The organism is Vicinamibacterales bacterium (assembly GCA_036496585.1).
In the GTDB taxonomy this organism is placed as follows: Bacteria; Acidobacteriota; Vicinamibacteria; order Vicinamibacterales; family 2-12-FULL-66-21; genus JAICSD01.
The window spans coordinates 57,672-115,342 of the sequence record DASXLB010000033.1; the positions used below are offsets into that span (position 1 = coordinate 57,672).

47 protein-coding genes (2 of these 47 cut by a window edge) are annotated in these 57,671 nt (G+C 68.0%); 14 read left to right on the forward strand and 33 right to left on the reverse strand.

The window, feature by feature from the left end:
• Positions 1-567, forward strand: partial view of a hypothetical protein gene (locus tag VGI12_11015; protein HEY2433192.1) — the 3' portion only. The gene continues 774 nt to the left of window position 1, outside the view; 567 of the gene's 1,341 nt are visible here — the last part of the coding sequence; its start codon lies beyond the left edge, outside the window; its stop codon occupies positions 565-567.
• A 19-nt stretch (positions 568-586) separates the two neighbouring features.
• Here the strand turns inward: VGI12_11015 and VGI12_11020 are convergent, their stop codons facing one another.
• Both VGI12_11020 and VGI12_11025 read right to left on the reverse strand, forming a co-directional pair.
• Positions 587-1,981, reverse strand: coding sequence for an NAD(P)(+) transhydrogenase (Re/Si-specific) subunit beta (locus tag VGI12_11020; protein ID HEY2433193.1), 1,395 nt, complete (start codon positions 1,979-1,981; stop codon positions 587-589).
• Entirely contained in the window at positions 1,978-2,268 is a 291-nt protein-coding gene (locus VGI12_11025; protein HEY2433194.1) for an NAD(P) transhydrogenase subunit alpha, read from the reverse strand. Before VGI12_11025 ends, VGI12_11020 begins: the two co-directional genes overlap by 4 nt.
• A gap of 62 nt (positions 2,269-2,330) precedes the next feature.
• On the opposite strand from VGI12_11025, the gene VGI12_11030 reads away from it, so the two are divergent.
• The 3 genes from VGI12_11030 to VGI12_11040 are packed head-to-tail and all read left to right on the forward strand — an operon-like array spanning position 2,331 to position 6,271.
• Positions 2,331-3,107 (forward strand): C1 family peptidase, encoded by a 777-nt coding sequence (locus tag VGI12_11030; protein HEY2433195.1) that lies wholly within the window; start codon positions 2,331-2,333, stop codon positions 3,105-3,107.
• Positions 3,108-3,125: 18 nt separating this feature from the next.
• Positions 3,126-3,542, forward strand: coding sequence for a PadR family transcriptional regulator (locus tag VGI12_11035; protein HEY2433196.1), 417 nt, complete (start codon positions 3,126-3,128; stop codon positions 3,540-3,542).
• 11 nt (positions 3,543-3,553) lie between these two features.
• Positions 3,554-6,271 carry an ABC transporter permease gene (locus VGI12_11040; GenBank protein ID HEY2433197.1) on the forward strand — a complete coding sequence of 906 codons (2,718 nt, stop codon included), beginning with the start codon at positions 3,554-3,556 and terminating at the stop codon, positions 6,269-6,271.
• 24 nt (positions 6,272-6,295) lie between these two features.
• On the opposite strand, the gene VGI12_11045 is transcribed toward VGI12_11040, so the two are convergent.
• Positions 6,296-7,069, reverse strand: a complete 774-nt coding sequence (locus VGI12_11045; GenBank protein HEY2433198.1) for an SGNH/GDSL hydrolase family protein — start codon at positions 7,067-7,069, stop codon at positions 6,296-6,298.
• 117 nt (positions 7,070-7,186) lie between these two features.
• Here VGI12_11045 and VGI12_11050 point away from each other — a divergent pair, with 117 nt between their 5' ends.
• Both VGI12_11050 and VGI12_11055 read left to right on the forward strand, forming a co-directional pair.
• Complete coding sequence (locus tag VGI12_11050) at positions 7,187-10,657, forward strand: TonB-dependent receptor (GenBank protein HEY2433199.1); 3,471 nt, start codon at positions 7,187-7,189, stop codon at positions 10,655-10,657.
• Complete coding sequence (locus VGI12_11055; GenBank protein ID HEY2433200.1) at positions 10,657-12,762, forward strand: VWA domain-containing protein; 2,106 nt, start codon at positions 10,657-10,659, stop codon at positions 12,760-12,762. The genes VGI12_11050 and VGI12_11055 overlap by 1 nt, the downstream gene beginning before the upstream one ends.
• Before the next feature lie 227 nt (positions 12,763-12,989).
• Here VGI12_11055 and VGI12_11060 read toward each other — a convergent pair whose 3' ends face one another.
• Positions 12,990-14,198 carry an efflux RND transporter periplasmic adaptor subunit gene (locus VGI12_11060; protein ID HEY2433201.1) on the reverse strand — a complete coding sequence of 403 codons (1,209 nt, stop codon included), beginning with the start codon at positions 14,196-14,198 and terminating at the stop codon, positions 12,990-12,992.
• A gap of 133 nt (positions 14,199-14,331) precedes the next feature.
• On the opposite strand from VGI12_11060, the gene VGI12_11065 reads away from it, so the two are divergent.
• Positions 14,332-15,072: a response regulator transcription factor gene (locus tag VGI12_11065; protein ID HEY2433202.1), complete on the forward strand. Its 741-nt coding sequence runs from the start codon at positions 14,332-14,334 to the stop codon at positions 15,070-15,072.
• Between the two features lie 28 nt (positions 15,073-15,100).
• The gene (locus VGI12_11070) at positions 15,101-16,552 is read left to right on the forward strand and encodes a HAMP domain-containing sensor histidine kinase (protein ID HEY2433203.1); all 1,452 of its coding nucleotides are present in this window, start codon (positions 15,101-15,103) and stop codon (positions 16,550-16,552) included.
• A gap of 17 nt (positions 16,553-16,569) precedes the next feature.
• On the opposite strand, the gene VGI12_11075 is transcribed toward VGI12_11070, so the two are convergent.
• The 13 genes from VGI12_11075 to ndhC all read right to left on the reverse strand — a co-directional run bounded on the left by VGI12_11075 (position 16,570) and on the right by ndhC (position 28,662).
• Positions 16,570-16,968: a hypothetical protein gene (locus tag VGI12_11075; protein HEY2433204.1), complete on the reverse strand. Its 399-nt coding sequence runs from the start codon at positions 16,966-16,968 to the stop codon at positions 16,570-16,572.
• Between the two features lie 239 nt (positions 16,969-17,207).
• Positions 17,208-18,374 carry a PEGA domain-containing protein gene (locus VGI12_11080; protein ID HEY2433205.1) on the reverse strand — a complete coding sequence of 389 codons (1,167 nt, stop codon included), beginning with the start codon at positions 18,372-18,374 and terminating at the stop codon, positions 17,208-17,210.
• Between the two features lie 427 nt (positions 18,375-18,801).
• On the reverse strand, positions 18,802-20,223 hold the full coding sequence (locus VGI12_11085; GenBank protein HEY2433206.1) for an NADH-quinone oxidoreductase subunit N: 1,422 nt from the start codon (positions 20,221-20,223) through the stop codon (positions 18,802-18,804).
• Positions 20,220-21,758, reverse strand: coding sequence for an NADH-quinone oxidoreductase subunit M (locus VGI12_11090; protein HEY2433207.1), 1,539 nt, complete (start codon positions 21,756-21,758; stop codon positions 20,220-20,222). Before VGI12_11090 ends, VGI12_11085 begins: the two co-directional genes overlap by 4 nt.
• Positions 21,755-23,686 (reverse strand): NADH-quinone oxidoreductase subunit L, encoded by a 1,932-nt coding sequence (gene nuoL / locus VGI12_11095; GenBank protein ID HEY2433208.1) that lies wholly within the window; start codon positions 23,684-23,686, stop codon positions 21,755-21,757. The genes VGI12_11090 and nuoL overlap by 4 nt, the downstream gene beginning before the upstream one ends.
• A complete protein-coding gene (gene nuoK / locus VGI12_11100) occupies positions 23,683-23,982 on the reverse strand; it encodes an NADH-quinone oxidoreductase subunit NuoK (GenBank protein ID HEY2433209.1) in 300 nt (99 codons plus the stop codon). Before nuoK ends, nuoL begins: the two co-directional genes overlap by 4 nt.
• A 3-nt stretch (positions 23,983-23,985) precedes the next feature.
• Positions 23,986-24,480: an NADH-quinone oxidoreductase subunit J gene (locus VGI12_11105; GenBank protein HEY2433210.1), complete on the reverse strand. Its 495-nt coding sequence runs from the start codon at positions 24,478-24,480 to the stop codon at positions 23,986-23,988.
• On the reverse strand, positions 24,477-25,076 hold the full coding sequence (locus tag VGI12_11110) for an NADH-quinone oxidoreductase subunit I (protein ID HEY2433211.1): 600 nt from the start codon (positions 25,074-25,076) through the stop codon (positions 24,477-24,479). Before VGI12_11110 ends, VGI12_11105 begins: the two co-directional genes overlap by 4 nt.
• Positions 25,069-26,070, reverse strand: a complete 1,002-nt coding sequence (nuoH, locus tag VGI12_11115) for an NADH-quinone oxidoreductase subunit NuoH (protein ID HEY2433212.1) — start codon at positions 26,068-26,070, stop codon at positions 25,069-25,071. Before nuoH ends, VGI12_11110 begins: the two co-directional genes overlap by 8 nt.
• Complete coding sequence (locus tag VGI12_11120; protein HEY2433213.1) at positions 26,070-27,218, reverse strand: NADH-quinone oxidoreductase subunit D; 1,149 nt, start codon at positions 27,216-27,218, stop codon at positions 26,070-26,072. Before VGI12_11120 ends, nuoH begins: the two co-directional genes overlap by 1 nt.
• A gap of 9 nt (positions 27,219-27,227) precedes the next feature.
• Positions 27,228-27,677, reverse strand: a complete 450-nt coding sequence (locus VGI12_11125; GenBank protein HEY2433214.1) for an NADH-quinone oxidoreductase subunit C — start codon at positions 27,675-27,677, stop codon at positions 27,228-27,230.
• Entirely contained in the window at positions 27,677-28,318 is a 642-nt protein-coding gene (locus tag VGI12_11130) for an NADH-quinone oxidoreductase subunit B family protein (protein ID HEY2433215.1), read from the reverse strand. Before VGI12_11130 ends, VGI12_11125 begins: the two co-directional genes overlap by 1 nt.
• Positions 28,309-28,662, reverse strand: a complete 354-nt coding sequence (gene ndhC, locus VGI12_11135) for an NADH-quinone oxidoreductase subunit A (protein ID HEY2433216.1) — start codon at positions 28,660-28,662, stop codon at positions 28,309-28,311. Before ndhC ends, VGI12_11130 begins: the two co-directional genes overlap by 10 nt.
• A 116-nt stretch (positions 28,663-28,778) precedes the next feature.
• Between ndhC and VGI12_11140 the strand changes: the two genes are divergently transcribed.
• A complete protein-coding gene (locus VGI12_11140; GenBank protein HEY2433217.1) occupies positions 28,779-30,506 on the forward strand; it encodes a GMC family oxidoreductase in 1,728 nt (575 codons plus the stop codon).
• Positions 30,507-31,088 carry a gluconate 2-dehydrogenase subunit 3 family protein gene (locus tag VGI12_11145; protein ID HEY2433218.1) on the forward strand — a complete coding sequence of 194 codons (582 nt, stop codon included), beginning with the start codon at positions 30,507-30,509 and terminating at the stop codon, positions 31,086-31,088.
• Positions 31,089-31,112: 24 nt separating this feature from the next.
• On the opposite strand, the gene VGI12_11150 is transcribed toward VGI12_11145, so the two are convergent.
• The 6 genes from VGI12_11150 to VGI12_11175 form a co-directional block, all read right to left on the reverse strand.
• Positions 31,113-31,427: a hypothetical protein gene (locus VGI12_11150; protein HEY2433219.1), complete on the reverse strand. Its 315-nt coding sequence runs from the start codon at positions 31,425-31,427 to the stop codon at positions 31,113-31,115.
• A 138-nt stretch (positions 31,428-31,565) separates the two neighbouring features.
• Complete coding sequence (locus VGI12_11155; GenBank protein ID HEY2433220.1) at positions 31,566-32,408, reverse strand: SDR family NAD(P)-dependent oxidoreductase; 843 nt, start codon at positions 32,406-32,408, stop codon at positions 31,566-31,568.
• Positions 32,409-32,411: 3 nt separating this feature from the next.
• Positions 32,412-33,152 carry an ABC transporter permease gene (locus VGI12_11160; protein ID HEY2433221.1) on the reverse strand — a complete coding sequence of 247 codons (741 nt, stop codon included), beginning with the start codon at positions 33,150-33,152 and terminating at the stop codon, positions 32,412-32,414.
• A 2-nt stretch (positions 33,153-33,154) separates the two neighbouring features.
• Positions 33,155-34,006, reverse strand: coding sequence for an ABC transporter ATP-binding protein (locus VGI12_11165; GenBank protein HEY2433222.1), 852 nt, complete (start codon positions 34,004-34,006; stop codon positions 33,155-33,157).
• A 76-nt stretch (positions 34,007-34,082) separates the two neighbouring features.
• Positions 34,083-36,842 carry a protein kinase gene (locus tag VGI12_11170; protein HEY2433223.1) on the reverse strand — a complete coding sequence of 920 codons (2,760 nt, stop codon included), beginning with the start codon at positions 36,840-36,842 and terminating at the stop codon, positions 34,083-34,085.
• The gene (locus VGI12_11175) at positions 36,842-37,411 is read right to left on the reverse strand and encodes an ECF-type sigma factor (GenBank protein HEY2433224.1); all 570 of its coding nucleotides are present in this window, start codon (positions 37,409-37,411) and stop codon (positions 36,842-36,844) included. Before VGI12_11175 ends, VGI12_11170 begins: the two co-directional genes overlap by 1 nt.
• An 85-nt stretch (positions 37,412-37,496) precedes the next feature.
• On the opposite strand from VGI12_11175, the gene VGI12_11180 reads away from it, so the two are divergent.
• On the forward strand, positions 37,497-38,012 hold the full coding sequence (locus VGI12_11180) for a hypothetical protein (protein HEY2433225.1): 516 nt from the start codon (positions 37,497-37,499) through the stop codon (positions 38,010-38,012).
• 37 nt (positions 38,013-38,049) lie between these two features.
• Here the strand turns inward: VGI12_11180 and VGI12_11185 are convergent, their stop codons facing one another.
• Positions 38,050-38,853: a hypothetical protein gene (locus VGI12_11185; protein ID HEY2433226.1), complete on the reverse strand. Its 804-nt coding sequence runs from the start codon at positions 38,851-38,853 to the stop codon at positions 38,050-38,052.
• Positions 38,854-38,874: 21 nt separating this feature from the next.
• Entirely contained in the window at positions 38,875-41,697 is a 2,823-nt protein-coding gene (locus VGI12_11190) for a pitrilysin family protein (GenBank protein HEY2433227.1), read from the reverse strand.
• An 88-nt stretch (positions 41,698-41,785) separates the two neighbouring features.
• On the opposite strand from VGI12_11190, the gene VGI12_11195 reads away from it, so the two are divergent.
• Positions 41,786-43,102, forward strand: coding sequence for an MFS transporter (locus VGI12_11195; protein ID HEY2433228.1), 1,317 nt, complete (start codon positions 41,786-41,788; stop codon positions 43,100-43,102).
• 41 nt (positions 43,103-43,143) lie between these two features.
• Here VGI12_11195 and VGI12_11200 read toward each other — a convergent pair whose 3' ends face one another.
• The gene (locus VGI12_11200; GenBank protein ID HEY2433229.1) at positions 43,144-43,725 is read right to left on the reverse strand and encodes a histidine phosphatase family protein; all 582 of its coding nucleotides are present in this window, start codon (positions 43,723-43,725) and stop codon (positions 43,144-43,146) included.
• A gap of 348 nt (positions 43,726-44,073) precedes the next feature.
• Complete coding sequence (locus VGI12_11205) at positions 44,074-44,769, reverse strand: DUF1080 domain-containing protein (GenBank protein HEY2433230.1); 696 nt, start codon at positions 44,767-44,769, stop codon at positions 44,074-44,076.
• Between the two features lie 16 nt (positions 44,770-44,785).
• Here VGI12_11205 and VGI12_11210 point away from each other — a divergent pair, with 16 nt between their 5' ends.
• On the forward strand, positions 44,786-46,396 hold the full coding sequence (locus VGI12_11210) for a Gfo/Idh/MocA family oxidoreductase (GenBank protein HEY2433231.1): 1,611 nt from the start codon (positions 44,786-44,788) through the stop codon (positions 46,394-46,396).
• 138 nt (positions 46,397-46,534) lie between these two features.
• A complete protein-coding gene (locus VGI12_11215; GenBank protein ID HEY2433232.1) occupies positions 46,535-48,205 on the forward strand; it encodes a VWA domain-containing protein in 1,671 nt (556 codons plus the stop codon).
• A gap of 170 nt (positions 48,206-48,375) precedes the next feature.
• Here the strand turns inward: VGI12_11215 and VGI12_11220 are convergent, their stop codons facing one another.
• The 6 genes from VGI12_11220 to VGI12_11245 form a co-directional block, all read right to left on the reverse strand.
• Positions 48,376-50,763, reverse strand: a complete 2,388-nt coding sequence (locus VGI12_11220) for an ABC transporter permease (protein ID HEY2433233.1) — start codon at positions 50,761-50,763, stop codon at positions 48,376-48,378.
• A 261-nt stretch (positions 50,764-51,024) separates the two neighbouring features.
• Positions 51,025-53,667, reverse strand: coding sequence for an ABC transporter permease (locus tag VGI12_11225; GenBank protein HEY2433234.1), 2,643 nt, complete (start codon positions 53,665-53,667; stop codon positions 51,025-51,027).
• Positions 53,660-53,998: a helix-turn-helix transcriptional regulator gene (locus tag VGI12_11230; protein HEY2433235.1), complete on the reverse strand. Its 339-nt coding sequence runs from the start codon at positions 53,996-53,998 to the stop codon at positions 53,660-53,662. The genes VGI12_11225 and VGI12_11230 overlap by 8 nt, the downstream gene beginning before the upstream one ends.
• A gap of 114 nt (positions 53,999-54,112) precedes the next feature.
• Positions 54,113-54,625, reverse strand: coding sequence for a DUF6265 family protein (locus VGI12_11235; protein HEY2433236.1), 513 nt, complete (start codon positions 54,623-54,625; stop codon positions 54,113-54,115).
• 5 nt (positions 54,626-54,630) lie between these two features.
• Positions 54,631-57,018 carry an ADOP family duplicated permease gene (locus VGI12_11240; GenBank protein HEY2433237.1) on the reverse strand — a complete coding sequence of 796 codons (2,388 nt, stop codon included), beginning with the start codon at positions 57,016-57,018 and terminating at the stop codon, positions 54,631-54,633.
• 41 nt (positions 57,019-57,059) lie between these two features.
• Positions 57,060-57,671 carry the 3' portion of an ADOP family duplicated permease gene (locus VGI12_11245; GenBank protein HEY2433238.1) on the reverse strand. Its footprint extends 1,806 nt past the window's final position, so the window shows 612 of its 2,418 coding nt (coding positions 1,807-2,418); its start codon lies off the right edge, out of view; the stop codon is at positions 57,060-57,062.

The following is a 57,671-nucleotide window of genomic DNA, read 5'->3' on the forward strand; positions in this document are numbered from 1 at the left end:
GAGCACGTGGAGGCCGGATTCATCGTGCGCGGTTTTCGAACGTATGCGCCGGCAAGCCAGCAGACGTTTTCCGCCACCGGCACCGGCTTCACCGCGGGCGCGGTGCTCGAACCGGCGAAGAACGTGCGGGTCATCGCGAGCACGCTCATCTCGTCCGGCGGCGGCCGCTACATGATCGGCCAGGCCCCCGATTTCATGGTCAACGCCGACGCCAGTCTCACCACGATCGGCGCCACGTCGGGACTGCTGGGCGTCGAAGCGCAGGTTGTCCCGTCGACGCTGGTGTTCGGCTACTACGGAACGGTGCATGTCGATCGGGTGACGTCGCTCGATGGCACCACGCCGATCGGCTATGGCATCGACGGCTCGACCGCCGCCAACCACACCATCGACGAGACCACGGTGGGCGTCAACCACGCCATCGTTCGCGATGCGACCCGCGGCGCGCTGCAGGCGATCGTGCAGTATTCCTACCTGACGCGCAGCCCGTGGTCCGTGCCGGCGGCAACGCCCGACTCGGCGCACGTCAACATGGTGTACGTGTCGGTGCGGTACGTGCTGCCGTAAGCGACGTTGGCCGCTGGCCTCAGTGCATCGACGTGCCGTCGCCGGCGACCGCCTTGACCACCTCGCCGAGCACCGCCTTCGCGTCGCCGAAGGCCATCAGCGTCTTCTCATCGTAGTACAGCTCATTTTCGATGCCGGCGAAGCCGGGGTTCATCGATCGCTTGATCGCGATGATCGCCCGGGCCTTGTCGGCATCGATGATCGGCATGCCGAAGATCGGGCTGCCCTTGTCATGGCGCGCCGCCGGGTTGACCACGTCGTTGGCGCCGACCACGAGACAGACGTCGGTCTGCGGCATCTCGGGGTTGATGTCGTCCATCTCGACCAGCGACTCGTAGGGAATCTCGGCTTCCGCGAGCAGCACGTTCATGTGACCGGGCATGCGGCCGGCGACCGGATGGATCGCGAACTTCACGTCGACGCCGCGCTTGGTCAGTTGCTCGTAGAGCTCGTGGACGCGGTGCTGCGCCTGCGCGACCGCCATCCCGTAACCGGGAATGATCACGACACGGTCGGCGTGGGTCAGGATGTCGGCGACGTCCTGGGCCGTCGCGCTCTTGACGGTCTTCGCCTCGCCGGCCGCGACCACGGTCTGCACCTGTCCGAACGCGCCGAACAGCACGTTGGTGAACGAGCGGTTCATCGCCTTGCACATGATGACCGAGAGGATCAGCCCCGACGAGCCGTCCAGCGCGCCGGCAATGATCAGCAGCTTGTTGTCGAGCACGAACCCCATCGCCACGGCCGACAGACCCGCGTAGGAATTGAGCAGCGAGATCACGGTCGGCATGTCGGCGCCGCCGATCGGAATGATCAGCAGTACGCCGAATGTCAGCGACAGCGCGACGAGCGCCGCGTAGGCCGGCCAGTAGCCGTGGTCGGCGAACGCCAGGTAGCCGCCGGCGCCGATCGCCGCCGCGAGCAGCAGCAGGTTGACGACGTTCTGGTTGCGATAGGTGATCGGGCGCGTCGGCAGGATTTCCTGCAGCTTGCCGGCCGCCATCAGGCTGCCGGTGAAGGTCAGGAACCCAAGGATCACTTCGAGCGCGATCGCCGACACGCGGAACGTGGTCAGCTGCGCCTGCTGCCGCCACATGATGTATTTCGCGGTGCCGACCAGACCCGCCGCCAGGCCGCCGAACGCGTGTGACAGCGCGGTCCGCTGCGGCACGGCGGTGAGCGCGACACGCGACAGCGGAATGCCGAAGAGCGTCCCCGCGACGAGTCCGATCACGATCCACTGGTAGTCGACGATCTCGGGCGCCATCAGGGTGCCGACGATGGCGGCGCCCATGCCGGCCGCGCCGGCCAACACCCCCTGCCGCGCCGTCTTCGGCGAGTTCAGCCAGCGCAGCGAGAGGATGAAGAGAACCGCGGCGACGAAATAACTGAGCTGGATCAGGTGCGCGTTCATTTCGCGTTCTTCTCGCGGAACATCTTCAGCATCCGATCGGTGATGAGAAATCCCGACACGATGTTGGTCATCGACGCGGCCACCGCGACCGTGCCGAGCACCGTGATCAGAACTCCCTCGCGCTCGCCGGCGATCAGGATCGACCCGACGACCGCGATCGCCGAAATAGCGTTGGTCAGCGACATCAGTGGCGTGTGCAGCAGGCGCGACACGTTCTGAATGACCTGGAAGCCGACGAAGGTCGCCAGCATGAATACGAAGAGCATCGACCAGAGATCGAGTTGCATGCGCGGATTATAGGGCACCCGCTACCCCAGAACTTCGCGCGTTTGCCGGCGTATCTTCCTCCATGCCTGCGCCCCGCAAGATGAAGATCAAGCGCTACGGATGGATCCCCGATTTGCCGGATCAGCGCGATCGGCTGTTCGCCGCGCCGCCGGCCACGCTCGGCGCGCTGCCGCCGCGCGTCGATCTGCGCGAGGGCTGCCCGGCGGTCTACGATCAGGGCGCGCTCGGCAGCTGTACGGCCAACGCCATCGCCGGCGCGCTGCAGTTCGACGAGATCAAGCAGCGCGAGAGCGACGGGTTCACGCCGTCGCGGCTGTTCATCTATTACAACGAGCGCGTCATCGAAGGCACCATCGACCAGGACGCCGGCGCGATGCTGCGCGACGGCATCAAGAGCGTCGCCAGCCAGGGCGCGCCGCACGAGTCGCTCTGGCCCTATCTGGTCTCTACCTTCCGCAGCAAGCCGAGCGCCGCCGCCTACAAGGACGCGGCCGGGCATCGGGCCCTGCTCTACCAGCGCGTGTCGCGCACCCTCGACCAGATCAGGGGCTGCCTCGCCGGCGGCTATCCGTTCGTCTTCGGCTTCTCGGTCTACGAGAGCTTCGAAAGCGCGGCGGTGGCGCGCACGGGGGTGGTGCCGATGCCGCGGCCGGCCGAGACGCTGCTCGGCGGCCACGCCGTGCTGGCGGTGGGCTACGACGACCCCACCCAGCGCGTGCTCGTCCGCAACTCCTGGGGCGGCGGCTGGGGGCGGGCCGGCTACGGCACGCTGCCCTACGCCTACCTGCTCGACGCCGGCCTCAGCGACGACTTCTGGACGGTGCGGCTGGTCGCGTGATATTGTGTGACGCCATATATGGCGTCTAAGAGTGAGGCGGCCGGAAAACCGGCGCCCCGGCCGCGCGGGTCCGACACACCCGGCGTCCCGCCGCCGCGATCCGGCCTGCACAACGAGTTGAAACGCGGCAGCGCCGAGCTCCTCATTCTGGCGCTGCTCGAAGAGCGGCGGCGGCACGGCTACGAGATCGGCCAGCTGATCGCGCGCCGCTCCGACGGCGCCATCAACTTCCACATCACCTCGCTCTATCCCACCCTCTACCGCCTCGAGGACCGCGGCCTCATCGACGGCCGCTGGGTCGAGCGCGCCGGCCAGCGCCGCCGCCGCTACTACAGGCTGACACCGGCCGGGCGCCGGACGCTGGCGAGCCAGCGCAACGTGTGGGAGAGCTTCTTCGCGGCCCTCAATCGGGTCGCCCGGATTACCGAAACCTGATCGCGCCCGCCATGAACTGGACACCACGCCTCGAAGCGGCCTTCGCCCCGGAGGCGATCGACCCGGACGTCCTCGAAGAACTGGCGCAGCATGCGGCCGCGGTCTATGCCAGCGCGCGCGCCGAGGGCTGTGGCGCAGACGAAGCGCAACGGCGCGTCGAGGCGCAGATCGCCGCGTGGGCGGCCGACCCTGCCGTGCGCCGCCGGCGGCCCCGTCTCGCCCGCGCGCTCGAACCGCCGCCCGGGACGGCGCCGCTGGTCGCGTCGATCGCGCAGGACGCACGCTACGCCTGGCGCCTGCTCCGCCGTCAGCCCGCCCACACCGCGCTCGTCGTCGCCACGATGGCGCTCGGCATCGCGGCCGCGACAGTGCTCGGCAGCATCACCTACGGCGTCCTCCTGAAGCCGCTCCCCTGGGCCGATGCGCCGCGGCTCGTGCGGCTGTACGAAACCCGTCAGGGCAGTACGAAGCGGTTCGGGCCGGTCTTCACGAACGGCACCTACCGCGCCTGGCGCGACTCGGCACGCACCCTCGACGCGATCGGCGCGTGGAACAGCGAACTGGTGGCGCCCACGGATCAGCCCGGCGCGCCACGCCTGGCCATCTGCCGCGTCACGCCGTCGCTCTTTACGATGCTCCAGGCGGCACCCGCGCTCGGCCGCGGCTTCGCACGCGGCGAGGACGATCCCGGACGGCCGCCGATCGTCGTGCTCTCCTACGGCTACTGGCAGCAGCAGTTCGGCGGACGCGCCGACGCGATTGGTTCGCGCATCCGCTTCGACACTACGGCCTATACCGTCGTTGGCGTGATGCCGGCTTGGTTCGCATTCCCCAATCGCGAGACCCGCGCCTGGATGCCGTTCTATGTCGAGCCGCCGACCGCACCCGGCAGGCAAGGTATGAGTGTGTCGATGTTCCAGGCGATTGGCCGTCTGAAGCCAGGCAGCACGCCGGCGCAGGCCGCCGCCGAAGGGACGTCTCTCGGCCGCGCCGCGGTGCCGGCGACCCCGATCGCGAAGGTGGTCGCGATGGCGGTGTTTGGCACCGATGGACAAGTCGACGTGACGACCGTGCCGATGCTGCAGGCGCTGACGGCCGAGGTCCGCCCCGCGATCCTGATCCTGCTCGCGGCGGTCGTCCTGCTGCTCGCCACCGCCACCGCCAACGTCGCGAGTCTGCAGCTGGCGCGGGCCACCGCGCGGCGGCGCGAGTTGGCCGTACGCGCGGCGCTCGGCGCCGGTCGTGGTCGGCTGGTTCGCCAGACGCTCGTCGAGCACGTCCTGCTCGGCCTGCTGGGCGGGATTGCCGGCCTGGCGCTCGCCGCGGTGCTCCATCGGGCGCTGCCGTCGATCCTCCCGGCCGATTTTCCGCGGGTGCACGACATCGCGCTCGGCTGGCGCATTCAGGCCTTCGCGGTGGCGATCTCGCTGTTGGCCGGCATCGGCTGCGGCATCCTCCCGGCATGGCACGTGGCCCGCACCGAACTCGTGCCGTCGCTCGCAGAGGACGCGCTCGCGCCTGCCGGCGGCGGGCTCAGGACGCGCACCGCTCGGGCGCGCGCGATCATCATGGCCGCGCAGATCGCGACGGCCTGTGTGCTGCTGGTCGGCGCGCTCCTGCTGACGCGCAGTTTCGTCGGTCTCATGCACGCCAGTCTCGGCTACGACACGTCGAACGTCTTGACGGCCCGCCTCATCCTGACCGACGGCGAGTTCACGCCCGAACGCCGCTTCGAAATCCTCGAACAGCTGCGGCAGCGGCTCACGGCGGTGCCCGGGGTCACGCATGCGGCGTACGCCAACACGCTCGCCTTGACCAGCGGCGAGGCGCTCTCGTCGTTTCCACTCGTGCGGCGTGACGGGAGCACGGTGCAGATCCAGACGGGAGTCCAGGGCGTCAGTCCCGACTACTTCGCCAGCATCGGACAGCGCGTCGTCGAAGGACGCGGCTTCGCCGCCGACGACGCGTCGGGCGGGCAGCCGGTGGTGATCGTCAATCGCGAATTCTCGCGGAGGTATCTCGACGGCGCGGCGCTCGGCTGGACGCTGCCGGGCGCAACGAAGCCGGGCGCGCCGCCGGCGCGGCGCCCGATCGTCGGCGTCGTCGAAGACACGGTGCGCCGCAGCGTGACGGATGCGCCGCAGCCGGAGATCTACGGGCTCTACTCGCGCCAGCAGGGGCGGGTCGCCGACAGCGACATCTACCTCGTCGTGCGGACGGCGGCCGATCCGCAGGCGCTCGCTCCGACGCTTCGCGACCTGGCCAGGAACCTCGCGCCGTCAGCGCCGCTCGAGTCGCTGTTGACGATGCGCGAGCGGGTCGCCGACAGCCTGGCGAATCCCCGCCTCTACGCCTCTCTGCTCGCCGCCTTCGCGCTCTTCGCCCTGCTGATTGCGGGCGTCGGCCTGTTCGGCGTGCTGTCGTATTCGGTGACCCTGCGGGCGCGGGAAATCGGTGTCCGCACGGCGCTCGGCGCGCAGCTCCGCGACATCGTCGTGCTCGTGGTCCGGCAGTCGATGGCCATCGCGGTGACGGGGCTCGCGGTCGGCATCGCCGTCTCGTACTGGGTGAGCCGGCTGCTGCAGACGGTGCTCCACGGCGTCTCGCCGCACGACGCGATCAGCTACGCGGCCGTGGCGTTCGTGCTGCTGGCGGTGGCCGCGCTCGCTAGCGTCATACCGGCGCGGCGCGCGGCCCAGGTCGATCCGGTGCGCGTGCTGCGCAGTTGACCCGAATCGCGGCTCAGCCGCCGTTCACCGCAGCGCCTTCTGAATCGCCGCCTCGACGAGCGGCGCCATGATCGCGTAGCCCCCGGCATTGGGGTGCAGATCGTCGCCCGTCAGCTCGGCCTTCATCATCCCGGTCGCGTCGAGCATCGGCGTGAAGTAGTCGAGATAGACGTGGCCGTTCTCGGCGGCGTATTTCTGCATCCATTCGTTGATCGCGCGGATGCGCGCCATCGGACGCTGCGTCGTCTGCGGCGCGCCGCCGTTGGCGGGGGGATGGTACGCGCTGGTCGGCGTGATGCTGGCGAGCACGACCTTGATGCCGTGCACCTTAGCGAGCTCGGCCATCGACGCCAGGTTCCGCTCGATGTCGTCGTCGGTCATCGGGCCGGTGTTGCCGGCGATGTCGTTGGTGCCGGCGAGGATGACGACGGCCTTCGGCTTCAGCTCGATCACGTCGGGACGGAAGCGCACGAGCATCTGCGGCGTGGTCTGTCCGCTGATGCCGCGATCGACGTACGGCTTCGACGAGACGAAGAAGGCGAAGCGCTCCTGCTGCCAGATGTCGGTGATCGAATCGCCCATGAAGACAACGCGCGGCTGGGCAGTGGCGGGCGCCGGCAGATTGGCGTTCGCGTCACGATAGCGCGCGAGCTGCGGCCAGTCGCGCAGGCGTGCGTCGTTCGCGAGGACACGCTGGATCGCCGCGGCGGTGTCCTGGCAATCGGTCGCCGGCGGCGGCGCGGGATTCTGCGACGAAAGCGAGGTCAGGACGAGCGCGGTCACGAACATACGGGTCATCGAAACGTCCTCCGGGCCATCGGCCCGCCAGTCTGTGAAGAAATGGTGTCAGGCGGCGAGGAATTATAGGGCAGCTTAAACCGAACGCATGCCGGCGGCGTATTCTCCTCCGAACGCATGGTTACCTTCTACGTGTCGCGGGGAACGGCAGGGTTGGCGGCGGGCCTGATGGGCGCCGTTGCGCTGGTGGCTCCCATCGGCCTCGACGCGCGACAGCAGCAGACCGGCGCGTGCCGGATCACCGGACATGCGAAGAGCGCCGGCGCGCCGCTGCCCGGCGTGGCGTTGACAATCAAGTCGGGAACGGCCGCGAAGGGCTCGACGTCGACCGACGTCGACGGCGGGTTCGGCTTCACGCTTGCACCGGGCCAGTACACGGTCTCGGCAGAGCTCACCGGCTTCGGGGCCATCGAGCAGCCGATCACCGTCGTCGAGGCAGCCAGCTGCGCGCAGACGCTCGATCTGTCGATGTCGCTCGCCCCGCGCAATGCGCCGACGGTGGCGGCCAACGGCGGGGCCGGAGCGGCGGCACCGACTGCAACGCCGACGTCACCGGCGCGTGCGGGCGCGCCGGCGGCACCCGGCACGACGGCGGCGGCCAACGGTCGTGGCGGCGCTCCCGGAGCCGGCCGCGGTCGTGGCGCGCAGCCGGGCGCCACCGGATTCCAGACGCTCGAGGTCACTCGCACGGGCGACGCGGCCACGACCGACACGCAATTGTCAGCCACGGAAACCGAGCAGGCGGCGCGCGCGCTGCTGCCGCCCGGTTTCTCGACCGAATCGTCCGGCGACGCGATCGCGATCAGCGGCAACGCCGGCAGCGTCGATCGCGGAATGCTGCAGGATCGCTTCGGCGCGATCGGCCGCGGCGAGTTCGATCCGACGAATCCCGACGCGTTCGGCGCGGCCGGCGGCGACGGGCAGGGCCCCGGAGCGGGTGGACGCGGCGGCTTCGGAGGGGGGCGCGGCGGCCCGGGCGGCTTCCAGGGACGCGGCGGGCCCGGCGGCCCGGGCGGGCCCGGCGGCGGACGCGGCGATTTCTTCCTCGGCGGGCGCGGCGCGCAGCAGCAGCGCTACCAGGGCACCGTCAACTACTCGTTTGGCGGATCGGTGCTCGATTCGACGCCGTTCCAGCTGCCGGACCGCACCGCCTCGACTCAACCGTACGCGCGGAACATCTACGGCGGCACGATCGGCGGCCCCGTCAAGCTCGGCTCGCTCTACGACGGCACGCGCAAGACCAATTTCATCCTGACCTACAGCGGCAACCACGGCAGCACCGTGTACGATCAGTACGCCAACGTGCCGACGATGGCCGAGCGCAGCGGCGATTTCTCAGCCCTCGGCGTGGCCTTGATCAATCCGGCCACCGGCCAACCGTTCCCGAACAACCAGGTGCCGGTGTCGCCGGTGGCGCAGTCCCTGCTGCAGTACATCCCGCAGCCGAACGTGCCCGGCAATACCACACAGAGCAACTTCCACTACACCACCACGACGCCGGCGGCCGGCGACACGATCAACCTGCGCGTCACGCAGAATTTCACACCCGCGGCGGCGGGCGCCGGCGGGCGCGGCGGCGGCCGCGGCGGCGGCGGCGGATTCGGCGGCCGCGGCGGCCGCGGACAGGCAGCGACCGGCACCAGCGTGAACATGACCGCGCAGCTGCAACTGCGCCGCACCGACAGCGATTCGACCAACATCAACCCGCTGCTCGGCGGCCACATCGCGAACCGCAGCCTGGCGATACCGGTCACCCTCAACATCCGCCACAAACGGACGCTGCATACGGCGTCGATCAATTTTTCGTCGACCTCTGCGACCACGACCAACCACTTCAGCGGCGTGACCGACGTCGCCGGAGACTCGGGCATCTACACCGGCCTCAGCGATCCATTCAGTTGGGGCGTGCCGTACCTCACGTTCTCGCAGATCCAAGGGGTGCGCGACGTCACGCCGGCCAAGCGCGACGACAGTCGGCTGTCGCTGTCCTACAGCTGGGTGCAGCCGTGGAAGACGCATCAGTTCCGCGCCGGTGGCGATTGGCGCCTCGATCGGAGCAGCAGCAACAGCAACGCCGCGCCGAACGGCAATTTCACGTTCTCCGGCCTCTATACGGGGAACGACTTCGCCGATTTCCTGCTCGGCGCCTCGCAGGGAGCGATGCAGCAGTACGGTCCCGGGAGCGTGCAGCTGCGCGGGCGATCCGGCGATCTGTTCCTGCAGGACGACTGGCGGAAGAGCGCCAAGCTGACTCTGAGCCTCGGGTTGCGCTACGAGTTGATCCAGCCATACACCGAAGCGGACAACCGTCTCGTCACCCTCGACGTGAATCCCGACTTCACCGCCGCGGCGGCGGTGCAGGCCGGGCAGGCCGGTCCCTATACCGGCGCGTTCCCCGACGGCATCCTGCTCACCGACACGAACAACCTCGCGCCGCGCGTCGGCTTCGCGTACCGCCTGAAACCGGGACTGGTGGTGCGCGGCGGCTACGGCATGAGCTTCAACTCCGGGTCGTACTCGACGATGGCCCGCCAGCTGGCGGCGCAGCCGCCGTTTGCCACGTCGAACACGCAGCAGGACCTGACCGGCAGCGCTCCCATCCCGATTGCGACCGCGTTCACGACGATCACCAATCAGCTGCAGAACAACTTCGGCGCCGACAAGAACTATCAGCTCGGCCGCGTCCAGACGATGAACGTCGACGTGTCGAAAGACCTGACGCAGGTCTGGACGGTCGGCGGCGGCTACACGCGCACGATCGGCGCCAACCTCGACGTCGTCCGCGCGCCGAACCGCGAGCCGGAAGGCGGCCTCCGCATCGAGGACGTGCAGGCGTTCCTGTGGCAGACCTCCGAGGGCATCTCCAACCTCAATGCCGCGACGTTCCGGCTGCAGCGGCGGTTCGTCAAGGGTTTCGGCGGCTCGCTCACCTACACACTGGCCAAGTCGATGGACGACGCGTCGAACTACGGCGGCGGCGGCACGGTGGTGGCGCAGAACGACCAGGATCTGGCGTCCGAGTACTCGCTCTCGAGTTTCGATCGGCGGCATCAGTTGAACGGCAACGCCTCGATCGAGCTGCCGTTCGGACCCAACAAGCCGTGGTTCAACAGCGGCGGCTTCTGGGGGAACACGTTCGGCGGCTGGCGCGGCGCCCTCGACTTCACCTGGCAGTCGGGGACTCCGTTGACGCCGCGGGTCGTCGCGGCGGCGCGCGATGTCGCCAGCGGCGTCAGCGGCACGCTGCGTGCCGACGTCGTCCCCGGCACCTCGGTGTTCCCGAGCGCACTGTCGTTCCCGCAGTACTTCAACCCGCTGGCGTTCACGGTGCCGCCGGTCGGCTCGTTCGGCGACGCCGGCAGAAACTCGATCCTCGGCCCTGGCAGCAAGCTGCTCAACGCGCAGTTCTCACGTGACGTGCGCATGGGCGGCAACCGCGCGGTCACGCTGCAGGCGACGATCGCCAACCTGCTCAACATCGCCAACTACGCCGCCATCGACACCAACATCAGATCGTCGACGTTCGGGCAGGTCATCCGTTTCAACGCGTCGCGCTCCGCGCAACTCAACTTCCGGTTCCGATTCTGATGAAACGCCTTTTCTGGCTCGCTTCGCTCGCCGCCGCCCTGTGCGCCGCCGCACCGGCGGCGCCGCTCCTCGGTCAGGGACAGAACCCGCGCGCCGTGTTCCGCTCGAACACGCAGCTGGTGTCGGTCGACGTCATCGTCCGCGACGGCACCGGCGCCGTCATGCGAGGGCTGAAGGCCGAAGACTTCGAGATCACCGAAGACGGCAAGGCGATGGAGATCCGAAGCTTCAGCTTCGAGGAGATCAAGAGCAAGCCGCAGACGACGATCGAAACCGCGGAGCTGCTGGCCGGAGCGAAGGACAGGCTGGCGGCCGAGACCGGCAAGACGGCGCCGCCGGCGGCGGCCGCCGCGGCGCCGATCGCGGCGGAAGCCCCCAAGCCGATGACCTCGGAGGCGCTGGCAGGCCGGCGCCTCATCGTGCTGCTCTTCGACATCGCGTCGATGCAGCCCGAAGACGTGCAGCGCGCGGTCGACTCGGCGACGGCCTTCGTGCAGAAGAACATGACGCCGGCCGACATGGTCGCGGTCGCGACGATCAGTTCGAACCTCGACGTCCTCAACGACTTCAGCTCCGACCGCACCGTCGTCGGCAACGCCCTGGCAAAGCTCGGCTACAAGGAAGGGACGGCGACGCCGCCGCCGAGCGCCGACACCGTCGCGACCGACGAGCAGCAGAGCCAGGACGACACCAGCTCGCAGGACACGTCCGACATGGACGCGTTCAACAACGATGTCCGTCTGCGTGCCCTGAAGGCGCTCGCCGAAACGCTGGCACCCATCGAGCAGAAGAAATCGATCCTCTATTTCAGCGCCGGCATGCAGCGCAGTGGCGAAGACAACCAGGTCGAGCTGCGCGCGGCGACCAACGCCGCCGTCCGCGCCCACGTGTCGATTTATCCGGTCGACACGCGCGGCCTGCAGACCATCGTTCCCGGCGGCGACGCGAGCCGCCAGAGCGGCCGCGGCACGCAGCTCTTCTCCGGCAGCAACGTGCGCGGCCAGTTCACGCAGCTGCAGGCGTCGCAGGACACGCTCGGCTCACTCGCCAGCGACACCGGCGGCCGCGCCTTTCTCGACTCGAACGACTTCGCGCCGGCCTTCGAGAAGATCCAGAACGACATGTCGGCCTACTACCTGATCGGCTACGCGACCACCAACATCGCCAAGGACGGCCGCTTCCGGCAGATCAAGGTCCGCGTCAAGAAGCAGAACGTAAAGATCGAGGCGCGCAACGGCTACTTCGCCGACCGCGACTTCCAGCACACCGCGCGCGGCGATCGCGCCACGCAGCTGCAGGATCAATTGTTCTCGGCGTTGCCGGCGACGGACCTGCCGGTACTCGTGACCTCCGGCTATTACCGGCTCGCTACCGATCGCTACTTCGTCCCCATCTCGGTCGCTGTCCCCGGCTCCGCCATCCCGACACCGGCCGAGAAGGACAAGGACAAGATGGAGCTCGACATCCTCGGCTTCGTGCGCGACGAACAGGGCCGGCCGGTGGGCCGCCTGCAGCAGTCGATCACGCTGCCGCCGGGTTCGGTCGGCACGGTCGCCGCGAAACAGGTCCTCTACACCACCGCCGTCGAGTTGCCGCCTGGCAAGTTCGACGTCAAGGTCGTCGTGCGCGAGAACACCAGCGGTCTGATGGGATCGTTCCAGGCGGCGGTCGTCGTGCCGGAGCTGAAGACCGCCCCGCTGAAGGTCAGCGCCGTGACGCTCAGTACGCAGATGCAGGCCGCCAAGGACGTCAAGGACAATCCGCTGATTCGCAACGGCCAGCAGCTCGTGCCCAACGTCACGCACATCGTCAGCAAGGATCAGCGGCTGCTGTTCTACTACGAGGTCTACGACCCGGCCAGCACGAACGGCGCCCCGCCGGACATCCGCACCAGCCTGGCGTTCTATCGCGGCAAGGTCAAAGTGTTCGAGACCCCTGTGGTCGAGCGCGCCACCATCGACGATCCGGCGCGGAAGGCGGCCATCTTCCAGCTCGAGGTGCCGGCAGCGTCGCTGCAGCCGGGCTTCTACACCTGCCAGATCAACGTCATCGATTCGGTCTCGTCGAAGTTCGTCTTCCCGAGGCTGGTCTTCCTGCTGCGCTGATCGCGCCGCCGGTCAATGCCGCAACGCTCCATCCCTGAGGGCTTTCGGGGGTTGGGCGGTGGCGGAGTTGTGGCCTTGATCCTGCGAGCTTCGGCGCGTGCGAAGCCGCGGTCGATGGTGACGCGCGTGAACATGGACGGCGCGTGCTCGGCGGCGACCGTCCGTAGATCCGAAAACGCCTCCTGAGACGACGACGGGCTGGCGGCGGTTCGGACGATTCGCGGCCGCTACCCTCGCCGTCCGACTCCGGGGCGCTGCGGCAGCAACGGATTGCCGCTACCGGTCGTGGGTGTGTTCGGGGCGTTCGCCGGCGTGGACGCTCGCACCACGACGACCGTCCCTTCGGCAATCGGCGATCCGACCAGCTCGGTATAGGTGCCGTCGCTGATGCCGGCGACGACAGGGACGGGCGCGATCGCGGTGCCGTTCATCGCCCACACGGCTTTGCCGGGTGCCGGCGCCGACGCCGGCGGCTGCGGTCCGACGTAGTGAACCAGCACGTTGGCGTCCGGCTTGAAGCGGAGCGCGGCGGTCGGCACGCGCAGTACCTGGTCACGGCGCGCCACCTCCACGCTCAGCGTCGCCGTCATGCCGGGCTTCAGATCGAGCGTCGGGTTCGGGGCGTCGATCATCGCCGAATAGGTCACGACGTTGTTGACCGTCGCGGCGTTCAGGCGGATCTGTGTCAGCGTGCCGCGGAACATGCGCTCCGGATAGGCGTCGACGCGGAACGTCACCGTCTGTCCCGGCTTGATCTGACCCAGATCCGATTCGTCGATGCTCGCGTCGAGCTGCATGTGCGTCAGGTCGGCGGCGATGATATACAGCGTCGGCGCCGAGAAGTTCGCCGAGACGGTCTGCCCGACGTCGACGTTGCGCGCGGTGACGACGCCGTCGATCGGCGACGAGATGACGGTCTTGGCGAGGTTGACCTCGGCCATGCTGAGATCCGCTTTCGCCTGCGCGACCTTCGCATCGGCGCCGGCCACGTCGGCGGCGGCGGTGCGCGCGTCGGTTTCGGCCTGTTGCAGGTCCTGCGCGGGCAGCAGCTGGCGCGACGACAGCTCCTGGGCGCGCGTCAGTGCGATGTTGGCCGCCTCGCTGGCGACCTTCAGCCGCTGCGCGTCGGCTTGGGCGCCGGTGAAATTCGCCCGCGCCTGCTCAACCGAGGTCAGGAACGTCGACTGGTCCAGCTTGGCCAGGAGCTGTCCCTTGTGAACCATCGAGTTGAAATCGGCGTACAGAGCCTCGACAATGCCGGTGACCTGGGCCCCGACCTCGACGTTCGTGACCGGCTCGAGCGTGCCAGTCGCGGCGACCGTGGTGACCACGTTGCCGCGGGTGACGGCAGCCGTCGTGAGCTCAGGAGCGCCGTCTCCCCGGCGGGTATAGTAGGCGCCGGCCGTGACGGAAGCGCCGGCGAGGAGGGCGGTCAATACGATGGTTCTTCTCGTCATGTACTGGGAGACGACTGAGATCGTGCCTGGGCAGTGGCCCCCGGATGAAAAAACCGTGACAGGCGGGAGAGCGGCAAACCGCCCGTCCGCCGCAGCCGTAGACTGAAGTGTGATGACCACTGCAGAGACCGTCACCGCTGACCGGCCGACCGCCCAGCTTCGCGTCCTCGTCGTCGAGGACGATCCGCACATCCGCGAGCTGGTGCTGCTCCACCTTGGTCTCGAAGGCCTCGCGACCTCCGCCTCCGGCGACGGGGCCGATGGGCTGCTGCAGGCGCGGACCCAGTCGTTCGACCTGATCATCCTCGACGTGATGCTGCCGGGTCTCGACGGCGTGACCGTCTGCCGCGCCATCCGGCGCGAACCGCATCTGAAGGACGTACCGATCCTGATGCTGACGGCGCGCCGCGAGGAGTCGGACAAGGTGAACGGCCTCGAGAGCGGCGCCGACGACTACCTCACCAAGCCGTTCGGCATTCGCGAGTTCGTGGCGCGCGTCCGTGCCCTGATGCGGCGCCGCCGGGTTACCGCCAATGCGTCGGCCCACCATAGCCCGGTCACCGCCGGCGCCCTCCACGTCGATCCGGCGCGGCGGCTGGCGCGCGTCGACACGCGGGAGGTCGAGCTGACGGCGCACGAGTTCGATCTGCTCTACGTGCTGGCCAGCAACCGGGGCATCGTGTTCAGCCGCGATGCGCTCGTGCAGCGCGTCTGGGGGGGCGACACCCACATCACGGAGCGCAGCGTCGACACGCTGATCAAGCGCCTGCGCAAGAAGATCGAAGGCGACCCGGCCGAACCGCGCTACATCCTGACCGTCTGGGGAACCGGCTACAAGTTCAGCGATGCCTAGCGCCGCGATGTCCCTCGGTTGACACGCCATGCCCAAGCGCCGCTGGTACCGGAGTCTCTATTCGAAAATCGCGATTGGCTACGTCGTGCTGCTGGCGACGCTGCTGCTCGTTCAGACGAGCCTCGCGGTGTGGATGTCTGGGCAGCTGTGGGGGCGCGCCAACCGCACCCCGGCGCAGGTTGCCGATGTCGTCGCACAGGATCTCGAGACGCAGCTCTCCGAATACCCCGGTCTCGACCTGGCTGCGCATCTGAAGGCCAAGTACGGCCGCGGCTACCCGCCCTTCGCCGTGGTCTTCGGCAGCCGCGAGGAGGTCTTCTCGAACCGTCCGAACGTGCTGCCGCCGCCGCTCGGCCGCGAAGCGCGCCGCCGGCTGTACCATCAGGGGGAACCCTTCGAGCACGAGCCGCCGCCCAACGGCCGCCGGTTCTACGCCGAGTATGCGGACGTCACCGTCGGCGGCCGGATCATCGGCGTGGTCGCGGTACCGCGAAACCCACCGGGGTTCGACATCAGCTTCCGCGAGATCGCACCGACGCTCGCGTGGATCGGCGTGGCGCTGCTCGGCTTCGGCGCGGCAATCATGGCCTTCGTCATCTTCCGTCCCACCCGGCGCCGTCTGCACTCGCTCGAGGAGGCGGCGCGGGCGCTCGGTGAAGGCCGTACCGACGTGCGAGCCGACGAGGCTGGCGGCGACGAGGTCAGCGCCCTCGCGGGAACCTTCAACACGATGGCGACCGATCTCAGCACTCGCGCGACCGCGCTGGCCGAGTCCGACCGCGTGCGCCGGCAGCTGCTGGCCGACGTCTCGCACGAGCTGATGACGCCGCTCGCCGGGATTCGCGGCTACATCGAGACGCTGGCGATGCCCGAGCTGACGCTGGACGAACCGACCAAGCGCCGTTACCTGGGCATCGTCGACGAGGAAACCCACAAGCTCGAGTCGATCATCGGCGACCTTCTCGACCTGGCGCGGCTCGAGGGGGGCGGCGACACGCTCGAGCGCGAGCCGGTGCTCATCGATGACCTGTTCCGCCGCGTCGCCGATCGCCATCAGCCGCAGTTGCGCGACCGCGGCGTCAGTCTGACGACGACCACCGAGGCCGGTACCCCGCTCGTCTTCGGCGACCCCGATCGCCTCGAGCAGGCCCTGCAGAACGTGGCGGCGAACGCCATCCGTCACACGCCGGCCGGCGGCACCGTGACGCTGCGCGCTCAGCCCGACGGCGACCGCGTCCAGTTGACGATCTCCGACACCGGGCCGGGCATCCCGCGAGATCACCTGACGCACGTGTTCGATCGCTTCTACAAGGTCGACGCGGCCCGCTCCGGCACCGGGGCGCCATCGGGCAGCGGCCTCGGCCTCTCCATCGTCCGCGCCATCGTCAATCGACACGGCGGCGAGGTGCACGCCTCGAACACGCCCGGCGGCGGCGCGGTGTTCACGTTCCTGCTCCCGGCGGTCAGCGTGAGTCGATGAGAATCCGTGTCGGCCGCTCAGAACGCGGAATCCGGCACGCCAACCGCCGTCGGATATCCAGGTGCCACTGCGGTTTCCCGATACAGTGATTCCGCTCGCCTGAGCGTTCGATCGTCATCCCTGATGGCGGCGACGATGGCAAGGGCGGTGGCGGCTTCGAACGTCGGGCCAAAGCGCGGGACCCGGCGTTCGAGCGCGAGCTGGAGGAGCCATGCGGCGATTCCGGCCGCGAACGCCGCCCCAGCGCCATGCGCCTGCAGGAGCGCCATCGCGGTCTGCGGCTCCAGCATCATCGCCGGCAGCGCCACCGCCGGCGGCAGCACGGTCCAGAGGACTGCGCCGGCACAGGCCAGCCCCAGGCCCGCGAGCGCACGCCTGGCCCCCCGCGCGCGCAGGCACGAACCGACAGCCGTCACGACCGGCGCGACAATCGCGCTTAGGCCGCGGTGCCTACACTCACCCACATGATGATTTCTCTGAGCATGAGCCACTCTCCGGACGCCGCAGGCAGGTGCGGCGCATTCAGAGAACTCAGACTGATTGGCTCGGCTGGAGGTTGTGTCGGGCCGATGGCGTTTCCATGAAAGGCGTACGCCGGAAGTCCGCAGCCCCGGCGAGAGCCGGAACTGCGGACCGCAAACTGCCAACTACTCGATCAGTATCCCTGCGGCAGCACGACGTTGATCGTCTGCGGCTCGCCCGCATGGATCTGAATCGTCGTCGAGTAAGGCCGATAGCCGTCTTTCCGAACTTCGATCTGGTGCGGCCCGGCCGCGAGCTGAACGACCAGACGGCTGCCGCCATCCGGGTTGTCCCACTTCTCGCCGTCGATCTGCACCACGGCGTCGCCCGGCTGAACGCGCAGGTTCAAGGTGCCGAAGCCGGCCGCGGGATTGCCGCCGGTGCGTCCCTCCGGCATCGGCGGCAGGCGTCCCGGCTCGCCGGCCTGGGGTGGATACGGATACATCCCGCCGTTCGGATTGCCGTTGGACTGCGGCGGATACCCGTGCTGACCGTTCGGATCGCCGTATCCCGGCTCGTTGGGCGGCGGACCGTACTCCTGCGGCGCGTTGTTCTGCGCGTTGGGGTTCGGCACTGGACGAGGATCCTGCGGCGCGCCTGGGGCGGCCGCCTGCAAGTCCCCCTTGTAGTGGTAGCTCTCACCCGGACGAAACAGCACCTGCTGACTCCAGGTCTGATAGCCCGGCAGGTACACGCTCAGCTCGTGCTGACCAACCGGGATGTCGAGGCGTTGGAACACCCCGTCGAAGTCGTTGATCGTGCCAACGTAGTAGCCGTCGACGAACACCTGCGCTTCCCGCGGCTTCATTTCGAGCCGGGCGGTCGACCAACCGCCATAGGCATACGCGGCATTGGGATAACCGCAGCACGGATAACCGCCGTAGGCGCCGTAGGCACCGTACCCGCCGTAGGCACCGTAGTAACCCGGATAGCCGTAGGCAAAGTTCCAGTAGTACGGGTAGTAGCCGAGTCCGTAATAGAAGGAGGCGTAGAACCCGTTAGAGAAGTACGGGCTGTAGTAGTAGGGGTGGTACCCCCCGTAGTAGCCGCGATAGCCGCCGCCGTAGTACGGATGATATCCACCACCGGGATAGCCGCCGCCATGGCCGTTCGACGGGCCACCGCCGCCGCCGCTCGGTCCACCGCCATGACCGCCGCTCGGGCCTGAGGGTTGACCGCCGCCGCCACCGCCGCCGTGCCCGCCGCCGTGCCCGCCCCCGCGTTGCGCAGCCGCGTTCGCAGGCGACAGCAGCAGCAGGGCCATGCTGCACGCGGAGACAAGAATGAGAAACCGTTTCACGAGGATCCCTCCGGAGTTAGGCGCCGCTAGCAGTATAAGCAACGGAGGTACCTTTCGGTGATCGCCGTTTTGCTGAGCGATCTTGTGGAGCGCGCGCGTCCTCAGGCGAGCACACTGTCGCCTGCAGGTGTCATCGCGAGGCCACCCTTTCTTCACAGGAGTGCCACGCCTATCGGCGGCCGGATGGAGTCAAATGGTTCAACGCGAACGGATTCGCAGCCCGGCTTCAACCGACGCGACTCCTCCCAACCCGCAAAACGTGGGAGTTCGGGCAGTGGATCCCGCCAGCGCTTGCACGAGTTGGCCGCGCGCGTGACGCGAACCATGCGCGAGGCCACACAGGGTCGGCGGCTCAGGCCGCCGGCCCTGTTTTTTTCCTGCCGGCTGTTGCGACTCAGGGCGCCCGCTTCAAAAGCCGGCTCAATCCTCAGAATAGCGGCGCCGCGGCGCGTAACGCCGCGCTCACCCACGGTTCCGGATACGCGCCCATGATCACGACGCCAATCGCGCAGAAGAGAATGGCGGCGAAGAGCGGCGCGGCGAGGGGAATCCGGTCCGGCTTCTCCGGCGCATCGATGTACATCCGGCTGGCCAGCACCAGGTAGTAGTAGAGCGCGACAATCGTCAGCACGGCGCCGAACAGCGCCAGGACGTACATGTGGCGGTCGATGGCGGCCTGGAAGATGAACAGCTTCGCCCAGAACCCGGCGACGAACGGAATGCCGCCCAGCGAGAGCAGGAACACGAGCATGCTCAGCGCCAGCACCGGCGACCGCTGCGCCAGGCCGCGATAGCTCGCCATCGCGTCGCTGCCTTCCCCCGTGCCCACCGCCTGGACGACGAGGAACGCGCCCATGTTGCCGAAGAGATACGCGACGAGATAGAAGAGCACCATGCCGGCGCCGTGCGCCGACATCGCGGCGACGCCGATCAGCATGTAGCCGATATGCGCGACGCCCGAGTAGGCCAGCAGCCGTTTCACGTTCTGCTGCGGGATCGCCATCAGGTTGCCGGCGACGATGGTGATCGCCGCCAGGGCGGTCAGGACCGGCACCCACACGAGCGCCGCGCCGCCCGCTCCCGCGAGGTACAGGCGGAACACGACGACGAATCCCGCCGCCTTCGGCGCCACCGAAAGCCAGGCGACAAACGGCGTCGACGCCGCTTCGTAGGTGTCGGGCACCCACATGTGGAACGGCACTGCGGCGATCTTGAACGCGATGCCGCCGAGCACCAGGACCAGTCCGACCTTGGCGAGCGGACTGCCTGACGCCAGCGCCTGCGGGATCGCGCTCAACATGGTCGTGCCGGCGGCGCCGTAGAGGAACGAGAAGCCGTAGAGCATCACCGCCGACGACACGCTGCCGACAAGAAAGAACTTGAGCGCCCCCTCCCCCGCCGTGGGCTGGCGCTTGTGGAAGCCGGTGAGGAAGTACAAAGGGATCGACATCAGCTCGAACGCGACGAACAGCAGGATCAGCTCGCGCGCTGCCGCCAGCACGAGCATGCCGAGGAGCGACGCCAGCAGCGCGACGTGATACTCGGCGCCGCGGCGGCTGAACCAGTCGCCCGGCAGCCCGAGTGCGGCGAGCACGCTGACGGCGGCCGACACGAGGAAAAGGCGCTGCGCGAAGAGCGCGAGCGGATCGAGCACGTAGACGCCGCCGAGGAGCGTCCCCCCCGGCTGCAGCATGAACGACCAGGCCGACAGGCCGATCAACCCGGCGAACGCCACCCAGCCGCAGCGGCGATCCGGCGTCGCAGGTCGGAACAGCCCCAGCAGCAGCACGGCGGCGAGCAGCGCCCCGAGCCCGAGCTCGAGACCAAGCGGGCCGGTGAGCGAGATCATCGCAGCACCCCGAGCCGGACGAGCAGCGGCACCGTGGCGGTGTCGATCGGCGCGACGAGCAGGTGCGGGACCACGCCGAAGAGGATCAGCATGCCGACCAGCAACACAAGGGCAACCCACTCTGTCCCCTGCGCGTCGGGCAGATGCTGGAAGTGCGGGTCGGTGCTCCTCGTCCCCCAGAAGATCGTGCGCACCACGCGCAGCACGTAGATCGACGTTAGGAAGGCGCCGATGACGCCCGGGAACAGCCACCACGGGTGCGCCGACGCGTATGCGCCGACGAACGTCAGGAACTCGGCTACGAACCCGGCCGTCGCCGGCAGTCCGAGCGACGAGAAGCCGCCGATCGCGAACGCGGTCGCGATGCCGGGCATCATCTGCCCGAAGCCGCCCATCGTGAAGATGGCGCGCGAGTGCGCCTTCTCGTAGACGAGCCCGACCAGCGCGAAGAAGAGCCCCGTCATGATGCCGTGCGCCACCATCTGGAAGACGGCGCCGTTGAGCCCCTGCTCCGTCAGGGTCGCGATGCCGAGCATCACGATCCCCATGTGCGACACGGATGAATAGGCGACGACATACTTCAGATCCGTCTGCGCCATCGCGCTGAGCGCACCGTAGACGATGTTGATGCAGGCGATCGCGCCGACCAGCCAGGCCCACTCGGACGCGCCGAGCGGCGTCAGGCCGAGCCCGAGGCGGACGACCCCGTAGGCGCCGAGCTTCATCAGCACGCCGGCGTGCAGCATCGACACCGCTGTCGGCGCCGAGGCGTGGCCGTCGGGCGACCATGTGTGCAGCGGCCAGATGCCGGCGAGGATGCCGAAGCCGACGTAGAACGCCAGGAACACCCACGACTGCAGCCGAGCCGAGAAGTGCACCTGCTGCAGGTCGACGAACGAGAAGCTCGTCGAGCCGCCGGCCGTGTAGAGCGCGAGGATGCCGACCAGGATGAACGCCGAACCGAGCAGCAGATAGAGCGTCAGCTTCATCGCCGCGTATTCCTTCGTGCCGACGCCGGTCCGTTTGAACGCCCAGCCGAAAATCCCCTGCGGCTTGACCTCGCCGCTCGATCCCCAGATGCCGATGAGGAGATACATCGGCAGCACCGCGATCTCGTAGAACAGGAAGAAGACGAAGAGATCGAAGGACACGAAGACGCCGAAGACGCCGGTCACCAGCAGGAGCAGCAAAGCGTAGAACTCCTGGCCACGCGTCTTCACCGTCCACGACGCGAAGACGCCGGCGAACAGGATGATCGAGGTCAGCAGCGTCAGCACCAGGCCCATGCCGTCGAGCGCCAGGTTGTAGGTGATGCCGAACGACGGCACGAGCGGGTGGTGCTCGGCGAACTGGAAGCCGGCGGCGGCGCGGTCGTAGGCGAAGCAGAGCCACACGCTCAGCAGGAGCGGGATCACCGCCCCCACGGTCGCGGTCAGCCGCACCAGCAGCGGCTTGTGGCGCGCCAACGCCATGATGACGAGCGCCGCGACGAACGGCGACCAGGTGATGACCGAGAGTACCGGGAATCCGCTCACCAGGTCACTCCGATCCACGCCATCAGCGCCAGCACCCCGAGCCCGACCGCCCACACGTAGTCCTGCACCTTGCCGGTCTGCAGGCGGCGCAGGCGGTCGCCGGCCTCGAGGGTCCATGCGCTGATCACGTTGAGCACGCCGTCGACGAGATAGCGGTCGAACCAGCCGACGGCGCGCGAGAAGACGAGCAGGACGTGCCTGTAGAGAGCGACGTAGATGTCGTCGAGCCAGAACTTGCGCAGCGCGGCCGTCCGGATCGGCGCGAACGCCGACGCCAGCGCGTCAGCGCTGATGGCGCGCCGCTGATAGGTGAGGAACGCGAGCACGATGCCCGAGACCGCCATGGCGATTGCCGCGGGCGACAGCCACCGCGGCGCCGTGAACTCGTGCCACGGCTCGCTGACGGTGAAGTAAAGCCCGATCGCCATCGCCAGCAGCGCCAGCACCCACAACGGCCCGGTCATGAGGAACGGTGCGTCATGGAGATGCGACGCGTATCCTCCCGCGCCGTGACCGTGGTGCGCGGTGTCGGTGGAGTCGCCGGGCTGTCCGATAGCCGATGGCCGATGACCGATGGCCGATGGGCCAAAGAACGCCACGAAGACGACCCTAAACATGTAGAACGCGGTCAGGAAGGCGGAGAAAAGGAGCATGAAGAACGGCACGTGGAAGCCGCCCACCCACACCGAGCCGAGGACTTCCTCTTTGGACGCGAAGCCCGCGAACAGGGGGATGCCGGCGAGCGACAGCGTGCCAATCAGGAAGACGATCGCCGTCTGCGGCATCTTCTTCGCCAGGCCGCCCATGTCGTTGATGTCGTTGCTGCCGACAGCGTGGATGACCGCGCCGGCGCCGAGGAACAGCAGCGCCTTGAACACGCCGTGCGTCAGCAGGTGGAGGAACCCGTTCATCGCGTAGCCCGCGCCGATCGCCGCCATCATGTAGCCGAGCTGCGAGACCGTCGAATACGCCAGCACACGCTTGATGTCGGTCTGCACGCAGGCGAGGACGGCGGCCAGCAGCGCCGTGAACGCGCCGTTCCAGCACACGATCGCCAACACGTCCGGCGTCAGCGCGAACAGCCACTGCGTCCGGATCAGCAGATACACGCCCGCCGTCACCATCGTCGCCGCGTGGATCAACGCCGACACCGGTGTCGGACCTTCCATCGCGTCGGGCAGCCACACGTGCAGCGGGAACTGTGCCGACTTCCCTGCCGCTCCCAGGTACACGCAGAACGTAATCAGCGACAGCCCGAACGGCAGGCCGGCGGCCGCGGCCGGAATCGTCTCCGCCATGCCCCGCAGCGTGACGAGATCGAACGTCCCGGTCATGCGCTGCAGCAGGACGATGCCGATGAGCAGGCCGACGTCGCCGAGCTTGGTCGTCCAGAACGCCTTCAGCGCGGCACGAGCCGCCTCCGGTTTCGTGTACCAGAATCCGATCAGCAGGCACGAACAGACGCCGACCAGCTCCCAGCAGATGAACAGCTGCAGCAGGTTCGGCGCGACCACGACGCCCATCATCGAGAAGGCGAAGAACGACTGCAGCGCGTAGTAGCGGCCGAGCGCGGGATTCGGCTCGTCGCTCAGGTAACAGGTCGAATAGATCTGCACCAGCGACGCCACCAGCGTCACCAGCAGCAGCATGGTCGTCGACGTGGAGTCGACGAGGACGCCGACGGTGGCGAGCGGTCCTGCCGCCGCCGGCAGCCACGACCAGACGGCGCGCAGCTCCGTGACGCCCGGCTGGTGCCACGCGAACCAGGCGGCAACCGCGCTGGCGAACGACGCGACCATGCAGAGGATCGAGAACCAGGCGGCGACGCGGCCGGCGCGCCGCAGCGGCGGCAGCACCCCGATGACAAGAAACGACGCGGCCGGCAGCAACAGCGCGAGGAGGACGAGCGTCACGGGATTGGCCGTCATCCCTTCAACCAGTCGACGTGATCCGCGGTGGCCGTCTTGCGCATGCGGAACAGAAGAATGACGATCGCCAGACCGAGCGCGACCTCGGCGACCGTGATGCAGATGGCGAACAGCGTGAACACCATGCCGGTGACGTCGGCGTGGAAGCGGCTGAAGGCGACGAAGTTGATGTTGACGCCGTTCAGCATCAGCTCGATGCCGAGCAGGATGCCGACGGTGTTGCGGCGCGTGACCGTGCCGAAGAGGCCGACGCAGAACACGATTGCGGCGAGCGTGAGATACGCCTGCAGCGGCATCGCCTACTCCTCTGGCCTCGCGAAATAGCTGGCGGCCAGCAGGCCGACGAGCAGCAGCACGGCAAGCAGTTCGAACGGCAGGACGAACCGGGTCAGCAGCGATGTCCCGAGCTGGCGGGTCAGGTCGGCTGGCGGGGGCGGCCACGGCAGGGACAGCGGCGCCTGGACGATCGCGCGCACCAGCAGCGCCAGCAAGCCGAGCGAGACGACCGCGCCGGCGGTGACGCGGCGGCTGGTCTGCGACAGACGCTCGCCGATCAGGCGCTCGGTCACCACGATCGCGAACACCACGACCGTGACGACGCCCCCGGCGTACAGGAGGATCTGGACCGCGGCGATGAACTCGGCGTTTAAAGTGATGAAAACCCCGGCCGTGGCGACGAGTGCCAGCGCCAGCCACAAGACGGCATGGAAGAGGTTCTTGCCCAGCACGACGGCCAGGGCGGCGGTGACCAGCGTCACGGCGAACGCCCAGAAGGCGACGACCTGCAGCGTCATGCGCCTGCCGCCCCCGTTTCGCTCTTGCCGGGTTCCGTCTTTCTGTCTTCTGTCGCTTTCTTGGGCGGCTGCTGCATCTCACGCAGCCTGTTGCCGGTCGCCCACGACGCCTCGTGCTGCAGGCCGATCACGTGCAGGCGGTCCTTGTCGAGCAGCATCTCGCGGCGGTCGGCGGTGGCGAGGTCGAACGACTTCATCATCACGATGGCGTCGGTCGGGCAGACCTGCACGCAGAGCTCGCAGAATTCGCACGCGTAGAGCTCGAGGATGAAAGTCTTGGCGAAGTTGCGCTTCTCCGCCTTCAGCATCTCGACTTTGATCACCGCCGGCGGACAGATGAACTCGCACAACCGGCAGCCGATGCAGTTTTCCTCGCCGGTCTCGGGGTCGTAGGTCAGCGCCAGCAGTCCGCGGAAGCGGTTCGGAAACGGCCGCGAGACGGTCGGATAGTGGACGGTGACGGGCTTCCTGAAGAAGTTGACGAGCGTGATCCGCATCGCCTGGCCGACCGCCTTGCCGATCGTCCAGGCCTCGGCGAATACAGTCTTTCTGGCGATCACCCGATCACCCGATCGCGAGATCACCCGATCACGCATGCGGCGTCCTCCACACGATCGTCGCGGCGGTGGCGAGCAGCAGCAGCAGCGACGCGGGGAGCATCAGCTTCCACGACACGCGCAGGATCTGATCGACGCGGATGCGGACGAAGCTCCAGCGGATCCAGGTGATCAACAGGAAGATGCCGAGGGCCTTGAGCAGGAACCACGCCGGGCCGAGCCAGATCGGCCCAGGGCCCGCCCACGCGCCCAGGAAGAGCAACGCGCCGAGAAACGACGTGCCGAGCACGTGCGCGTATTCGGCGAGCTGGATGATCGCGAACTTCATCCCCGAGTACTCGACGCGGAAGCCGGCCACCAGCTCCGATTCCGCCTCGAGGACGTCGAAGGGGACGCGGTTCTCGGCGGCGACCGCGGTGATGATGAAGAACACGAACGCGATCTGACCGATCACCGGATACGCGATGAACCAGAGATGCGACTGCGCCGCCGCGATCTCCGACAGCCGCAGCGAGCCGGCGAGCATCACCGGCACCAGCGCCGCCATGATGAACGGGAGGTCGTAGGAGATGATCTGGTTCACCGCCCGCATCACCGAGAGCAGCGCGTACTTGTTGTTCGACCCCCAACCGGCCATGAACAGGCCGACGATCTCCAGCGACGAAATCGCGAGAAAGAACAGGACGCCGGTGTCGAGGTCCGACACGCCGATACCCGGTGCAAACGGGATGGTCGCGAAGATCAGCAGGCACGGAATCAGGAAGACGACCGGCGCCAGGTTGAATACCGGACGGTCGGCCGTGTCCGGGATGACGTCTTCCTTGAGCAGCAGCTTGACGCCGTCGGCGATCGGCTGCAGCAGCCCGTGCGGGCCGACGCGGTGGGGGCCGATGCGCGACTGCATCCGCGCCGCGAACTTGCGCTCGAGCAACGTGACGTAGGCGAGGATGCCGGTCAGTGCGCCGAGAATGACGCCGCCCATGGCCAGCGCCTGCACCGCGCGCGGCAGTGCGTCGAAGGCCGCAAGCGGCATCAGCGATCCACCTCGCCGAACACCGGGTCGACGCTCCCCATGATCGCCACGACGTCGGCGACCCCGCAGCCGGGCAGGATGTGCGGCAGGACGGCCAGGTTGGAGAACGACGCGCCGCGCCACTTCATCCGGTACGGCTTGTTGCTGCCGTCCGACACCAGGAAGCAGCCGACCTCGCCGCGCGGCCCCTCGACCCGCGCGTACGCTTCCCCTTTCGGCACCTTGACCTGCGCCAGCGACTTGACGCCCGGGCGCGACGAGATCGGCCCCTCGGGCAGGCCGTCGAGTATCTGGCGAACGATGCGGATCGATTGCCGGAACTCGACCATCCGCACCCGGTAGCGCGCATGACAGTCGCCGGCGGCTTCCACCGGCACCTCGAACTGGAAGTCCTGGTAGGACGAATACGGCGCGTTGCGACGCAGATCCCAGTTGATCCCGGATCCGCGCAGCAGCGGCCCGCTGATGCCGAGGTCCAGCGCCAGCGCGCTCGAGATGACGCCGACCCCCTTGACGCGCATGTCGAAGAACGGATTGTCCTCGAGCATCGCCTGGTACTCGTCGAGACGGGCCGCGATCAGATCGATCGTCTCCCGGCACTTCGCCGTCCAGCCCTCGGGAATGTCATAGCGGACCCCGCCGACCTGGTGGAAGCCGTAGAGGAGGCGTGCGCCGACGAGCGCCTCGAACAGGTCGAGCACCAGCTCGCGCTCGCGGATGCAGTAGAGGAAGATCGTGGCGCCGCCGCCGAGCGCCCCTCCCATGTCCATGCACCACGTCCCGAGCCACAGGCAGTGCGAGGCGATCCGCTGCAGCTCGCCCATCATCACGCGCAGGTACTGCGCGCGCCTGGGAACCTCGAATTGTCCGATCTGTTCCGCGGCGCTGACATACGCCAACTCGCTGCACATCGCCGCGACGTAGTCGGTCTTCGACGCAATCGAAGGGTACTGCACGTAGGCGAGCGTTTCGGCGAGCTTCTCGTGGCAGCGGTGCAGATAGCCGATCACGGCGTCGACGCCGACCACCGTCTCCCCTTCGAGCGTCAGGATGGCGCGGAAGACGCCGTGCGCCGACGGGTGCTGCGGCCCCATGTTCATGGTCAGCCGCTCGCTGCCCTGGTAGTCGATGGCGCGGACGTCGCTCATACGCGTCGGCTATCTGTAGGGAGGATGCGGCGTGTCGACCGCGTAGGACTTGAGGAGCGGATGCCCCTCCCAGTCGTCGCCGAGCAGGATGCGCCGCAGATCGGGGTGGCCGTCGAAGCGGATGCCGAACATGTCGAAGCACTCGCGCTCCATCCAGTCCGCGCCGCGGAAGATCGGCACCAGCGACGGGCACGCCGTCTGCCCCGCGACGAGCCGCGTGCGCAGCTGCACCGAGATGTTCGCGTCGAGGTTGTCGAACCAGGCGACGACTTCGAGGCCGTCCGCCTTCCAGTCGATCGCCGTCAGGAAATTGAAAAAGGCGCAGCCGGCCGCGTCCTTGGCGACCCGCGCTGCCTCGAGCCAGCGCTCCGCCGCGACCTGCACGGTGATCGGCGACGCCGCCGGCGCCACCGTGCCGACGGCGGCGAGCAGCTCGCGCGCCCGCTCGAGGGTGATCACTAGTCCACCTTCTCGTTGGCGTCGGCGCGCTTCCCGGTCCGGCGGAAGTGCGCGATCTGGTCCTGGAGCAGCAGCAATCCGTTCAGCAGCGACTCGGGCGGCGGCGGGCAGCCCGGCACATAGACGTCCACCGGCACGACCCGATCCACCCCCTTGACGACGTGATAGCCGTGGCGAAAGGGGCCGCCGGAATTCGCGCACGAGCCCATCGAGACGACCCACTTCGGATCCGGCATCTGTTCGTAGATACGCTCGAGCATCGGCGCCATCTTGATCGTCACCGTGCCCGACACGATCATCAGATCCGAGTGCCGCGGCGACGCCCATGGCACCATGCCGAGCCGCTCGACGTCGAAGCGCGACGCGAACGTCGCCATCATCTCGATGGCACAGCAGGCCAGCCCGAACGAGACCGGCCACACGGACGATTTCCTCGCCCAGTTGAAGAACCCGTCGGCCACCGTTGTCAGCGCGAAACCGCCGGGAAAGTTGTGGAGGCCTTCAGTGAGCTGCTCGAAGAACGGGGAATGCTTGTCGCCGCGCTCCGGTCGGCGCTGATGGTGGGTCTCCCACTCCTGCAGATCCTTGATGTCTTTCCAGAACGGGACGGGAATCTGGGGAATGGGCGGCTTTATTTCCACTCGAGGATCCCCTCCCGGTAGGCATACACCCACGCGAGACTCAGGATGCCGACGAAGCCCAGCATCGCCTTCAGGCCGCCCATCCCGAGCGCCCGCATCGTCACCGCCCACGGAAAGAGGAACACCGCGAGCGTGTCGAACACGAGGAAGATCAATGCGACGAGGTAGAACCCGACCGGGAACTGCACCCACGCTTCGCCAATCGGCGGCGCGCCGCACTCGTAGTTCTCGGATTTCGAGCCCGCCGGACGCGCCGGCCGGACGAGCCAGGCGCCGGCGAGCGAGACGGCCGCGAACGCGAGGATCAGCCCGAGAAAAACGGCGAGAGGCAGATACCCCGACATTATCCAGCGGCACTCGTTCGCATGTGTGATCGTAGCAGCGGACCGGAACCGGACAGGAGCATAACATGCAGGCTGTCTCCCGTCGGTTCTGGCGTTACAATCGCGGCGAACCACCCATGCAGATCATCCGCAACCGCACCCTCTACGACGTCGTCATCATCGGCTCCGGCGCCGGCGGCGGCATGGCCGCCAAGGTGCTCACCGAGGCTGGCGCCAACGTGCTCATGCTCGAGGCCGGGCCGATGTGGGATCCGGTGAAGGACTCCAACATGATGCGGTGGAACTACGACTCGCCGCGCCGCGGCGGATCGATTCCCGCCCGGCAGGGGGGCGAGTACGACGCCGCCCTTGGCGGCTGGACGCTCGACGGCGAACCGTATACCAATGCGCCCGGCAGCGAGTTCGGGTGGTTCCGCTCCCGCATGCTCGGCGGCCGCACCAATCATTGGGGACGCATCTCGTTGAGATTCGGCCCCGACGACTTCCGCCGGAAGAGCGTCGACGGCCTCGGCGACGACTGGCCGATCACCTACGACGACATCAAGCCGTACTACGACGAGGTCGACAAGCTCGTCGGCGTGTTCGGAGCCAACCTCGGGCCGCGGTTCCCGAACGAACCCGACGGCATCTGGCTGCCGCCGCCGCAACCGCGCTGCTACGAGCACCTGATCAGGCAGGCGTCGGAAAAGCTTGACATCCCGTGCGTAACGGCGCGCCTGTCGATCCTGACCCGCCCGCACAACGGCCGCGCCGCCTGCCATTACTGCGGCCAGTGCAACCGCGGCTGCATGACGCACTCGAACTTCTCGTCGCCGTCGGTGCTGCTGCCGCCGGCCATGGCGACGGGGCGCCTGCAGATCGTTGCTGGCGCGATGGCGCGCGAGGTGACGGTCGACGCGAACGGGCTCGCCGACGGCGTCGCCTATATCGACAAGGCGACCGGCCAGGACAACCATGTCCGCGGACGGATCGTCGTGCTCGCGGCGAGCGCGTGCGAGTCGGCGCGCATCCTGCTCAACTCGAGGTCGGCGAGGTTCCCGCAGGGGCTTGGCAACTCGACCGGCAACGTCGGCCGTTACCTGACCGACTCGACCGGCCTCGGCGTGACCGGCTTCATCCCGTCGATGATGGACATGCCGCCGCACAACGAAGACGGCGTCGGCGGCATGCACCTCTACATGCCGTGGTGGCTCGACAACAAGAAGCTCGATTTCCCGCGCGGCTATCACATCGAGATCAGCGGCGGTCGCCGCATGCCGGGTGGCGGCTTCGGCGGCGGCATCCAGAACCACACCGGCACCGACGCGTCAGGCGCCGCGCTCGACTTCGGCGGGTATGGCGCGAAGCTGAAGAACGATTACCGGCGCCTCTACGGCGCGACGGTCAATTTCGCCGGACGCGGCGAGATGATCCCGAACCGGGACACCTATCTCGACCTCGATCCGCGCACCGTCGACAAGTGGGGCATCCCGGTGCTGCGCTTCCATTTCGCCTGGAGCGACAACGAGCGCAAGCAGGGCAAGCACATGCAGGAAACCTTCCGCGCCATCATCCAGCAGATGGGCGGCACGCCGATGTCCTCGATGCCGGGGCCGGAGGACGACTACGGTCTGGCGGCCGGCGGGCGCATCATCCACGAGCTCGGCGTCACGCGCATGGGCAGCGCCCCGTCCACGTCCGTGCTCAACAAGTACTGCCAGGCGCACGACGCGAAGAACGTGTTCGTCACCGACGGCGGGCCGTTCGTCTCGCAGGCCGACAAGAACTGTACGTGGACGATCCTCGCGCTGTCGATGCGCACCAGCACCTACATCGCCGAGCAGCGGAAGGCGGGAGCCCTGTAAATGGACAAGATCAATCGCCGGACGGTATTGCAGCTGCTCGGCGCCGCGCCGGTGGCGGCCGGTTTTACGTGGACCGACGCGGAAGCGGCGCAGGCCGCGACCGCCGCGCAATCGGCGCGCACGGCTCCCTTCACCCCGACGTTCTTCACGGCGCACGAATACGCGACGGTCCGCGTGCTCGTCGATCTGATCATTCCCAGGGACGACCGGTCCGGCAGCGCCACCGACGCCGGCGTCCCCGAGTTCATGGACTTCATGCTGGACGAACAGCCGAACCGCCAGACCGCGATGCGCGGCGGTCTCGCCTGGCTCGATCGTCAATGCGAGCTGCGCTACGAGAAGCGCTTCGTCGACTGCGCCGCCGATCAGCGCGCCGCCGTCCTCGACGACATCGCGTGGCCGAAGACGGCGAAGCCGGAGTTCCGCCACGGCGTCGCCTTCTTCAACAGCTTCCGCGATCTCACCGCGTCGGGCTTCTTCTCGAGCCAGATGGGCGTGCAGGACCTGAAATACCTCGGCAATGTGATGGTCGCCGAGTGGAAGGGCTGCCCGCCCGAGGCGCTGAAGAAACTGGGCGTGTAGTCGCCGCCGCGAGGCGGCCCGCTCTTACGCCGCCTTGCCGGCGACGGCCGTCACGACCGCCCTGCCCTGCTCGTAGTGATAGGTAATGACGACGTCGTCGCCGATGTCGCACTGGCCGCTCCGCGTCGCCGCCGGCGCGAGGGTGTACGTGGCTTCCCTCTTCTTGTCGTCCGATGGGGTCAGCACGATCGTCGTGGTGTCGATCTTCTTGATCACACCTTTGCGCGTGGCCGAGGCCGGGGTGCTCTGCGCCGCGCTGGCGCTGACGATCTGCGACGTATAGCCTGCGCCCAGCGTCAGTGCGAGGGCGAACATCACCGTGCGAGTATTCGTTCTCATGCGATCGTGTTCTCCGTAATATGAGTCAATGAAATCCCGACAACCCAGTCGGTGAGATCGATTGAAGCACGGAGCGCGCGGCGCATCGAGCGCCTTCTTCTGATGACGCGCATGCCGCGACGTCATATTTCGTAAGCGTTACGGTTCGTCCTTCGCTTGCGAGCGATCGCCGCCCCTCGCCGCCAGCCGTCGCTTGATCGCACGTGACAACCATGGCGTAAAACGTTCGATCGCCACCAGAATTTTCCCGTGCCCGGTGATGATGGCCTCGGACTGTCCGCGTGCCACCGCTCGCAGCATCTGACGCACGGCTTTGTCGACCGGCATCACCAGCCACGCCGGAATCGGATCCGCGGCCGCGGCGTGCAGGGTTCCCTGGTTGTCGACGCGGCGAATGTTGCTGGCGACGAATCCCGGACTGATCAGGGTCACCGTGACGCCGTCGCGACGGAGCTCAGGCGTGATCGCGTCGGCGAGCGCGCGCACGGCGAACTTGCTCAGCGCGTATGGCGACGAGTTCGGCGTGGCCGACCAGCCGGCGACGCTGCCGACGATCACCACGTTGCCGCAGGTCTTGTCGATTTCGGGCAGCGCCGCCTGGATCGTTCGCAGCACGCCGAACACGTTGGTCTCGAGCTGGCGGCGGTAGTCGCTCAGCGAGAGGTCCCGGAATGCTCCGACGATGCCGAACCCGGCATTCGCGATGACCACGTCCAGGCGTCCCCAGCGGCGGACCGATTCGGCGACCGCGCTTTCGACGTCACCATCGCGGGTCACGTCGCATGGCACGACGAGCGGATGCGGTTGCCCCGCGTCGGTCATCCGCTTCGCGACGGCCTCGAGCGCGCCGGCGCGGCGCGCCGCCAGCGTCACCTGGGCGCCCGCTTGACCGAGCTGCCAGGCGAGCTCTTCGCCGATCCCGGATGACGCGCCCGTGATCAGGACGGCCTTCCCCTGAAAGAACGCGGACGTTGCAGTCATCAGCTATTCCCAGCGAAAGAGCTTGCTCGACAGCGCGATGCACACCGCAAACACGATCACAAGCGCCGCGACATCCGTCAGGTGCGCCTGCCAGCCCTCACCCTTCATGATCCCCTCGAGGAGCGACACCACATAGGTGATCGGCATGACGCGCGAGAGCGCCCGCCAGACGGGGGGCAGCGCCGCGATCGGATAGAAGAGCCCCGACAGCGCCAGCATCGGGTAGAGCACCAACGTCGCCAACGGTTGCGCGAATCTGGCCGTCGAGACGACGCTGGCGATCACGAACCCGAGCGCCAGAATCGCCCACGTCGAGAGCAGCAGCGCCAGCGTGAACGAGACCAGGGGAATGTGCATGCTCGCCGGGAAGAATCGGCGTCCGGCGAGGGCGAGCAAGAGAAAGGTCACTGCCGTGAACAGCAGCTTGGTGAGGACGTGCGCGACGAGAATGGTCGACGGCCGCAGCGGCGTCGCGCGCAGCCGCTTGAGGATGCCCGACTCGCGGTAGATGGCGACGATCGTCACCAGCGAGAGAACGGCGTTGATCGCGATCATGACGCCGCCCAGGGTGGCGATGCCGTAGGCCATGAACGGCAGGCTCTCCGGCACAGGCCGGCCGCGGCTGAACAGCCGGCCGAGAAACAGGTAGACGAGGACGGGCACGCCGAGCGTGCCGATCGCCCCGAGCGGCTCGCGCAGGAAGATCTTGATCTCCAGCCAGGTCAGACGCAGTAGACCGCGCATGCTCAATCCCGAATCGCGTGGCCGGTGAGACGGAGAAACACGTCCTCCAGCGACGGATGCACCGTCCGGAAGTCGGTCACGGTGATCGCGCTCTCCGACACGCACTGAATGACGTCGCCGATGAAGCCGTCGCCGCGCCCCTGGATCGTGAAGCGGGTGTCCTGCCGCTGCACGTCGGACACATGCGGAATGGCGCGGAAGCGCGATTCCGCGTCCGGATTGATCGTCGTCAACACCACCGTCCGCTCCGGACAGTGCCGCGCGATCAGCGCTGCCGGCGTGTCGATGTCGATGGTCCGTCCGTGCTCGATGATCGCGACGCGGTCGCAGAGCCGCTCCGCCTCTTCCATCAGGTGGGTCGTCAGGAACACCGTCTTGCCGCGCGCGCGGATGCCGCGGATCAGGTCCCAGATGGCGCGGCGCGCCTGCGGATCCAGCCCGGTGGTCAGCTCGTCGAGGAAGACCAGCTCGGGATCGTTGACGAGCGCCAGCGCGATGAAGAGACGCTGTTTCTGTCCGCCAGACAGCGTCGTGAACCACGCGTCGCGCTTTTCGGAGAGGCCCAGCTGCTCGAGCAGCCGATCGCCATCGGCGGCCGGTTTACGGTAGAGCGCGCACCACAAGTGCACAGCTTCGCGCACCTTGATGCGCTTCTGCAGCTGCGCCTGCTGCAGCTGCACGCCGATGCGCTGCTGGAGGCGGTAGACGTCCTTGAACGGATCGAGACCGAGGACGCGGACCGTGCCCCGGTCGAAGGTCCTCAGGCCTTCCACACACTCCATCGTCGTCGTCTTGCCGGCACCGTTGGGGCCGATCAGGCCGAAGGTCTCCCCTTCGATGACGTCGAACGACACGTCGTCGACGGCGACGAGCTGGCCGTAGGTCTTGCGGACGCCGGAGACGGTGATGACGGGCGCGATGGCTACCAGTTTACTTGGCGTGCAGGCTGGTCCAGTTGAGGACGATGCCTACCGGCGCTGGCTGGCCCGAGGCCTGCGGAACCAGGGCGAGAAAGCGCTGGCCGTCTCTTGTCGGGGAATACATGGATCCGCGGAATTCGAAGAGCGGATGCGGCATACTGACCTTCACCGGATCCCCCCCCGAAACGTCGGCGGCCATCAGGTGTCCGGCGGCAATAAAGTAGAGTTCGTGGCCGTCCGCGCGCCACCGAGGGTAGGCGACGCTGCCGCCTGAAACAAGGGTTCGGCGGCTGCTGCGGATCGGCTGCACGTACAACGCGCTCCTTCCGACCACACTCGCGATCAGATCGCCCTTCCGTGTGACGGCGGCATCACCGAAATCGATGTTCGCATTCTCTGCCGAGTTTATGATGCGCGCGTTGCCGGAGGATAACTCCCACAAATCGGCTGAGAACCGGCCCGGCGCGCCATACAGCAGCGAACCGGTCTCTGACCAGCCGAGCGGCCACTTCATGTCTTTGTCAGGCTGATTCGCCACGAGCTGCTCGCTGCCACTTCCATCCACGCGAATCGAGTAGATACTGTCGTGAAAGACCTCGCCCGGCTTTCTGAACAGCACGCGATCGCCATTGGGTGACCACAGAACCGGGGCTCCGGAACCCACTGTCAGCTGTTGCGGCGCAGCTCGAGCGAGATCGATCGCCCAAAGGAGAAGTTTCGATCCGTCGGAGCGCGCCACAACGGCTTGGCTGTCATCGGGCGACAGTTGCACCGATTGGAACACCGCCGCGTCCCAGATCGCCGGCCCTACGCCACCGTTCCTCGAGAGCCAGGTGAGCTGGGACGGAGAGCGACCCAGTGATGATCGGTAGACGACCGTGCTGTCCGAGACGGCAAACGCCTGACTGGATGCATCGTCGATGTCTACGTCCTTGGCCACGAGCACCTGATCGGCCGACAGGCGCCAGTGTTTTTCGTCCAGCGCCTGTGCCACCACGGACCCGTTGAGCGCAAACACCAGCATGCCGCCGAAGACATATGCTTGCGTCACACCGCGCCCCAGGTTCCACGAGCTGTTGCGCTGCAGTTCGATGATCCCGCGATCGGCGAGCGATCCGATCTCGATGCTCACGACACCGTCCTTGACCCTTGTAAAGAGGAAGTGCGCGCCGTCGGCGAGAAAGCTCGGAAACCGGTGTAAGTCGTCCAGCTGCTGCGGCGTCGTCACCGGCGACGCCTGACCGCCGTCATCAGCAACTCGGTGGATGCCGCTGTGTTGTTCGGGCACAAACAGGATCGTGTGCCCTCCCCACGTCCCTCCGCGGGGGTTCGGTGCAGGACAGAGCTCATGGATCACGCCGCTCGCCACATCGATACTTTTCAGCTTCCCGTCGGCAAAGAACCCCAACCTGCGGCCCTCCGGCGACCAGAACAGAAAACGGCTTCCCGCGGTCCCGGGAAGCGATCGCGCGTCGGCGTCACCGACGAGCGAACGAACCCAGATGAGCGGCGGCGCGCTCCTGTCACGCGGATGGCCGACAAAGGCCAGCTGTAGCCCGTCCCGCGACAACGCGAAGGAGCTTGCCCGATCGATCCCATCGGGGATGGCAATCAACTTCCGCATCAAGGCCGGCGCAGGGGCGCGGCGCGCGTTCCAGACGACGAACGACCCTGCCGCGATCGCGAGGGCGGCCGCCAGTGCGGCGACGGCCCACGCCACGCGATCGCGCAACGGCGCAGCGGCCTGCCCTTCCGCCGGCGCGCCAGCCGTGAGGCGACCGGAGGCGACCCACTCGAGCTCGTGACGCAGGTCCACTACCGACTGCCAGCGATCGTCGGGCTCTTTCGCCAGACACCGGTCGACGATCCTCTGCAGCGGTGGCGGCAAGCCTCGCACGCTCGCGGCGAGCGGCGGCGGCTGCGCCCCGAGAATCGCGGCGCCGATGGTCGCGTCCGATTCCCCATCGAACGGCAGGCGCGCCGTCAGCATCTGGTACAGCACGCAGCCGAACGCCCACACGTCGCTGCGCGCGTCCGCCTCCGCGCCCTGCAATTGCTCCGGCGACATGTAGCGCAGTGTGCCGAGCAGCATGCCGGTCTTCGTCACGTTATGCGACGGCGTGCGCGTGCTGCGCGCCAGCCCGAAATCGAGCAGCTTCGCCCCCGACTTCGTCAGCATGACGTTGCCGGGCTTCAAATCGCGATGGACGATGCCGAGCGCGTGCGCCTTGTCGAGTGCGTCGGCGATCTCGATCGCGCAGGCGAGAGCCTTGTCGACCGGCAGCGGTCCCTTGCGCAGGCGGTCGCTCAAGAGCTCGCCGTCGACGTACTCCATAACGATGAAGTCGGTGCCGGCCTCGCGGCCCACGTCGAACAGGGTGCAGATGTGCGGATGATTCAGCGACCCCAGCAGCTTCGCCTCGCGCTCGAACCGCGCCAGCCGATCGCGGTCGCTGGCAAACAACACCGGCAGCACCTTGATCGCCACGTCGCGGCCGAGGCGTCCGTCGCGCGCGCGGTAGACCTCGCCCATCCCGCCCGCGCCGATGACCGTGTCGATCTCGTACGGTCCCAGCCGCGAGCCCCGCGCCAGGGTCGACAGGGACACGATCCCGGTCAACGGGCCGTCGGACGCGAGCATTTCCATCAGCTCGCGCCGCACCGCTTCGTCGGGACAGCGCGCCGTCAGAAACGCCGCACGCGCCGAATCGGGCAGCGCCGCCGCCTCGATCAGCCACTGCTTCGCTTGCTGCCACGTCTTAGCGTCCATCAGTCCTGCTTCAGCTGTCGTCGGAGGAAGAATCGTGCACTGGCGACTTCGCGGCGAATCGTCGCGGGCGACAGGTGCATGGCGTCGGCAACTTCCTGCTCGGTGAGGCCGCCGAAATAGCGCAACTCGACGATCTGGGCCTGGCGTGCGTCGAGCGTCGCCAGTTCTTCGAGCGCGAAATGCAGCGCGAGGACGTCGACATCGCCGGTCGAGGGAGCGGCGATATTCGAGACGGACCGATCGGCACGGCGTCCTGCGCCTCGTTTCGCCGTCCGGTGCTTGCGGGCGTGGTCGACCAGGACCTGTCGCATCAGATGGGCGGCGATGCTGAAGAAATGACCGCGCCCTTCCCACGCGACGTCGCTATCGACCAGCCGCAGATAGGCCTCGTTGACCAATGCGGTCGGCTGCAGCGTGTGGTCCGGCCGTTCGCGGCGCATGTACGCGCCCGCAATACGTCTGAGCTCCCGTTCGACGGCCGCGACAAGACGGGGGTCGGGCTGACCGCCATTCTCGCGCCATCGCTGGAGCATGCCCGTCACGTCTGCCTTCGAAAGGCCTTCAGGCATCGAAAAACTGTCCGGTGGCTGCGTAGCTTAAACGAAATGAGCGGTTTTTCCCCCGGTCCGCGCACGTGGCGGCCAGGAGGGAAAGATGCGGACACTTCTGGCCGCGGGCCTGCTGGGCATAGCGGCAACGTCACACGCGACCGCGTGCGAGACGGCGCTCCCTGACCACGTTCGCATTCTCGACTGCCGGCTCGCCGCGGCGGTCGCGGACGGAGCCGCCCGGTCGCCGATCCTCAAGGACCTGCTCGAACGCGTCGAACGCACGGACGGTCTCGTCTTCGTGACGCAACCGCCGATGGTCGGTCCTGCGACGCGGCTGCTCGGAGGCTTGTCGCACAACGTCTCGACGGCCGGCCGCTATCGCGTGCTCAGGATCTTCTTTTCGGCAAGGGTTGACGACCACGGGGTCGCCGTCGTCGGGCACGAACTGCGTCACGCGCTCGAACTGCTCGAGCTGTCGACGGCGCGCTCGCGGGCGGAGGTCGACGAGCTGTTCGATCGACTCGGCTGGCGCTCGGGGACGGATGTCGTCGAAACCCAGGCTGCCGTCGACGCGGGCTATGCCATCGAGCGGGAACTCACCGCCGCGAAGCGCCGCTGACGCGAGAGTCTCTGAACCGCGACTGGGCCCCAGACCTTCAGGTCCGGCTCGCGCGGAACGCCGCAATCGTGTCGACGGCGGCGCGAACCAGCGCGCCCAACTGGTCGGGCTTCAGCTGGCCGGTGTCGAGCCTCTGCTGGCTTGGGTCGAAACCGGGCAGCCGCAGCTGCGACGAGAACGTCACCAGCACCCAGTCCCCGTCCCCTTCGACGATCCAACCCTGGTGACCACGGAAGAAGTCGAGCACCGGCGTCGTGAACGCGTCGCGAACGGCAGCCTGGTCGCCGTTGCGGACGAGGTAACGGACATCGGGCCGATCGCTGAAGCGCCATCCTGGCTGAATACTGGCCATCCCCTCGGCGAGCGACATCAGCGCGTGCGCGGCTCTTCCCATCGCGTCGCCGGCCTGCTGCGCGACCGTCGCTTCCGCTTCCCTGGCCGCAGCGCTCTTGTCGGGCTCGATCGCAAACGGCGGCAGCCCAAGCTGGGAGCCCTTCGCGCAGGCGATCGTCGCCGTCGCGACGTGGTTGTGGTAATGCACCCCGGTGAACCCGATGACCCGCGGGTCGTTGAACATGTAGTCGAAGACAATCACCTCGACCCCGGCGATGCTGCCGCCCAGGATCGGCGCGGCGTCGCGGCTCGTGCCGGTGTTGAGCAGCTCGAACGGCGGCAAATCTGGGGGCAGCGCATCGATCGGCATCAGTCCGAGCATCGCCCCGGGTTCGGCCAGCTGGCGGGCGCGATGCGAGTTCGCCGCCCGCAGCAGCGCGCGCATGCCGAGCGCGGCCAGCGCGACGACGACCGCGACGGTGCCGAGTGCGATGAAGGGACCCGTCATCGGCGTGTTATGGCACCGTCGCTATTTGTAGACGCCGGCCGCCTTGAAGTCGCCAGCCTTGACGATTGACAGCGCGGCGGGATCGATGTGTCTGCGGAATGCCGCGTTCACCTGATCGGCGGTGAGCGCGGCAATCTTCTTCTCGAGATCCGCGTCCCACTGCAGCGGACGGTCGATCTGTTCGTGCGATACCATCAGCGCGACCAGCGCGGCATCCGTCGCGCGGCCAACCAGGCGCGAGTCGAGCCACGCCTTCTTCGCGCCGTCCACTTCCGCCGCGGTGAATCCCTTCTCGGACACGCTTTTCAGCTCGTCGACGAAGCTCGCCTCGACCTTCGGCCCGGCGCCCGGGTTGAGACTCACCGTTCCGGACAGCATCGCCGAGTCCCCCTCGGCCGGCACCGTGATGCGCGCGTTGGCGCCGTAGCTCAAGCCCTCGCGGTTCCGGATGCGATCCGAGATGCGTGACGTGATCGGTTCCCCGAACAGGTAGCTCGCCAGCACCATCGCCGGGTAGTCGGGATCGTTCTGTGACATCTCGAAGCGCTCGCCGGCGAGGAACTCGGCGTTGGCCTTGTCGGGCGTCTCGATCTTCTCGTTGATCGGCGCCACCGCTTTGAACGGAGGGGCGAGCGCGCGATACGGCTCACGGCTCTTCCATACGCCGAACAGCGCTTCCGAGTCTTTCTTGATCGCCGCCGGGTCCACCGGCCCGACGATGGCCAGCACGCCGTCGCTCGCGCCGTAAAAGCGATCATGGAAGCGCCGCGCATCCTCCAGCGTCACCGTGCGGAGGTCCGGAATCTGCTCCTCCCGCGTCGGCACGTACTGCGCATCGCTCGCCGCAAAAGGACTGAGATGGCGGTTCAGCAGATCGCTCGCGAGTTGATTCGGCTCGGTCGGCGTCAGTTCGAGCGCCTTCAGCCGCTGCGTCTTCAGGCGATCGAAGGCGTCCTGAGGATAGGCCGGCGTCCGGAGGATCTCGGCCGCAAGGTGGAGCGCCGTCTCGAAGTTCTCGGCCGGCGCGGTGATGGTGGCGCTGACCGTCCCGAGTGCGCCGCCGCCTGCGCCGCCGCCGCGACCGCCGCGCCCGGCGCCGGCGCCGCCGCCGACCGTCACCTGCGCGTTCAGTTTGCTCAAGGCCTCTTGCAGTTGCTCGCGGGTGTGGTTGGTCGTCCCGTCCATCAGCAACGCGCCGGCCATCGACGCCGGCTCGCGCTGGCCCCGGAGTGACGTCGCATCGCCAAAACGAAGGTCGACGCGCCCGATGACGATGTTGTTCGCGGTCTTCTTCGGAAGGACGGCGACCTTCATGCCGTTCGCCAGCGTCGAGCGGACGATGCGCTGCTCGATGTTCGGGATGGTCGGATCGAACGACTCGGCGCGCGCGACCTTGACCGTGCTGGTGTAGTTCTTCAGTATCTCTTTCAGATCGGGCGCCGCGCTGATCACGCTGCGATCCGGCGCGGCGTCGGGAATGTAGTAGCCGACCGTGCGATTCGACGGCTTGAAGTAGGCCTTGGCGACACGGACGATCTCGCCCGGCGTCACCGAGTCGAGCCGGTCGTGCTGCAGGAACATCAGCCGCCAGTCCCCCTGCGCGATCGCGGTGTTGAGCGCACCGGTGGCGATCGCCTGCGGGTTCGACAGGTTGTTCTCGAGCCCGCGCAGCATCTGGCTGACGACGCGGTCCACCTCCTGCGCTGACGGTGGATTCGCGATCACGTCGTCGATCGTCTTGAAGAGGGCGTCGCGCGCTTTGTCGAGGGACTGATCCTGATTGAGGTTCGCCGACACCATCACCAGACCCGGGTCGTACTCCAGCTGGAAACCCATCGACGCCGACTCGGCGAGGTTGGCGTCGACCAGCGCCTTGGCGAGGCGTCCTTCCTGCCCCCCTCCGCCTCCGCCGCCGCGACCGCCGCGACCGCCCCCGCCGCTCATGATGCCGGCCAGCACCTGCAGCGCCGCCGCGTCGGGATGCGAGGCCGACACGGCGTGATAGGCGACGATGACGTTCTGCCCCTGCCCGACGCGGCGCAGCGCGACGAAGCGTTCGCCGTCCTGCGGCGGCTCGACGGTGTAGGTCTGGTCGAGCACCCGGGTCGGCCGCGGGAGTGCGCCGAGCGTGACGGCGACCATCTGCAGCGTCTTCGTTTCGTCGATGCGCCCGGTGATCGTCAGCACCGCGTTGTCGGGCTGATAGAACTTCCGGTAGAACTCGGCCAGCCGATTGACCGGCACGCGTTCGAGATCGTCCTTCGATCCGATCGTCGACTTGCCGTAGTTGTGCCAGAGGTAGGCGGTCGAGGCGACGCGCTCGCGCAGGATGGAGGCCGGGTTGTTCTCGCCGCGCTCGAACTCGTTGCGCACCACCGTCATCTCGGTGTCGAGGATTTCCTTGGTGAACTTGACGTTGACCATGCGGTCGGCTTCGAGGCCGAGCGCCCACTGCAGGTTGTCGTCGGTCGAGGGGATCGTCTCGTAGTAGTTCGTCCGATCGTCGCTCGTCGTGCCGTTCCAGGCCGAAGTGTGGGCGGTGATCTCGTTCTTGATCTTACGGCCGCCGGTCGTCTCGATGAAGTCCATGTGCTCGAGCAGGTGCGCCATGCCGGTCTCGCCGTAGCCCTCGTGGCGCGAGCCGACCAGATAGGTCACGTTGATCGTGATCTTCGGCTCGCCGGCGTCGGGATAGAGCAGCACGCGGAGGCCGTTCGGGTAGTCGTATTCGGTGATGCCGCCCATCGACGGACCCTTGGTGACGCCGGTCGGCAACGCCGGCTGTGCCGCGAGCGCGGCGACTCCGAGGACGAATCCCCCGACAACGATCAACTTCCTGTTCATATGCGCCCCTAATCTAACTCGGTTCTGTCGAGCCACCACGACCCCTCGCCTGTCGCCCATCGCCCATCGTGGTACCATGCGCCCACCGATGAATCCGACGATCCGCCTCAAGCTGATTCTGATGATGGTATTGGAATTCTTCATCTGGGGAGCCTGGTACCCGTTGATCTTCGGCTACCTTCCGAGCGTCGGCTTCTCACCGGCCGAGCAGACCTGGATCCTCAGCACCTTCCCGGTCGCCGCGATCATCGGCATGTTCTTCAGCAATCAGTTCGCCGATCGCAACTTCGCCGCGGAGCGGTTCCTGGCGGCGAGTCATCTCATCGGCGGCGTCGCGATGATCGCGCTCTTCTTCACGCAGAGCTTCTGGCCATTCTTCGGCTTCATGCTGATTCACTGCCTGCTCTACGTGCCGACGATCTCGATCACCAACTCGATCTCCTTCGCCAACATGAAGGATGCGCAGAAGGAATTCGGCATCGTTCGCATGGGCGGCACGATCGGCTGGGTGCTGGCGGCGTGGCCGATGACGTTCATCCTCGTCGACTGGGACAAGGTGCACGCGACCGCGACGACCGGCTTCGTCGACTGGCTCGGCACCGTGCTCGGCTCGGGGCTGACCGGCGCGGCGCTGGCGGCCGGCACGAAGTGGGTGTTCATCGTCGCCGGCATCGCGTCGCTGATCCTCGCCGCCTTCAGCCTGACGCTCCCGCACACGCCGCCGAAGAAGGTGACGGCCGGCTCCGACAAGTTCGCATGGCTCGAGGCGCTGAAGCTGCTGGCCGCGCCGTTCATACTCGTGCTGTTCGTCGTCACGTTTATCGACTCCACGGTGCACAACCTCTTCTTCAACTGGACGGGCTCGTTCCTCGGCACGGCCGTGGCCGCCGGCGGCGTCGGCATTCCGGGGAACTGGATCATGCCGGTGATGAGCATCGGCCAGGTCGCCGAGATTTCGACGATGGCGATTCTCGGGATCACGCTGAAACGATTCGGCTGGCGAACGACGATGATCCTGGGGATCATGGGGCATGCGGCGCGTTTCGCTGTGTTCGCATTCTTTCCGCAGTACAAGGCCGCGATCATCCTGATCAACGTGATCCACGGCGTCGCCTATGCGTTCTTCTTCGCGACCGTCTACATCTTCGTCGACGAGTTCTTCCCGAAGGACGTACGCGCCAGCGCGCAGGGGTTGTTCAACCTGATGATTCTCGGCCTCGGCCCGCTCGTGGCCAACGTCATCGGTCCGAAGCTGATGGGCGAGACGTTCAAGACGGCGGCAGGCGTCGACTTCCGCAGCCTGTTCCTCGTGCCGCTCGGCATGGCGATCCTCGCGGCGGTGCTGCTGGCGGCGGCGTTCCGCCCGCCGGCGAAGCGAAGCGCGCAGGTCGCCGCGCACGCGTAGCGCAGGACTTCAGCCCTGCCGCGCACATGTAGCGCAGGGCTTCAGCCCTGCCTGGCCGCGGCGATGTCATGCTCGAATTCCGCGACGCCCCAGTAGCCGGGCGGGAACCTCCTCGGTCCTCGCCATCCTCGTCGCCGGAGCTCTCGAGCGAGAAATCGATTGAAGATCCCATGGCCCACCGCCATGACAGACTCGTGCTCGGCAGCAAGAGCCGCCAGACGGTCGGCTATTCGCACAGCCCTCACACGCGTCGCGGTCGCGGTCTCGCTGGCCCCGCCCCAATTGAGGAACCACGCCAGACGGGCGATCACAATCCACGCACCGGGGGACAGCCTTAATGCGATGCCGAGCGATTCCGGGAGCGGAGCCTCGCGCAAACCGGCATCAAGGATGATGCTGCGCGTAGGCGCGAGCCACTCGGCCGACTCGCGAGCCCTGCGCAGATCGCTAGCGACGATACAGGCCGCCGCTGACGCCAACTCGCGGGCTGTCGGTGGCGGCGCGACGTCCTGAGCGACACCGACCGCGTCGTAACGGCGTACCCAGTCGCCAATTGCGCGTCCGGGGATCAGTGCCGTGCTGACACCCCCCGGTCTGCGGTGACGAACGAGGACGATGCGCATCGTTCACTGCCTTGCCGCGCGTGGTGCGACGAACGCGGCGATAACGCCTGCGACGTTGATGTGGACGACCAAGGCTCTGCGCCCTCTGCGTGATGTACGTGCGTGACTGCCGCTGCAAACGCCAGGCAGGCTGAAGGCCTGCGCTACTTCAGTTGCAAAACGCCAGGCAGGTCTGAAGACCTGCGCTACTTCAGTTGCAAACGCCAGGCAGGCTGAAGGCCTGCGCTACTTCAGTTGCAAACGCCAGGCAGGTCGGAAGGCCTGCGCTACTTCACTTGCAAACGCCAGGCAGGTCGGAAGGCCTGCGCTACTTCAGTTGCAAACGCCAGGCAGGCATGAAGGCCTGCGCTACATCAGCTCGCGGATCCGAATATTCCGCAGCTTCAGCGTTCCGGGATGATCCCCCTGGATGCCGAGATACCCCTTCGCGGCGCGGCCGAACTTGGGATACTTCTCAGGGCTGAACTTGCTCGCCTGGATCGCCGCTTCCCACTCGGGGCTGCCGACGTCGTACGAGGCGACCTCGTTGCCGTTGAGCCAGTGCTCGACGTGCGTCCCCTTGGCGACGATGCGCGTCTGGTTCCACTGGCCGGCCGGATGCGCGGCCCCCTTCGGCGGGGCGAACAGGTCGTAGACCGATCCGGCGAGGTGGTTGTCCTTCTTGTTGTCCGCGGCGTTGACGTTGTCGAGCAGCTGATACTCGGGCGCGCTCCAATAAATCTGGTCGAAGTCGTCGGTGCCGCGGTAGAAGATGCCGCTGTTGCTGGCGTCGCCGATGTTCCACTCGAGCTCGAGCTCGAAGTCGCCGAACTGCTCTCTGGAGGCGACGTCGTTGGCGTGGCTGTCCTTCTGCAGCACGCCGTCCACGATCTCCCAGCAGTCCTTGGCGCCCGGCGTCTCGCACATCTTCGGCGCCTTGTCGGTCTTGAAGATGCGCCAGGCATCCATGCTCTTCCCGTCGAAGAGCGATCTCCACGGTCCCGCTTTCGGCGCTGGCGCCTGCAGGACGAACAGGGAGAGCAGCAGCGCGATCATCTGGGTCATGTCCGGAAGGTATATCATGACACCCGTTTTTGAAGGGGGACTCATGGACGACCAGTCGAAGGGCGTTTCGCGGCGGCAGTTCATCGAAACTGCCGCGCTCACCGGCGCGTCGATCGCCATCGTGCCTCGGCACGTGCTCGGACGCGGCTACACACCGCCATCCGATCTTCTCAACATCGCCAGCGTCGGCATCGGCGGCATGGGCCACACCAACCTGGCCAACGTCGGCACCCAGAACATCGTCGCGATCTGCGACGTCGACTGGGACTACGCCGGGAAATCGATCGAGCGATTCTCGCGCGAGCTCGAGCAGCGCCGGAATCCCGCGCCGGCGCGCGCCGGCCAGTCGCCGAACCTCGATCCGGCGCGCCAGGGGCAGACGGCCGCCGGCTATCAGCACCTCGTCGATCAGCTGCCGAAAACGAAGCACTACACCGACTACCGCGAGATGCTCTCGCAACAGAAGGACATCGACGCGGTGATCGTCGCCACGCCCGATCACATGCACGCGCCGATCGCGTCGGCCGCGATGGACCTCGGCAAGCACGTCTACGTGCAGAAGCCGCTGTGCTGGTCGGTCGAGGAGGCCCGCCATCTCGCCGCGAAGGCGAAGGCGAATCCAAAGCTCGCGACGCAGATGGGCAACCAGGGGCACTCCCACAGCGAGAGCCGCTCGACCGTCGAGTACATCCAGCAGGGGGCGATCGGCGACGTCCGCGAAGTGCACGTCTGGACCAACCGGCCGCTCGGCTACTGGCCGCAGGGGCTGCCGCGTCCCGACGCCGCGGCGATGCAGACCAAGGACGGGCAGCCGCTGGCGTGGAACGGCCCCGGCGTCGAGAAACGCCTCGCCGCGGCGATGGCGGGCAATTACCCGGTGCCCGAGACGCTGAAATGGGATCTCTTCCTCGGGGTCGCGCCGTTCGTCGACTATCACCCCGTCTATCACCCGTTCAACTGGCGCGGCTGGGTCGACTGGGGCCAGGGGGCGCTCGGCGACATGGGCGCCCATCTCATCGACTTTCCCTTCTGGTCGCTCGACCTCGACATGCCGACCAGCGTCGAAACGATCTCGACGCCGTTCAACGACGTCTGCTATCCCAACGCGACGACCGCGTATTACGAGTTCGCGGCGCGCGGCAACAAGCCGGCGGTGAAGCTCACGTGGTACGACGGCGGCCTGCTGCCGCCGCGGCCCGCCGAGTTCAGCGACGAGATGGTCGAGAAGAACGGCCACAAGGTGTACAAGGAGAACGTCAATCCCGACGGCGGCGTCATGTTCATCGGCAGCAAGGGCAAGCTGATGCACGAGACCTACGGCTACAAGCCGCAACTGCTGCCGCATGCGCTCCACGACTCGTACGGCAAGCCGAAGGAGACGCTGCCGCGCATCCAGGCGTCGCACGAGATGAATTGGGTCGAGGCGGCCAAGGGCAACGGCCAGACCTCGTCGCCGTTCTCCTACGCGGCGCGGCTGGTCGAGGTGATGCTGCTCGGTGTCGTCTCGCTGCGGGCGCGCACGAAGATCTACTACGACGCCCAGAACATGCGCGTCACCAACTCCGACTACGCCAACCAGTTCCTCCGTCGCGAATACCGCGGCGGGTGGAAGCTGTCGACGATGTAGCAGGACGGGGGACGAACGACGGGGGACGAACGACGGTTCGTCAGGCTCGCGGCGCCTGACGAAACGGCCTTCGGACCCGCCCTCCGCCCCTGTCTTCCCGCCACACTTCTGCCTTGCGCTTTCTGGCAAGATGGAGACGTGATCCTGCCGGCGGCCGCTCTCGCCGTTGCCCTTGCCGCCGCCGACACCGGCAGCGTGCGGATCGGCACGCTGGTCACCGACCGTCAGGGCCGGCCCGTCCAGGGCCTCACCAGCAGAGACTTCGAGCTCAAGGAAGACGGCATCGTTCAGAAAATCGACGCGGTCGAGGCCCGGCGGCCGGACAAGCGGCGTCTGGCGATCCTGCTCGACGAGTTCCACGTCGATCCTGCCGACACGGCTCGCGTGCGCGACGCGATCACGGCGTTCGTCGACGCCCGGCTGCGCGAGGGTGATCTCGCCTTCGTGCTGCGGCCGATGGATCCGCTGACCTCGATCCGGCTCACCTCGGATCGCGACGAGCTGCGGCGCGCGATCGCGCAGTTCGAGGGGCGCAAGGGCGTCTACGAGCCCCGCACGCCGCTCGAGGCCGAGACACTGGGCACGGCGCCGACGCTGGTCGAAGCCGGCCGCGCGCAGGTCGTACTCTCGGCGCTGCGGGCGCTGACGGCGCAGCTCGGGTCGGTGCAGGGACGTTCGGCCGTCCTCTTCGTCAGCGAAGGGTTCGAGCTGGCGGCCCATCGCTCGACGATCCGCGGCCTCCCCGACGCGAGCATCGTCGAGCGTTTCGCCAATCGTTACGACGTGCCGATCTACGCGTTCGATCCGCGCGTCCCGGCCCCCGCCGCTGCCGGCGGCGGATCGCCGCTCCTGGCGGGCCTCGTCTCGCAAACCGGCGGCACGATATCGCGTGGCACCGATCTCGCCGGCGACGTCGCGCACGCGGTCGACGAGCTCGACGCCGGATACACCGTCGTCTATACCTCGTCGCACGGCAACGACGGACGCTATCACCCGGTCCAGATCACGTTGACCAGGCGTCAGGCCGACGCCCGGACCCGCGCGGGCTACGTGTCGCCGCCGTCGGAAGACGTGCGCAAGGCGATGGCGGCGCTGATGGACGACCGGCCCCGGCCGCCGCCACGCACCCTGCGGCACAGTTCGCTGCTCAGCCTGTGGTCAGGCGTGACCGGGATGAACGGCGCCACGGCCCGCGTCGCGGTGACCTGGGAGCCCGCGCCCCTGAGCCATGCGGCGGCGCGCGTGACGCTCAAGGCGACCACGCCCGATGGCAAGGTGCTCTACGAGGGAACCCTGTCGCCGGTACGGGCCGGCAGCGCTGGGCCAGGCGCACTCGCCGAGTTCACGGCCGCGCCGGGGCGCGTGCAGCTCGACATGACGGTATTCGGCGTCACCGGACAGAAACTCGACACCGACGCCCGCGACCTCGATATCCCCTCGCAGAGAGACGCGACTCCGCTGCTGCTGCCGCCTATCATGCTGGCGACGGGATCGGCGCGGGAATTCCGCGACGTCGCGGTCGACGAAAAGGCCCCCCCGATTCCGGCGCGCGAGTTCCGGCGGACCGAACGCCTGCTGATTCGGGTGCCCGCCTACTCGGCCGGAACGCCGCTGCCGGTCTCGGCGCGGCTGCTCAACCGCGTCGGCCAGACGATGAAGGATCTCGACGTCGTTCCAGGCGTCGGCGGAGTGACGCAGTTCGATTTGCCGCTGGCGCCGCTCGCGCCTGGAGAGTATTTCCTGCAATTCAACGTGGAGGGCCCGACCGGCCCTGTCTCGCAGCGCGTAGCCTTCAAGATCACCGGCTGACGCGCGTCACGCAACCCGCCGATCTCGTGCATGCGATTGACGAGCTCACCGGACGCGGGATCGGCTTCGAACGGCAGGACGACGATAGGGCGCCGGCCGGCCCGCACGCGCAGATCGGCCGCCGACGTTTGTGATACCGCGTCCATGCCATGTCGACCGCGAGGTCGCAGTCAGTCGTTCCGCAGGACGAGCGCGGGATCTACCCGGCCGGCCCATCGCGCCGGCAGGTAGCAGGCCGCCATCGACACGGCGAGCACGAGCACCGCGTTGCCGGCGAAGACGGCCGGATCGGTCGGCTTCACGTCGTTGAGCATGGTCGCCATCAGCCGCGTCAACAGCAGGCCGGCGACGCAGCCAATCGCGATGCCGGTCGCGGCGACGATGGCGCCGCGCCGCACGATCAGGCGCTGGACCGAGCCGGGATCGGCGCCGAGCGCGAGCCGGATGCCGTATTCGCGCCGCTGGCGGCGGACGTTGTAGGCGGTGACGCCGTAGACGCCGACCATCGCCAACAGGCCGGCCAGCGCCCCGAACAGCCCCGACAACGCGGAATAGAGCCGCGGCTGCCCGACCGACTTGCTCACCACTTCCTCCATCGTCTGCACCGTGGTGACCGGCAGCGCCGGGTCGAGCGTCGAAACGATGCTGCGGGCGCTCGGCACGAGCGCCGACGGGTCGACGCCGGTCGAGCGCAGCACCACCGTCACGCCACCGACCGCCACCTGGTCGGTCGTCTGGTAGAACTCGAACGGCGACTTCGCCGCCAAGCCGAACGATCGCGTCGTCCCGATGACACCGACGACCGTGTAGTAGGTCTTCGGGTCGTCCCCCTGGCCGAAGCGGCGGCCGATCGGATCCTCGTTGGGCCAGAACTTGTCGGCCATCGCCTGGTTGACCAGCACCGTGCGCGTATCGGCGCCGTCACGGCCGTCAAGAGCGCGTCCGCGCAGCACCGGAATGGCGAGCGCCTTCAGGTAGTCGCCGTAGACGAAGCAGTATTCGACGAGCGGGTTGTCGTTCGGGCCCCAAGGGTTGCCGCCTTCCCGGGCCATTTCGCCGTTGCTGCCGAAGCGGTACATCGGCAGGTGGCTCGTCAGGCCGACGGCAAACACGCCGCCGAGCTGCGCGAGCCGCGCGTCGAGCGTGCGGTAGAACTCCCGGCGCGCCGCATCGTCCCGGTAGCGGGGTCCGGACGGCGAGACGTCGAAGGCGATGACGTGGTCGGTCGAGAAGCCGGCGTCACGCTGCTCGAGCAGGATCAGATTCTTGACCATCAGCCCCGCGCCGACCAGCAGCGCGAAGGCGATGGCGATCTCGGCGACGACCAAGCCGTTGCCGAACGTCGTGCTGCCGCCGCTGCCGGTACGCGTATCCCCTTCACGCAACGCCGTCGTGAGCGTGTGCAGCCGCAGCCGCAGGAGCGGCGACAAGCCGCAGACGATGCCGACGAGGATGGTGACGGCGGCGGTGAAGGCGAGGACGCGACCGTCGATCTGGATCGTGGCGGCGCGCGGCAGCGCGTTGGTCCCCAGAGCGACGAACACCCGGACGATCCACAGCGCCAGCAGCAGGCCGAGGCCGCCGCCGGCCGCGGCCAGGACCAGCGCTTCCGATGTCAGCTGTCGCGCGATCTGCCGCTGCCCGGCGCCGAGCGCCAGGCGGACGGCGATCTCGCGCCGCCGCGACATCCCGGAGGCCAGCAGCAGATTGGCGACATTGGCGCAGGCGATGAGCAGCACGCAGACGACCGCGCCCATCAGGACCTGCAGCGGGCCGCGGATGAGGCCGACGGTCGCTTCGCGCAGCGATCGGACGTCGATCCCGTGATTGGTGCCGAACTCACGGGCCAGTCCTTCGCCCAGCTGCCGCATCTCGCGGGTTGCGCGGTCGAGCGGGACGCCCGGCTTCAGCCTGGCATAGGTCGTCAGGAAGTGTTTGCCGCGCGTCGACAGATCCAGCTTGCGCTGCAGCGGCACGAAAACGTCGGCGTTGCGATGATTGAACGTCGCCGGCATCACCCCGATCACCTGGTAGGCCTCGCCGTCGAACGTCAGGTTTCGGCCGACGATCGACGGATCGCCATTGAGCCGGCGCTGCCAGAAGCGGTAGCCGAGCACGACGACTTTCGGACCGCCGAACTGATCTTCGGCCTCGCTATACCAACGGCCCATCTGCGGCGGGACGCGGAAGACGTCGGCAAGCGACGCCGTCGCCGAGACTCCTGTCACCTGCTCGGGCGCGCCGGATCCGGTCATCACGAATGACGCCTGCGTCGATCCGCCGATCGCGGAGAAGACCTGGTTGCGCGTCTTCCAATCGACGTACTTCGGGTACGACGCGGGACAGGTCTTGCAGGCCGGCTGCGTGTCGTAGACGAGGACGAGCTGGTCCGGCTCGGGGTACGCCAGTGGCGCCAGCAGCACGCCGCTGAAAATGCTGAAGACCGCAGTCGTCACACCGATCCCCAGCGCGAACGCCAGAATCGCGAGCATTGCCACCGATCGCGTGCGGATGGCGGTCCGCACGGCGAAGCGGATGTCCTGTCGCAGTCGTCCCATCACTCCTCCGTGTTGCTTAGACGGGGCCGGCGCGATTCGGGTGGCCCGCCCGTTGCGGGCAAATCCTCTTCTTGGACCGCCGGGAACCAGGATTGCGCATCCGTCCCTCACCGCGTCAATCACGCCGTCCGTCACCGGCCGCGTCACTCGTCAGCCAGCCGTTTCCGATCGCACCAGCCAGCCGGGACCCCTCCCACGTGACTCCGTGGCGTCGTCTCCGCGCCGCTTTGGTCCATCCCTTGCTGACTGCGCGCGACGCCATCAGCGCAGACTGGCTGCCGGATCCATGCGCGTCGCGCGCCGCGCCGGCACATAACACGCAGCGAAGCCCACCGCCACGAGCATCGCGGCCACCGCGATGAACGTCACCGGATCGAAGGGATCGACGCCAAACAGCAGTGTCGTCATCACGCGGCCGACAGCCGCCGCCGCGCCGAGACCGACCACGATCCCGATCGCCACCGGCGTCATGCCCTCGCGCAGCACCAGACGCAGCACGGCGCCCCGATCGGCGCCAAGCGCCATCCGCATCCCGAGCTCCGGCCGCCGCTGATTCACCGAGAAGGCGACGACGCCGTAGAGACCGACGGCCGCCAGCATCAGCGCAACCGCTGCGAAGACGGTCAGCAGCAGCGTGCGGAATCGCGGCGGCGCCACGTTCGCCGAGACGAGCGCGTCCAGCGGGCGGGTGCGCCCCATCGCCACCGCCGGCGCCAGGTCGCGCAGCGCCACATTGATCTGCGGCAGCAGCGCACGCGGATCGCCCCCGCCCCGCACCATCACGGTCATGCTCTCAGGCCCATACTGCGCATGCGGTACGTAGACGACCGGCACCGGCTCGATCTCCATTCCGCGGGTGCGCACGTCACCGACGACGCCTACGATCTCCCGTACGAGCTTGCGAGGCTCGTTCACGTGCAGACGCAACGGCTTGCCGACGGGGTTCTCGCCGGGCCAGAACCGGCGCGCCGCCGACTGGCTCACCAGGGCCACCGGCGCCGCCTGGGCGCTGTCCTGATCCGTCAGGCCGCGTCCGGTGACGATCGGAATCGACAGCGCAGCAAAGTATCCCGGCGTCGTCGAACGGATCTGCGCGTTGCCTTCCTCCTGGCCCGACGGCCGGCCCAGAATGCTGAAGCTGCCGCCGAAACCCTCACGCGTGACCGGGGCCATGCTGACCGCGCCGGCCGCGGCCACGCCGGGGATGGCGCCAAGACGCGACGTGAAGTCGCGGAAGAAACCGGTCTGCGACTCCGGCGACGGATACGCCGCGTCCGGCAGGCTGATCTCGAACGTCACGACGTTGGTGGTGCGAAAGCCTGGATCGACGTGGGTCAGACGCTGGAAGCTGCGCAGCGCCAGGCCCGCCGACACCAGCAGCACGAGCGCCAGGGCAACCTGGGCCGCGACCAGCACGCCCCGCAGGCGCCGCCGTCCTCCCGAGGCGCCGGCATCCCGCCCCGCATCGCGCAGGAACACGGCCAGATTGGGGCGCGACACGAGCAACGCCGGCACCATCCCGAACACCAGTCCGGCGGCAACCGACAGGGCGACGCTGAACGCCAGGATGCTGCCGTCGATGCCAACGGCCTCGGCCCGCGGCAGATCGGCGGGCGCCACCGCGGTCAGGGCGTGCACCCCCCACGAGGCGAGCAGGATGCCGGCGGTGCCGCCGGCGAGCGCCAGGACGACGCTCTCGGCGATCAATTGCCGGACCAGACGCGCGCGGCCGGCGCCGAGCGCCGCCCGCACCGCGATCTCCCCCGTCCTGGTGGTGGCGCGCGCAAGCAGCAGGTTGGCGACGTTGACGCAGGCGATGAGCAGCACGAACAGAACGGCCCCGGTGAGTACGAGCAGCGGCCGCCGCACTTCGCCGACCATCGAGGACAAGAGCGGCACCGCGCTGACGGTGTAGCCGCCGACCCGCGACGGGAAGCGTGCCGCAATCCGCTGCTCGATCGCGTCGAGGTCGCCGGACGCCTGGGCGGCTGTCACCCCTGGCTTGAGGCGGGCGACCGAGTTCAGATAGTGCGCGCCGCGCTGGTTGTCGCCGAGATCGTGCGCGTCGAGACGCAGCGGCAGCCACGCGTCGCTGCCGTCGGGAAAGTCGAAGCCGCGCGGCATGACGCCGATCACCTCGTACGGCTCCCCTTCGAGCTGAATCTGGCGCGACACCACGCGGCGATCGCCTCCAAAGGCCTGCTGCCACAGCCCGTCGCTGAGGATCACGACCTTGCGTCCGCCTGGCTGCACGTCAACCGCGCCGAACGGCCGGCCGAGGGCCGGCAGCACCCCGATGACACCGGCGAACGCGTCGTCAACGAGTGCCGCACCGACCCGGGATGGCTCGGCGCCCGTACCCGAAAGCGTCACCACCTGCTCGTTGTAGGCGGTGATGCCGGCAAGCGTCGCATTCCCGGCCCGCCAGTCGGCAAAGTTGGGCGGCGACACCGAGCTGGCGCGGCCGCGCGCGTACTCGTCGACCGCGACGAGGCGGTCGGGCTGCGGATATGGCAGCGGCTGCAGCAGCACCTGCTTGACGACGGTGAAGATGGCGGTGTTGGCGCCGATGCCGAGCGCGATGGCGCAGACGGCGGCGAACGTGAAGCCCGGCGCCTTGTAAAGCATGCGCACCGCGAAGCGCAGATCCTGTCCGCTCATGGGCAACCTCCCTGCCGATCGTTCGAACGGCGCGCGGGCGGGCGCGGCCAGCCGCCGGCACTCGAGCGCGGCCGACAGCGTCCGCCAGACGAACAGGACGTCGACCGCCACGCGCGACACCAGTCCACGCGCGCGACGTCGGCGCAGGCGGCGCTCGCGGCGCGCATCCTGGACGGCGGGCTCGAACACGCGCGCCCGCAGCGCTTGCGGTACGAGCCAGCCGATCCAGGCAGAGTCACGCATGCGCCGTCCGCGGCCTTGCCGTGCCGTAGGCGCCGATCGTCTCGTCGTAGAACGCGCGGGTCGATGTCCACGCCGTTTCCCCGGCGGCGGTGAGCGTATAGCGGCGCTCCTTGATGATCTGGCCGCCGACGACCTTCTGGTCGTATTCGCCGGCGACGAAACCCGCGTCCTCGAGCCTGGCCATCATCTGGTAGAACGCCGGGCCCGAACGGCGGATGCCGTGCCGGGCCAGCGCGCGGCGGACAGGGTGCCCGGTCCTCGGCCCGCCGCGCAGCACGGCCAGGACGAGGAACTGCAGGTGCGTGACGGCCGGCAGTGGACGGGGTGACATAATGCCGGATTATGTCAAACGACGGCCGCGGTGCCACGAGAATGTGACGAACGGCATGCGCGACGCCCTACCGGCTCCCGGGCGGGTCCGGCAGGGACCTGACGCAGCCGTGTGTCAGCGGCTGGCGGCGCAGGCGGCCTTCGTATACGGATACTCGATCCGGCGCGTCTGGCCGTTCATCGGCCCTTCGACCGCGGCCGTCAGCGCGTCCCCGTTGCGTTTGTAGAAGATCTTCGTCGGAAAATCGTGCGCGGGATTCTCGAAGACGACCTCGGTTGGGCCGACACGCTCCGCCGTGAACGTCGCCTCAGCCTGGCCGGACGGCTTGGCGACGTAGTCGAGGCCGTGGGCGCCAGGCCGGATAAGCAGGAACTCATACTCGGTCGTCTTGCCGTTCGCGACGGAACGCGACATGCCGAGCATCGTGCCGCCTTCGGCTGGCGTCCACTGCTCGATCACGTGGCGGCCGCTACGCGTGAGTTCCCAGCACCCGGTCATCCACGCGAGACCGTCGAGGGACGGCGGCGGCGCCTGCAGGACGCCTGACACTGCGAGCGCGATCATGATCGTCGTCATCGGCATGCGGGCAGCGTAGCGCAGGCTGCGCGTCTTGGACAACCGCGACACGGCCGCTACTCCAGGCGCATCGCGTCGACGGCGCTCACCGCGAGCGCCTGGCGGATCGGGATCGCGACAGCCGCCAGCGCGGCGAGCGCCAGCGCGGCGGCCGCGAGCGCCAGCGCGTAGGGATCGAATGGACCGACACCGAACAGCAGCGCCCGCACCATGGGCGCCGACGCCAGTGTCAGCGCCGCGCCAATCGCCACGCCGAAGCCGACCAGACGGATCGCGCCGCCGGCGACCAGCCAGACGACTTCATGCGGCGAGGCGCCGAGCGCCAGCCGGACGCCAATTTCGCGGCGCCGCTCACCGACGACGAGCGTCATCAGACCGTAGAGCCCGAGCCCGGCCAGCACCACCGCCGCCGCCGCGAACAGACTCAGCGCCGCTGCGTTCATCCTGGGCTGATCGAGGGCCTCGTCGATCACCACCTCCACCATCTTCATGCCGAAGACGGGGCGCGCGGGATCGAGTGCGCGCACGATCTGCCGGATCGCCGCGGCCGTGGCGCGCGCGTCTCCTTCGGCGCGCACGACGTACTCAGGATCCGGCCACGCTCCTTCGGCCACGCACGCATAGAGATACGGATAGGGAGGCGCCGACGGACCGTCTTCGAGTGCGTCGCCGATCACGCCGACGATGCGGAAGCGATCGCCGCCCTGCAGGAGCGACAACTGGCGGCCGACGACCACGCCGCCGCGCGCGACGCGATCGACGAACGCGCGGTTGACCATCGCGTCACGAACGCGATTGACGTTGAAATCTGGTTTCGTCTCCTCGCACCAGCTACCGGCGGCGAGGGGAAACTTCAGCGCTCGCAGGTATCCGCGGCTGACGCTCCGCTCTCCGACGTTGAAGGCGCCGTTGGACTCGCCGCTGGCATATCCGTCGACGCGAACCTGATACCGCAACGTCGCGCCGGTCGCCGGCAGGAAGTTGGCAAACCCGGCGTCGCGCACGCCGGGAATCCGTACCAGCTCGCCAAGCAGGCGCTCCTGGAGCTGCGCGACACGTGCGCGATCCTCGTCCCATGCCGCCCCGACGTGGAAGGTCAGCACGCGGTCGGGATCGAATCCCATGTCGACCGACGCCATCGCGTTGTAGCTCCGCACGAGCAGCCCAGCCGAACCGGCGACCAGGACGCCGAGCGCCAGCTGTGCGACCACGATCGCGTGCTGGAGGCGATGGCGGCCGCCGGCGACGGTCCGTCCGCCCGCCGCGAGCAATGGCGTCAACGTCGGCCGCAGGATGGTCATCGCCGGCAGGGCGCCGAACACCATCGCCGCCGCCAGGATGCTGACAAGGACGAACACGGCCGAACGCCAGTCCATCCCGAGTTCCGAGGCGCGCGGCAGCGTCGTCATCGCGCGGCCCGCAGCGGCGGCCAGCCACGAGGCGAACAGCACGGCGCCGACAGCCGCCAGCGCGCCGAGCAGCAGTACTTCGTGCAGGACGGCGGCGGCGATCCGCAGACGCGACGCCCCGAGCGCTGCTCTCACGGCGAATTCCGTCGTCCGCCGCTGCAGCTGGACAAGGACGAGCCCCGCTACGTTGGCCGTCGCGATGGCGAAGAGAAGCACGACGGACGCGAGCACGAACACCAGCGGCCGCCGGTACTCGCCGACGCGCTGGTCCTTCAAGTCGCGGACGTCGGCCGACCACCCGGCGTCGGTCTCAGGGAACTCGTCGCCGAGCCGCCGCTGGACGCGCGACAGATCGTCCCGGGCTTCCGCCACGCTGACGCCGGCGCGCATCCGGCCGACGCCAGTCAGGAACCGCGCCGCGCGGGCGCCGCTCAGATTGGGCGACAGTTGGGACGGAATCCAGACGTCGATGCCGGCGACGGCAAAGCTGCGCGGCATGATGCCGACAATCGTGTAGCCGACCCCGGCGGCGATCAGGCGGCTGCCGATCGCGTCGGCGCGCCGGGCGAACCGGCGGTTCCACAGCTCCTCGCCGATCACCGCGGCGGTGGGCCCGCCGTATCGCTCCTCGTCGGCGACGAACGTCCGACCGGCGAGCGGCGTCGCGCGGAACACCTCGAAGAAGCCGGGCGTGACGCGCCGTCCCTGCAGCCGCTCCGGTTCGGCACCGCTCGTGTCGGTGACGCTCTCGCTGTAGCTCCCTGCGAGCGCAACGAAGGTGCGGTTGAGGCGCTGCCAGTCCTCGAGCCGAGCCGGCGCGATCAGACTGACGCGCTGCGCCTGTCCCGGGTTGGCTTCGTAGACGGCCACGAGCTCGCCGGCGTCTGGGTACGGCAGACGTTTCCAGACGACACCGTCGACCACCGAAAAGACCGCGGCGGTGATGCCGGCGCTGGCGGCAAGCGTCAGGATCGTCACGAGCGTGAACGCCGGGCGGCGCACCAGCGCCCGCCACGCCTGCGATAGGGCGGCCATGTTCATCAGACGAAGGCGCCGCCAATTGGTTGGCCGCCGATTCAGTCGGCGCGCAGCGCGATCATCGGGTCGACGGACGCCACCCGGCGCGCCGGCCACCAGGCGGCGGCCGCCGCCACGGTCAGCAGGAGCGCCGGGACCCCGGCGAAGACCAGCGGCTGTATCGGCCCACTCAGGAGATCGACCGCCACCGCGAATGCGACCATCCAGCCGACCAGCGCGCCGGTCGCCGCCACGGTGACGTGCTCGCGCACGAACTGCGCGACGACGCGGCGCGGCGTCGCGCCGAGCGCGAGGCGGACGCCGACCTCCACCGTTCGTAGCGACACCGCATAGGCGACCACGGCGTAGATGCCCGTCGCCGCCAGCAGGAGAAGCAACGGCCCCAGCACACTGAACATGCGTGCCGGGATGCGCCGGAAGATCAGGTTCGCCTCGATGTGATCCGAGAGCGTGCGGATGTCGTAGATCGGCAGGTTCGGATCGAGCTCGGCGACCACACGGCGCACGTCGGCCGCGGCTGCCCCCTCCGAGCCGTGTTTCGGTCGCAGGTGGATTTCTCCGGCGGGCGAGGGCCGGTCGCGGTAGGAGAAATACAGCATCGGCGTCGGCGGCTCGCCGAACGCGTCATAGAGCGACGTGCGCACGACGCC

Excerpts from the sequence above, each read along its gene's own strand:
- VGI12_11020 (HEY2433193.1), bottom strand. The coding sequence starts at position 1,981 with ATGAACGCGCACCTGATCCAGCTCAGTTATTTCGTCGCCGCGGTTCTC.
- VGI12_11025 (HEY2433194.1), bottom strand. The coding sequence starts at position 2,268 with ATGCAACTCGATCTCTGGTCGATGCTCTTCGTATTCATGCTGGCGACC.
- VGI12_11030 (HEY2433195.1), top strand. The coding sequence starts at position 2,331 with ATGCCTGCGCCCCGCAAGATGAAGATCAAGCGCTACGGATGGATCCCC.
- VGI12_11035 (HEY2433196.1), top strand. The coding sequence starts at position 3,126 with ATGGCGTCTAAGAGTGAGGCGGCCGGAAAACCGGCGCCCCGGCCGCGC.
- VGI12_11040 (HEY2433197.1), top strand. The coding sequence starts at position 3,554 with ATGAACTGGACACCACGCCTCGAAGCGGCCTTCGCCCCGGAGGCGATC.
- VGI12_11045 (HEY2433198.1), bottom strand. The coding sequence starts at position 7,069 with ATGACCCGTATGTTCGTGACCGCGCTCGTCCTGACCTCGCTTTCGTCG.
- VGI12_11050 (HEY2433199.1), top strand. The coding sequence starts at position 7,187 with ATGGTTACCTTCTACGTGTCGCGGGGAACGGCAGGGTTGGCGGCGGGC.
- VGI12_11055 (HEY2433200.1), top strand. The coding sequence starts at position 10,657 with ATGAAACGCCTTTTCTGGCTCGCTTCGCTCGCCGCCGCCCTGTGCGCC.
- VGI12_11065 (HEY2433202.1), top strand. The coding sequence starts at position 14,332 with ATGACCACTGCAGAGACCGTCACCGCTGACCGGCCGACCGCCCAGCTT.
- VGI12_11070 (HEY2433203.1), top strand. The coding sequence starts at position 15,101 with ATGCCCAAGCGCCGCTGGTACCGGAGTCTCTATTCGAAAATCGCGATT.
- VGI12_11085 (HEY2433206.1), bottom strand. The coding sequence starts at position 20,223 with ATGATCTCGCTCACCGGCCCGCTTGGTCTCGAGCTCGGGCTCGGGGCG.
- nuoL (HEY2433208.1), bottom strand. The coding sequence starts at position 23,686 with ATGACGGCCAATCCCGTGACGCTCGTCCTCCTCGCGCTGTTGCTGCCG.
- nuoK (HEY2433209.1), bottom strand. The coding sequence starts at position 23,982 with ATGCCGCTGCAGGCGTATCTCACGCTCGCCGCAATCGTGTTCTGCGTC.
- VGI12_11105 (HEY2433210.1), bottom strand. The coding sequence starts at position 24,480 with ATGACGCTGCAGGTCGTCGCCTTCTGGGCGTTCGCCGTGACGCTGGTC.
- VGI12_11110 (HEY2433211.1), bottom strand. The coding sequence starts at position 25,076 with ATGCGTGATCGGGTGATCTCGCGATCGGGTGATCGGGTGATCGCCAGA.
- nuoH (HEY2433212.1), bottom strand. The coding sequence starts at position 26,070 with ATGCCGCTTGCGGCCTTCGACGCACTGCCGCGCGCGGTGCAGGCGCTG.
- VGI12_11120 (HEY2433213.1), bottom strand. The coding sequence starts at position 27,218 with ATGAGCGACGTCCGCGCCATCGACTACCAGGGCAGCGAGCGGCTGACC.
- ndhC (HEY2433216.1), bottom strand. The coding sequence starts at position 28,662 with ATGTCGGGGTATCTGCCTCTCGCCGTTTTTCTCGGGCTGATCCTCGCG.
- VGI12_11140 (HEY2433217.1), top strand. The coding sequence starts at position 28,779 with ATGCAGATCATCCGCAACCGCACCCTCTACGACGTCGTCATCATCGGC.
- VGI12_11145 (HEY2433218.1), top strand. The coding sequence starts at position 30,507 with ATGGACAAGATCAATCGCCGGACGGTATTGCAGCTGCTCGGCGCCGCG.
- VGI12_11150 (HEY2433219.1), bottom strand. The coding sequence starts at position 31,427 with ATGAGAACGAATACTCGCACGGTGATGTTCGCCCTCGCACTGACGCTG.
- VGI12_11155 (HEY2433220.1), bottom strand. The coding sequence starts at position 32,408 with ATGACTGCAACGTCCGCGTTCTTTCAGGGGAAGGCCGTCCTGATCACG.
- VGI12_11160 (HEY2433221.1), bottom strand. The coding sequence starts at position 33,152 with ATGCGCGGTCTACTGCGTCTGACCTGGCTGGAGATCAAGATCTTCCTG.
- VGI12_11170 (HEY2433223.1), bottom strand. The coding sequence starts at position 36,842 with ATGGACGCTAAGACGTGGCAGCAAGCGAAGCAGTGGCTGATCGAGGCG.
- VGI12_11175 (HEY2433224.1), bottom strand. The coding sequence starts at position 37,411 with ATGCCTGAAGGCCTTTCGAAGGCAGACGTGACGGGCATGCTCCAGCGA.
- VGI12_11180 (HEY2433225.1), top strand. The coding sequence starts at position 37,497 with ATGCGGACACTTCTGGCCGCGGGCCTGCTGGGCATAGCGGCAACGTCA.
- VGI12_11185 (HEY2433226.1), bottom strand. The coding sequence starts at position 38,853 with ATGACGGGTCCCTTCATCGCACTCGGCACCGTCGCGGTCGTCGTCGCG.
- VGI12_11190 (HEY2433227.1), bottom strand. The coding sequence starts at position 41,697 with ATGAACAGGAAGTTGATCGTTGTCGGGGGATTCGTCCTCGGAGTCGCC.
- VGI12_11195 (HEY2433228.1), top strand. The coding sequence starts at position 41,786 with ATGAATCCGACGATCCGCCTCAAGCTGATTCTGATGATGGTATTGGAA.
- VGI12_11200 (HEY2433229.1), bottom strand. The coding sequence starts at position 43,725 with ATGCGCATCGTCCTCGTTCGTCACCGCAGACCGGGGGGTGTCAGCACG.
- VGI12_11205 (HEY2433230.1), bottom strand. The coding sequence starts at position 44,769 with ATGACCCAGATGATCGCGCTGCTGCTCTCCCTGTTCGTCCTGCAGGCG.
- VGI12_11210 (HEY2433231.1), top strand. The coding sequence starts at position 44,786 with ATGACACCCGTTTTTGAAGGGGGACTCATGGACGACCAGTCGAAGGGC.
- VGI12_11220 (HEY2433233.1), bottom strand. The coding sequence starts at position 50,763 with ATGGGACGACTGCGACAGGACATCCGCTTCGCCGTGCGGACCGCCATC.
- VGI12_11225 (HEY2433234.1), bottom strand. The coding sequence starts at position 53,667 with ATGCGTGACTCTGCCTGGATCGGCTGGCTCGTACCGCAAGCGCTGCGG.
- VGI12_11230 (HEY2433235.1), bottom strand. The coding sequence starts at position 53,998 with ATGTCACCCCGTCCACTGCCGGCCGTCACGCACCTGCAGTTCCTCGTC.
- VGI12_11240 (HEY2433237.1), bottom strand. The coding sequence starts at position 57,018 with ATGGCCGCCCTATCGCAGGCGTGGCGGGCGCTGGTGCGCCGCCCGGCG.